Source organism: Deltaproteobacteria bacterium, assembly GCA_016709225.1.
In the GTDB taxonomy this organism is placed as follows: domain Bacteria; phylum Myxococcota_A; class Polyangia; order Nannocystales; family Nannocystaceae; genus Xiheibacterium; species Xiheibacterium phototrophicum.
Genome location: JADJEE010000002.1, coordinates 1,842,766 through 1,900,436, shown reverse-complemented (window position 1 = coordinate 1,900,436; position 57,671 = coordinate 1,842,766). Strand labels below are relative to the sequence as shown.

Below are 57,671 nucleotides of genomic sequence, written 5' to 3'. Positions count from 1 at the left end.
GTCGCCCAACATCGGCCTCGTGGTCGCGTTCGGTGGCGGCAAGAAGCGCCGCCGCGGCACCACGGCGCCCGCGCCCGCGAACCCGATGCCGGTCGACGACGCGCCGCTGCCGGCCCCATCGTCGCCGCCCCCCGTCGCGCCGGTCGAAGAGCCCACGACGCCACCCGAGACCGCGGTGCCACCCTCGCCCGAGGCGCCCGCACCGGTGGACGATGCGGCCACCGACGCACCCGCGCCGATGCAGCCCGAGCCGCCGGCCGAGCAGCCGACCGCACCGACGAACGTCGTCACGTCGCCGCCGTCGGTCGCACCGACCGCGACGCCACGGTGGTGAACGCGACGAGGTCCTGGGAACACCCGCCCGCCCGCGGCGTGTGACGACCGCGATCGCAGGTCCCCCCGACCGCGCGATCGCTGTCCCCCCTCGAGACAATCCAAGGAGCCGCTCTTCGTCGGTGCGCGCGCGTGCGTGTGCCACGAATGACGGCGACCGCCGGCGTCTTCGCGCCGAAAGAGGTGATCCATGCCCGCGTCCCTCGCGTGTGTCCCACTGCTCGCCGCTGCATGGCTGTTCGCGCCCGCCAAGGGCGACGCGGCCCCCGGCGTGCGCTTCGATCGGCCGTCGACGTCGGTGAAGCCCCGCACGACCCTGCAGACGCAGGTCACGGCGGCGAAACAGGCGGCCACGAAGGCCGCGGGCGAGCGGCCGAGCCTCACCGCACAGGCGTGGGCCCGCGAGCGCGTCGCGACCGAGCACGCGATCCTCGACGCGCAGATCACCAAGCTCGAGCGGCTCGCGTCGGTCACCGAGAAGGGCGACCCCGAGCTGCCGGAGCTGTTGATGCGCCTGGCGGACCTGCAGCTCGAGAAGCGGGCCTACTTCGAGCAGCAGGCCGGCGCGCTCTACGAGCCCATTCACGACGCCAAGCTCGCCCGCAAGAAGGCCGAAGCCGAGCGGCTCACGGCGCTGCAGCGTCGGCACGAGAAGTCCGCTCGCGCTGCGAGTACGCGCGCGGTCGAGATCTACCGCGCACTCGTCGACGACCGCGCATTCGCGAAGTACCCCAAGCTCGACGAGGCGATCTACTTCTACGCGTTCGAGCTGGGGCAGCTCGAGCGCGAGCCCGAGATGAAGGACGCGTATGCCCGGCTGGTGCGCGACTTCCCCGATAGCCGCTACGTCGCCAGCGCCTACCTGGCCTTCGGCGACCACTACTTCGGCAAGAATGCCATCGCCGAGGCCATCAAGTTCTACCAGCGCGTGGTCGACGGCTATCCCGATCATCCCGCGTTCGCGTATGCGCAGTACAAGCTGGCGTGGTGCCACCTGAACCCCATCGGCAGCGCCGATCCCGACTATGGCAAGAGCCTCGATGGCTTCGTGCGCACGATCGCCGCCACGCTCGAGGGCCGCGCCGGCAGCGAGGCCAATGCCAAGCACCTGCGTCGCGATGCCCGGCGTGATCTCGTGCGCGCGTACGTGCACGCCGGCCGGCCCTCGAAGGCGTGGGAGTTCTTCGGCAAGGTCGGCAACGGGCCCAAGCCCGCCGAGGACGCCGCACGCACGATGATGGAGCTGCTCGCCAACGCCTACTTCGGCGAGGGCATGTACGTCGAGTCGACCGCGATCTATCGCCAGCTTCAGGACGCCCACCCCGGCGACGCCAGCGACTGCGCCTGGCAGGCGCAGATCGTCGTGAACGCGCTCGCGACCGACGACAAGGCGATCCAGTGGGCCGAGAGCGAGCGGCTCGCCAAGACCTGGGAGTCGCTCGCACAGGGCAAGCCCGCCGAGACGGTGCGTCGCAAGTGTGCGGCGGACACCCGCGACACCCTGCGGCAGATGGCGACGGTGTGGCACGACGAGGCCGACAAGACCCACAAGCCAGAGACCTTCGCGTACGCGGCCAAGGCCTACCGTGAATTCCTGCGGGTGTTCCCCAAGCACGCCGATGCGTACGAGCTGGGCTACTTCCTCGGCGAGCTGCTGTGGCTGCAGGCCGCCCAGGAGGCCGGCGCCCCCGATGCCGCCAGCCGCAAGCGCTCGCGCGAGAGCTTCCTCGCCGCCCACGACGCGTTCATGGACACGCTCGCGCGGCGACCCGACGGCAAGCACACCAAGGTCGCCGCCTACGCGCAGATGTTGGCGATGAAGAACCACCTCGCCTACGACGAGACCGGCAGCAAGGGCATCGGCTGCACCGTCGACACCGAGGGCGTGTGCGTGCCGACGGCCCGCGGCGGCCGCGGTCGCACCCGCACGGCGGCGGCGCCCACCGCCGGCATCGACGTCGCGACCGCCTACCCGGCGACCGACTACTCCGGCGACGAGGCCAAGATGATCGCGTCGTATGACGCCTACGAACGGTACGTCGGCGACGTCGACGACGCCGAGCTGCCGAAGATCCTCTACCACCGGCTCAAGCTCGCGATGGATCACAACCGCTTCGAGGAGGCCGAGCCCCACGCGCGCGCGCTGGTGCAGCGCTTCGACGGCACGGTCTACGCCGCGTGGGCGGCCGAGATGCTCACCGATCGCCTCACGCTGGCGTGGCAGGACCGCGCCAACGATGCCGAGCAGAGCGTCGCCGCACGCGCCGCGCTCGAGGCGTGGACCACCGAGCTGCAGCGAAGCAGGTCGTGGAAGCACGAGGCTGCGGATCGCCTGCGCACGCAGGTGCCGACGCTGGTGGCGGCGGTCCGCGGGCAGCGGGCCGAGGCGGCGCGGCAGCGCGGCGTCGCAGGCGACCGCGAGGGCTACGTCGAGTGCGCCGACACCTATCTGTCGGTCTACAACGAGTTCGAGAGCCATCCCCGCGCCGATGCGTTGCTCTTCAACGCGGCGCGGTGCCTCGAGGCCGCGCAGCGCGTCGGCCATGCCGTCAAGCTGCGCAAGGAGCTGCTGGCGAGCTTCCCTGCGTCGCCGCTGTTCCGCCAGACCCTGCGGGAGCTGGGCGAGAACTACCACGCAATCGCGTTCTACGACGACGCGGCCCAGCGCTACGAACAGTACGCCGAGAAGTTCCCCGAAGACGCGTTCGCACCGGACGCACTGCGCAACGCGTACCTCTTTCGGCTCGGTCGCGGCGACGATGATGCCGCGAAGTCCGATCTCGATCGCTACGAGTCGATCTACCGCGCCAAGGATCCCATGATGGCGGCGAAGATCTTCTGGTCGAAGCACGCGTTGGTCGGCGACGCCGAACAGCGGCTGGCACACGCGCGCGCCTATCTCGCGCAGTACGGCAGCAAGGGCGGCGTGGATCGGGCGGTGGTTGCCGAGGCGGCCGCGGGCCAGATCCTGTGGCGGCAGTCGTGCTCGAAGGAGCTGTCGTTCGACAGCTGCATCGGGGTGCGTCGCCGACGGGCGACCACCGGCGAGACGCAGCGGCGCAAGGCCGAGGCGTTCCGCAGCCGCGTGGCCAGCCGTCGTGGTGACGGCGGCCAGTCGTTCTGTGGCACCGAGACCCAGGCGATCATCACGGTCCACGCCCGCGACCCCAAGCTCGTCGCGGCCGCGCAGAAGCACCTCGCGCGCGCGCTCGAGCTGGCGCGCAAGGCCAAGCCACCCGAGGACGACTCCGCGCGCGTCGAGGCCTTCCACAACGCGGTCGGGCTCGCGATGGTCTACACCGCCGACGCCGACTACGAGCGCTACCTCGCGCTCGAGATTCCCGGTGATCTATGGTTCGGTGCCGAGCAGCAGGCATGGAAGCGCGGGCAACCCGGCAAGCTCGGGCGCCAGTACGAGGCCGCGCTCGCCCGCGAGACCAAGGCCCGCAAGTCGTTCAGCGAGTACTTCGCGCGCAAGGTCGAGCTCGGCCGCGTCCTGCTCGAACGCTACGGCAAGGTCGCCGACAGCGGCAGCAAGCACTGGACGCTGGCCGCGGCCGCGCGCGCGGCGTTGGTCCACCGCAACTTCGCCGACCAGCTCTACCGCGCGCCGATCCCCGAGAATCTGCGCCGCGCCGAGGAGCGCGAGGCGTACTGCGACGCGCTCGCAGAGCAGGCCGATCCCGAGCTCGGCGCCGCCGCCGAGGCGCTGCGCTACTGCCTGGCACGCTCGACCGAGTACGCCTTCTTCAACGAGTTCTCGCGCATGTGCGAGGAGGAGCTGCAGCAGAGCGACGCCAACGCGTTCCCGGCCACCAACGAGGCCTTCGCTCGGGCGAGCTTCACGGCGGTGGTGATGGACCGCGTGGGCGTTCAGCTGCATGTGGAATAGCTCGCTTCGTCGCGGACGAACCGCTCGCGAGCGTCGGCGGTTCAGTAGGCGCCGTAGTCGAACTCGATCGTCACCGGCGTGCGCGCACCAGCCAGGATGTCGAACGGCACCGACCACCAGGCCCCGTCGCCGGGGTCGACGGTGCGCAGGCAGTAGCGGCCGGGCGGCACCGCGATCGCGAAGCGACCCTGGCCGTCGGTGCGCGCGTCGGCGACGAGTGTGACCTCGGGGTCTTCGCCCTCGGGATCGTCGGCACCCGCCTCGTCGTCGTACGCCGTGGCCCAACACTCGTGGTCGGTGTCGGGCGCGAGCAGCTCGATCACCTCGACCACGTGGCCGTCGAGCAGCTCGACGCGACAGGTGTGGTCGCCCGGGCCGCAGCCACCTTCGATCAACTTGACGAAGCCGTACACCGACTCCGTCGGTCGACGCGACAGCCACTTCGATGTCGCCACGCACTCATACTCGTGTTCGTACCAACCGTCGGGGCACAGCATCTCGTCGGTGCAGGCGCTGAGGAAGGAGCAGCAGGCGAGGGCAACACGGTGGAGAGCCTTCATGGTTTGGGAGTGCACCGTGCCCCCGCCACGATCGCGGCCGCCCCGGGACGGGGGGCCGGGCTACGTAGTCCGTCGTAGCCCCGCTCGGGCGCCCGGCACTGCGCCCGGCGGCCGCGTCTGCGGCGGCGCGGACGATTTCCCTGCGCCACTGCGCGCCGGGTCGTGTCCCTGCGTGCATGGTCCCTCGGTGCCTCGACTCCCGCGCCCGGCTCACGGTGATGGCTGCGACTTTCGCTGGCCCCTGTGGTTGTTTTCTCGACAGCCCGTTCGTGGACATCGACGACGGTGGTCCGACGGCGACCGACGACGGCGCCTCGAGCAGCGCGCCGTCCGAGGGTGACGGCTCGACCACCGGCGCGAGCACGGCGGGTTCGGCCGGCGCGTCACAGGGCAGCCAAGACGTGTCGAGCGGGGGCTCGCAAGGCGACAGCAGCAGCGCCGAGGGTTCGATGGGCTTCTGCGGTGACGGTACGATCGACGACGGCGAGGTCTGCGACGACGGCAACGACGTGACCGCCGACGGCTGCGAGATCGACTGTCGGCCCTCGTCGGGGCAGCCCTACTGGACCGTCGTCGAGCCCGGCGGAGGTTTCCGCGACAACGCCCATGTCATCATCGCGGCGCCGAACGGTGACGTGGTGGTCGGTGGCGCGCGGGGGACGTCGGACACCACCAGCAACCCATGGGTCGCGCGCTACGCCGCCGATGGCACGTTGCAGTGGGACGACGACGCCACGGCGGGTGAGGGCGCCGATCTCATCTGTGGGCTCGCATGGATCGACGACGACGTCGTCGCAGTCGGCTCGTTCGACACGGGCGCGTCCCTGCAGCACGGCCTCCTGCGGGTGTTCGACGGTGGCGGTGCGGAGACATGGTCGGATGGGTACGGCTTCGAGCCGGCGTCGATGATCCTGCTGGGGGTCGCACCGCGCAGTGCCGGCGGGTGGTTCGCGGGCGGGTCGACGAGCCTCGACACCGAAGCGAGCGCTGCGCTACTCGGCTACGAGGGCGTGTCGCCGGCGTGGCTGCTCACCACATCGACGCCCGAGAGCGGCACGCTCGAGGGACAGCTCGGGACGATTTTTGCGTTGGCGGAGGACGCAACCGGCCGCGTCATCGCGGTCGGCTCGGACGATGGTGGCACCGACAAGGGCAGCGACGCCTGGATCGCGATCATCGAGGCCGATGGCACGCTGCTGCACGAGGCCGCGTTCGGCGGCAGCGGGGACGACGACTTCGTCGACCTCGTTCTCGACGGCAGCACCGTCCACGTCGTCGGCCGACATGCCAGCGGCGCCGAGGCCTCGGACTTGTGGCTCGCGCGGCTCCAGGTCGACGACACGATCCAGCTCGGTTGGCAGGCGATGTGGTCCGACGCGAGCTTCACCGTGGGCAACGGCCTGGTCGCCGACGGCCGCACCCGCTACATCGCCGGCGCGACCAGCCAGGGTGGCGACCTCGACGGCTACGACGCACGGGTGCTGCGCTGGGACGGCGAGGCCGCGGCGCCGACGTGGGTGGTGCCCTTCGACGATGTCGCGCCCGGCACCGACTTCGCATCGGACGTCACGATTGCCGCCGACGGCACGGTGGTGGTCTGCGGCGGGGTCACACCCGTGGGCACCGGCGATCGGCAGGCGTGGATCCGCAAGCTCGCGCCATGACGACCAGCACGCAGCGCGCGGTGCCGTCCGCGTTCGATCGGCCGCATCTCGCACTACACTGGGTGCGGTGGCATCCGTCGAGGCTCGGCTCGATCAGCTGTGGAACGTGTGCGTGCGCGCGTGGCCGAGCGTCGAGCTCGATCGCCCTCGGTTCGTCGCCCACGTCGACGCACGGCTGCAGGCCGCCGAGCTCGACGCGCTCACGCCCGAGCGCGCGGCGGATCTCTACCTCGCGTGCGCGTGCTCGCTCGCGGTCGACGGTGCGGCGGCCTGCTTCCGCCAGTACTTCGAGCCGCTGCTGCGGTCGCAGCTGCGCGACAGCGACGCCAGCGGTATCGATGCCGCCGATCTGTTGCAGCTGGTGCTCGCGCACGTGCTGGTGCCCGCGGGGCACGGCCCGCCACGCATTGCCGAGTACGGCGGGCGCGGATCGCTGTCTGCGTGGCTGCGGGTGGTCGCGCGCCGCGTCGCGCAGAACGCCCGCCGCAACCGCCGCGACCTCGTGGAGTCGCTGCCGCAGCGCCTCGAAGATCGGCTGGCAGATGATCTCGACCCCGAGCTCGACTACCTCAAGGCCCACTACCGCGCCGCGTTCCGAGCTGCGCTCGCGACCGTGCTGGCGCAGCTGTCCGCCCGCGAGCGGACGCTGCTGCGCATGCAGGTGGTCGACGGCCTCTCCGCGACGGGTATCGCAACCATTTTTCGGGTGCACCGCGCGACCGCCAAGCGTTGGTTGGCCGAGGTCCGCGCGCGGGTGCTCGCCGACACACGTGCGCAGCTCATGGGCGAGCTCGGCGTCGAGCTCCACGAACTGGACAGCATCATGCGCCTGATCGACAGCCACCTCGCCGTGAGCGTCCGTCGACATCTCGGCGAGACCCAGGCATGAGCGACCTCTGCCCCAGCGCGGACGTCGTCGCTGCGTTTCTGGAGGGCGAACTCGACGAGCCTGGCGCCGCAGGGCTGCTGCAACACGTCGATGGCTGCGTCGCGTGCCGCGAGGTGCTGGCATCGTTCGGGCGTGATGCCGACGACGGCGACGAACTCACGCCGTTGGTCGAGGGCGAGCGGCTGGGTCGCTACCGCCTGCTCGAGCGCGTCGGTCGCGGCGGCATGGGCGTGGTGTGGACCGCCTACGATCCCGACCTCGACCGCCGCGTCGCACTCAAGCTCCTGCGCTGCGGCGACGACGAGCGCAACGGCGGTGCCCGCCGCCTCATCGTGCACGAGGCCAAGGCGATGGCACGCCTGGCGGATCCCCACGTGGTCGCGGTTCACGATGTCGGCATCGCCAGGGGCCGCATCTTCGTGGCGATGGAGTACGTCGATGGCTGCACGCTGGCGGCGTGGTTACGCGAGGAGCATCCCCGCACGCAGGTGCTCGAGGTTTTCCTCGATGCCGCGCGTGGGCTCGCGGCGGCCCACGCGGCGGGCATCGTGCACGGCGACTTCAAGCCCGACAACGTGCTGGTCGATCGTCGCGGACGCGTACGCGTGGCGGACTTCGGGCTCTCGCGCGCGGTGCCGGCCACGGCCCCAGACGACGTCACGTCGGGCGGCGCGACCCCGGTGCCGGGCTTCATCGGCACGCCACTGTTCATGGCGCCAGAGCAGTTCGCCGGTCTGCCCCCCGACGCGAGATCGGATCAATTCGCATTCTGCGTGGCGCTCTGGACGGCGGTGTTCGGTGCGCGGCCCTTCGTCGGCACGAGCGTGGTCGAGCTGGCGGCGAGCGTCACCGCCGGCGCACTCGTCGAGCCGCCGGCCGTGCCGCGGGTGCCGCGGGGGTTGCGTCGAGCGCTGCGCCGCGGCCTCGCGGTGGATCCCGCATGGCGCCACGCCGACATGCACGCGTTGATCGCGGCCCTGCGCGCTTCGATCTCCCGTCGCGTGACGCTGCCGTGGGTGGTCGGGCTCGCCGCCTGTGCGACGCCGGTGACGCTTTGGTGGGCGAGCACGCGGGATGACGACGCCTGCGCGTCGCCGCCGTGGCTCGAGCAGGTCTTCACGCCGCAGGATCGCGAGCGGATCGCCGCGCACGCCCACGAGGTCGCGACCGGCGACGGCGTCGCGATCGAGCGCCTGGGGGCCGCGATCGAGACGTTCCACGGCCGCTTGCGCGCCGCCCATCGTCGCAGCTGCGAGGCCGCAGCGTCGTCGCAGGACGCCGGGCACGAGCGCCGGGTCGCGTGCCTGCGCGCCGCCGCATCCGCCACCGCGCCGCTGGTCGCGGTCGCCCTGTCGGAGTCCCCGGTCGAGCACTGGCGCGCGCTCGCCGTGGTCGACTCGGCGCTCGAGGTGGTGGAGTGCGAAGACCCGCAGCGCCTGGCCGAGGCCTTGCCGTGGCCGCACGATCCGATGCTGCGCGAGGCGGCGCTGCGCAACTCGACCCTGCTGGTCGAGGCCGAGCTGTTGCTCCGACTCGCGTCGCTGCACGACGTCGAGTCGTTGACGGCGCTCGTGCTCGACGCCAGCGAGGGCCCAGCGTTCACGGCCCAACGTGCGGCGGCGCTGCGGCTGCGGGCGGTCGCGCGGGAGCGGCGGGGCGACGGCGACGGTCGCGGCTTGCTGGAGGAGGCGCTCGCGCTGGCGCTCGACGCTGGTGACGACCGCGAGGCCTTCGACAGCCTACGCGAGCTCGTCTTCAGCGAGGGGGCACGCCACGCACGCATCGCCGAGGCCGAGACCTACGCACGTGTCGCCGACGCGCTCGCCGATCGTGCCGGGCGGGGCGATCGCGGCCGTGCGATCGTGCTGCAGAACCTCGGCAGCGGGCGTACCGCAGCCGGCGACGCGCGCGGGGCCGTGAACGCGTTGCAGCGCGCCGTCGAGCTGCGAACGCAGGCCGGCGACCTCGAGTCGGCAGCCGGCGCCTCGCTGCTGCTGGCGGTCGGGCTCGCGCGCGAACAGCTCGACGAACTCGACGCCGCAGTGCCCTACTACGTGCGCGCGCAACGGGCCTGGGAGCAGTCGCTCGGCGCCGATCATCCCCACGTCGGGATGGCGCTCGAGTACCTCGGCATCGTACAGCGCAAGCTCGGGCGCCTCGACGATGCCGCCGCGAGCCTGCGCGCGTCGCTGTCGGTGCGCGAGGCTGCGTTCGGCGCTCGACACATCGACACCGCGAACTCGATGCACGCGCTCGCGACGGTGGAGATCGAGCGCGGCGATCTGTCGGCCGCCCGTCGTCACCTCGTGGCGTCGATCGAGGTCATGCGCGGCAACACCACCAGCGCGGTCGCGTTGGCGGTGGCGCTCGGCAACCTCGGTGAGGTCGAGCTCCGGGCCGGCGCACTGACGGCGGCGCAGACCGCCTTCGACGAGGCCTTGGCGGTGGCGGAGCGACAGCTCGGCGTCGATCACCCCGGGCTCGCGATCGTGCTGCTCGGCCAGGCCCTGTGTGCGTTGGAGCGCCACGAGCCGCTGCGGGCCCGCGCGTTGCTCGTGCGTGCCAGCACGGTGTCGGGGCCGCACGCCGACCCCCTACTGCGCGCCCGACTCGCCTTCGCCCAGGCGCGGGCGTGGTCGGCCGACGACCCCGGCCTCGCGAACTTGTGGGCGGCGCAGGCGCTCGCGCTGTGTCTCGCGTCGCGTACCGCGAGCGCGGCCGTCGTGGGCGACGAGGTCCGAGCGTGGCTGTCGGGTCGCCGGTCTAGCGTGCGACGATCCGGCCGCTAGCGCGCCGCGCCACCCTCGGCACTCTTGGGGTGACGGAACGTCGGCGCGGCGGTGCATTCGAGACCATGCCACTGCATCGGTATCCCGGTTCTCCCACCCTTCATTTGCTGCCGCTCGCGATCCTCGGGCTGCTGCCCGCCGTGGCCTGCATCGCGCCGAGCGCAGGGGTCGGCATGGTCGACGACGACTCGAGCGGCGGCAGCACCGACAGCGGTGGCGAGGGCAGCAGCAGCACCGGCAGCGTGAGCGTCAGCAGCACCGGTCTGCCCGACGAGGGCAGCGGCGGCTCGGATGACACCGCTGGGGATGCCTGCGTGCCGCCGAGCGGGGCTCCGCTGGCCTTCGACTTCGAGTTCGGCGGCATTGCGGGCGAGTTGGAGCCCGGGCAGTACACCTTCGGATGTCGCGTCACCGGCGGTGCCTTCGAGCTCGATTGCTTCGATGACACCACCGCGCCGCTCGGACATCTCACGCTGCAGTTCCCGGTCGCGCCGCTGGCGGTCGACGACGAGGTCACGGTCGCCATCGTGCTCGACGGCGGCTTTCAGCCTCGCCGCAGCCTCGCGCTGTGGGACCTCGATGGCGTGCTGCGGGTGGCGGGCAGCACCGCCGATGGCCTGCCGGCGTCGCCGCCATGGGGTGACGACCTCGCGGTCTCGCTCGTCGACGTCGGCTGCGTCGAGACCGTGATGGAGAACTGGACCGAGAAGCGCGTGGGCGTGCGGTTCACGTCGCCGCAGTTCGACGATGGTGAGGTCGCGACGTTCGTCGACGGCGAGCACGCGGCGTTCTCGATCGGCGACTCGGACACCTTCGACGTGCACGTGGACACCGCGCGGCAGATCATCGACAGCAACGTCGACGATGGGCCGTCGGAGCCGCTGACCTTCGGCATCGCGATCGCACCGTGACGTGGGATCGCGGTGGGCCTTCATCGGCCGCAGTCGTCGTCGAGCCGGGCGGCGAGGCGCCCGGCGATCCGCGGCAGCCGCTGCGCGTGGTCGTGGCGCCAGCTCGCGACCGCGGCTTCGGCCTCGTCGCGGCGCCCGGCCTGGCACAGCGCGTCGACCCGCAGGACCACGCGTTCGGGCGCCAACGCGCTGTCGGGGTACGCGTGGGCGTGGCGATCGATCCACGACAACGCGAGCTCGGCTTCGCCCTGCGCGATGGCCTCGTGGGCGTGCGCGAGCCAGCGTTGCTCGTCGCCCGGCGCGGGTCCGTCGGCGGTCGCGGTACCGTCGCGCACGGCCGGATCGTCGACCGCGCGTGGCCGTTGCCCCGTCGACGCGGGTCCTGCGTGCGCGCGCACGACGGTGGGCGCGGCGGTGGCCGGCACGGCTGCGAGCGGCGGCCGCGGGTCCGCTCGCGGTTCGCGTGCTTCGACGGCGTGCACCGGGTCGGACGCCGACGCCTGCGTCCGCGGCTCGGTCGACGGTGGCGCATCGACCGGCGGTTCAGGGCTCGAGCGCAGCGCGACCGCAGCGATGCCGGCGGTCGCGAGCACGCCGAGCATCACGGCCAGCTTGGCGGTCGAGAACCCCGCGCCGAGCCCCGCCGACGCGCGCAGGCTGATGGCGATCGCCGCCCATGCGCGGGCGCGCTGGGCCTCGCGCGGCGCACCGCCGGGCGCGGCGTCGCGGGTCCACTGCGGATCGCCGTGCCCGTGCTGCACGAGCCAGCGATCGAACTTGCCACGCGCGAGCCGGAGCCGTGCGTAGACCGTGTTGAGCTTCACCTCGAGGTCGGCCGCCACCGACGGTGCGCTGTCACCGTTGAGCTCGATGAGCGTGAAGACCTCACGTTGCTCGTCGGGCAGCTCGACGAGGAAGCGCTGCAGCTCCCGCCACGCTCGCGCCTGCGCCAGGTGGTCGTCGAGATCGACGGGCTCGGTGTCGACGCGCGCGAGCTCGGCGACGCGGAGGGTCCGTCGCGCCGCGCCACGACGGTGGCTGAACGCGGTGTTGCGTGCGACACCGATCAACCATCGCTCGAGCGGGAGGCGGCCGTCGTAGCTGGGGAGCCGGTGGTGCAGCGCGACGAAGACGTCGTGCACGACGTCCTCGATGGCCTCGTCGGGCACACCGGCGCTGCGCACCACCCACCAGACGCGTCGGAAGTGTCGCGCGTAGAGCTGCGCGATGCTCGGGAGCTCGCGCGACGCCGGGGTGGCGGCGGCGACCGTGGTGGTGAGTGCGCTCAAAGCCCTCTGGGATTGCACCACCGCCGCGGCGATCCGTCACCGCCTTCGACGAATGTGCCCGAGCCGCACGATCACGCCGCCCGTGACGCGGGCCGCGACCGGGGCCGAGCCGTAGACCGGCACGCGGCGGGGTGCCGCATCCACGTGGAACTGCACCCGTCGCAGCCCGACCAGCGCGTCGAGCCCCACCGCCAGCGCGACCCGGGGGTGCGGCCACCACTGCAGGCGCGTCGACAAGCCCGCGCCGAGCCATAGCGCGCTCGCACGGCCGGGGCGCACGCTGGCCCCGACGCCGCGAGCGGCGGTGGCCCCCAGCTCGACCGCGCCGCACAGCGGCACGCTCCAGGCCCGACGCGTCAGCACGTAGCAGCCGCGCAGCGCGATCTCGGTCGAGCGCACGCGGGCCGTGACGACCGCGGTGCCGCTGCGCTCGAACACGTGCGCGACTTGGGCCCCGATCGCCCCGCGACCGATCACGACCAACGCGTCGCCGAGCACTGCTCCGCTGGCGCGCGGGGTCCAGCCCAGCGCGATGCCACCGAGGGCGCCGAGCTCGAGGTGCGCCCGTGGTCGCGCTCGCATGTCGGCGATCGATCGCGGTGGCGAGGCCGCGACGTTCGATCCGTCGGCGACCGGCGGTGCCGCCGGCGCAGGGCCCTCGGCTCGCGGCGGACTCGGCACCTCGGCGTGCGCGGCCTCGAGCTGTTCCGCCACCCGGCGGGGATCGACCGAAGTCGCCACCACCAGCGCGGCGGCATCCGCCAGCGCGTCGCACTCGGCCGCGAACAGCTCGCGTTGCTCGACACCATGCTCGCCGTCGATGCTGAGCTCGAGCCGCCACTGCGCGTCGGCGGCCGTGACGTCACCGCGCACCCGCAGCTCACCGGTCGGGTCGAGATCGATCCGTCGCGCGAGCAGCGACGCGATCACCTGTCGCACTCGATCGGCGCCCGCGCAGCTCGGCGCCGTGTTCCACTCGAGATCGATCGCCAGCGGCCGCTGCAGCGGCGGCTCGACGCCCGGGCTTGCGCCGGAGCATCCGACCCAGGCCGCGACCAAGAGGATTGCGAGCGACAAGGCTGCACCTGCTCATAGCAGGCCCGGTCGTCACGCCACAAGCCGCAGCCCCCAAGCCCGTGCCCGCGAGCAGCCTCGACTCGCCCGCGATCAGCCCTCGACGTCGGGCGGGTCGAGCGTCCATGCACCGCGCATGTTGTGATTGTTCAGCTCCTGGCCCGGCAGCCAGATCGCAGGATGGCTGGGATCCTGGCCGGCCTGCGGGTTCGCGTCGATGGCCGTCAGCCACAGCTGCTTGCGACGGGTCGCGCCGTTGGTGTCGGTGAGCGTGTTGCCGTAGGTGCGCTCCGAGACGAACACCAGCCAGAAATAGCCGCCGCGCTCCTCGGGCATGAACGTCGGCTCGTAGCAGGCGCTGCTCTGATCGGCGCTGAGCGAGTCGACGCCGCACGCACGGCCCAGCTGGAGCTTGGTCGCGCCGGTCTCGTCGGTGATCCACAGCTCGCCCTGCGCACCGCGGGTGCGGGCTTGGGTCGCCGCACCGTAGGCGATCCACAACGAGTCGGGACTCCACGACGGGTAGACGATGGTCGGTCGCGAGGCATCGGCGGCGACGATCTGCTTGGTGTCGCTGAAGCCGGGCAGCAGCACGTCGACGCCGGTGACCCACAGCGAGGCGGCGGTGAAGTCGAGCCAGTTGCCGTTGGTGCGCACGGCAAAGGCGATCTTGTCGCCGTCGGGCGACCACGTGGGATGCACGGGTGAGCCGGTGCCGGGCATCAGCTGCGCCATCGCGGTCAGCTGGTCGAACGGCGACAGCGTGAGGTATGAGGTCGCGCCGGTGTCGTCGGCGGGATTCGACTGGCCCCACAGCACGTGCTCGCCGGTCGGCGAGATCGCCTGCAGGCCGGAGGCCGAGTCGGTCGCGTACAGCGAGCTGCCGGTGCCGGTGTCGAAGGTGCCCCACGGGCTGTAGCCGCCGTGGAACGAGGCCACCAGCGTGGCGCCATCGGCCGACACCGAGTGGCATGCGACGCAGGTGACACCCGCCGGCTTTTGCAGGAACTGCTCGGGCGCCGCGTCGCCGACCTTGAGACGCACGACGTTGCCGTTGTTGACCTCCCAATAGTAGATCGTGCCCAGCAGATCGGCGGTCGAGATGGTCCACTTGCGATCGACCGGGAGATACGCGGTGGTGCCGTCGAAGCGCTGCACCGAGGCGGTCGCGTCGCCAATCACCGAGGCCGTCAGCTTGCCCCAGACGTCATGGGGCGCGGTCGGGAAGGTGAACTGCGACGGCGGCGAGGTGCCGTACCAGTCGTACTCGAAGGTCGGCGCCTCGACGTGCACATGGTAGACATCGGTCGCGTTCGCACCCGACCACTGCACCACCGGCGCGGTGAGCCCGTGCGGGAACACCGTCTGGTCGTAGGGATACAGCACCGAGAGCGTGGGGTCGGGCGTCACGGCGCCGTCGAACATCTGCTTCACCGAGTCGTCGACGCCCTCGGGATCGTCGACGAGGTGGAGCTTCACCGTCAGGCTGGTGGAGCCCGTGCCGAACTCGCCCGAGAAGTCGATCTGCGCGACGCCACCTTCGATGCCCGACGGCAGGAACTCGCCGTTGGAGCTGTCGAGGCTGCCGATGTCGAGGTTGTCGATCGACCACAGGCCGGTGATGTCGGCCTCGCTGCCGTCGGAGCGCACGCCGATCGCGGTGAACTGCGTCGGCGTCGCCGGCTCGCCGCCGATGATCTCCACCACCGCGTCGGCGGGCTCGATGCGGACCTCGACGAACTCGCCCTGCTGACCGCCGGTCGAGTCCTCGGCGTCGCCCGAGCCGGCGCCGCTGCTGCCACCACCGGTCGGCTCGGTCTGCGCCGTGCCGCCCACGGTGAGCAGGCCGTCGGCTCCGTCACCGCCGGGTCGATCGCCCCCGTCGCTGCCGCAGGCGACGGACGCGGCGATCCACAGGCAGAGGCTCGAAGGGAGGGCAACGGCGCGAGGCATCGCGACGTTGGACAACGCTTTGGCGGCCCTTTCCGGGCCGTGCGGCCGATCTGCACGGCCGCGGAGGATCCCCGCAGCCCGCACACGCCCCTCGCGGCGCGGATCCCCGGGGACGCGGGGGGCATCCTCGCGTGTCCGCTTTGGTCGAGCTCCGATCGCGCGTGATGCGGCCGCAGTGCGCGGGGCTGCGCGCGATCGCGGGCGCGCTCGCTGGCCGCATGTCGCCGACGTGCCGCGGGTCACGCCGCGCGCAGAGCTCGACGCCTTTCGGCTTGGTGACGGGCCGCCGCGCAGTCCACGATGCTTCAATGATCTGCCGCCAGATCCGTTGGTCACGTCATGCCGCGTCGAGGCTCGGGTGCATCGGTGGCGCGCTGTTGCAGGCGTGCACGACGGCGTCACCCGACGCGGGCTCGACCGGCGCTGCGGCGGACTCGGGCGATGGGCCGAGCTCGACGAGCGCCGTCGACGGCGGCACCACGACGGCGGGCGCGGACAGCTCCGGTACGGCGGGCTCGAGCAGTGGTGGTGGTGCGGCCCCGTGCCACTTCCCGACCTTCGAGCGCGCCTCGACGTGGCTTCGCACCACCGACGAGGGCAACTGCGACGCGGCCGCGGCGGCGCGCTTCGGCGGTGACTGCGAGAACTTCCACTGGCTGGGCCTCATGGGCGACCCGTTCGTGCTGCACGACGAACGCGGCTATCGCATGTGGTACTCGGCCGGGCGTCGCGTCGGCGACAGCAATTGGACGGTTGGCATCGCCGCGGCGACGAGTGCCGACGGCATGCTCTGGAATGACCCGAAGGACCTCACGCAAGACGTCGTGCCGGTGATCGAAGGCGGCACCGTCGGACTCGACGAGTTCGGCACCGAGACCAACGCAGTCGTGCGCGCGCCCGACGGCAGCTATCGCATGTACTACACCGGCGATCGCGGCGACACGCCCTCGTCGTTGCACGTCATCGGCATGGCGAGCTCCGACGACGGCGTCGCTTGGACCAAGCGCGAAACCCCGGTGCTGACGGCCACGCTGCCATGGGAGCAGGCCTTCGACGCCGGCGGCTTCGAGGTCGGCGGCGTGCTCGAGCCCAGCGTGATCATCGAGGATGGCGTGTGGCGGCTGTGGTACCAGGCCTTCGGCCACGAGGCCGACGAGATCGCGTTCGCGCGCTTCGGCTACGCCGAGTCGAGCGACGGCATCACCTGGGAAAAGCACCCGGAGCCGATCTTCCGTGGTGAAGGGGCGATGTTCGATGCCGTCGGTGTCGGGCACACCAACGTGGTCGCCGACCCCGCCGGTGGCTATCACCTCTTCTACGTCGGCATCGGTCTCGACGAGTTCCTGCGCATGGGCCACGCGTGGAGCGAGGACGGCCTCGACTGGCAGCCCAACCCGAACAACCCCATCATCGTCGGCGCGGCCGGCGAGTGGGACGAAGGGTTGGTCGGCGGACCCTCCGCGGTGTTCGTCGACGGCGTGCTGCGGCTCTACTACATGGGCACGCCCGCGCCGGACTTCTCGCAGACGGTGCACTTCGCGATGAGCGAGGGCCGCTGCGTCGGCGACTGACGGCGGCGCAGCCACGTCCGCTTCGACGACGCGCTTGGCAAGGCCGCCCCCATCCCTCGATACTGCGGCAGCCATGGCTCGCATCCAGCTCCACGCTCCGTTCCTGGTCGCCCTCGCGTGCACGGCGTGCAGCGGCAAAGATGCGCCCGCGTCCGGCCAGGGCGCCGCGGCGACCCCTGCCGCCGCACCGGCGAAGTCGCCGTTCCAGCCCAACGACACCGTCCTCGATCAGCAGGTCTCGACGCTCGACGGCAAGAGCGTCGAGCTGAAGAGCTATCGCGGCAAGGCATTGCTGGTCGTGAACACCGCCTCGCAGTGCGGCTTCACGCCGCAGTACGCCGGCCTGCAGAAGCTCTACGGCAGCTACCGCGGCAAGGGCCTCGAGGTGTTGGCGTTCCCCTCGGACGACTTCGGCCACCAGGAGCAGGGCGACGCCGAGGAGATCCGCAAGTTCGTCGACGACAAGTTCCAGGTCGAGTTCACGATGTTCGACAAGGTCCACGCGACCGGTCCCGAGATCTCGCCGCTGTACAAGACCTTGAGCGAACAGACCGGCGAGGGCATCCGCGGCGAGGTGAAGTGGAACTTCACCAAGTTCGTGGTCGATCCCGAGGGCCGCGTGGTCGCGCGCTTCGAGCCCGACGTCGAGCCCGACGATCCGCGGGTGATCGCGGCGATCGAGGCCGCGCTGCCCAAGGGCTCGTGATCGTGTTGCTGCGCGGCGCGGTCGGTCAGCGCGGATCGCTGGCGGCGAGCTGCTCGACGCTCGTGCGATCGACGGGCCCGAAGTGGCCGGTGAAGAAGCGCTGGGCCTGCGGCGCCACGTCCTCGAGCAGTTCGCGGATGCTCGCGCGATTCGCCGCGAGATCGCACATGTAGAAGTGCGTGCGCGCGCGGTGGCCGAGGATGCCGCCGCGGAACGCGTCGCCGACCAGGACGGCGTCGCCGAGGTCGACCACCAGCGAGCCGGCGGTGTGGCCCGGCATCGGCACGAGTGTGCCGGGGATGCCCACGAGCGCGTCGAGCGGGCGGCGCTGCGCCACGGCAACATCGGTGCGCACCGGGCTGAACTGCGCGGATTGATGCCGCTGCAGCTGCCGCCGCCCGGTCGCGTCGGTGGGACACAGGTGATCGTTGCGGCCGCGCTCGAGCATGCCGACATCCGCGGCACCGACGATCACCTGTGTGCCGTACTCGCGCTGGAACCATCCTGCACCGCCGGCGTGATCGGCGTGCCCATGGGTGACGATGATCCCCCGCAGACGCGCAGGGTCGATCGCCAGGCGTCGCAGCTCGCGGGCCAGCGCGGGCGCGTCCGACTCGAGCCCGGCGTCGACCAGGAAGGCACTCTCGCCGCGAACCACGACGTGGACGTTGTTGTAGGTTCGCCGCAGGGTGTGGACGACGGTGCCGTCGCCCAGCTCGACCCGGGAATGGGCGCTCGCGCAGGCCCCCAGCAGGGGCGGGGCGAGCAGCAGGGATGCCATGGCGAGTCGCATTCGTCGGCGCACACCCTGGGGTTTACTCCGAAAGTTAACGATGTCAACATGCAAGTGTTGACGGACAAGGCTCCCTACCACCACGGTGATCTGCGGCGGGCAGTGCTCGACGCCTCACTCGAGCTCGTCGCGCGTGCGGGCCCCGACGGCTTCAGCCTCCGCGAAGCGGCCCGGAAGGTCGGGGTGTCTGCGACCGCGTGCTATCGTCACTTCGCGGACAAGTCGGCGGTGCTGCGCGAACTCGCTGCGGAGGGCTTCGCCGAGCTCGCGCGCGCGATGCTGGACGCCCGCGATCGTGCGGTGCACGGCCGCCGCGGAGTCGCGCGCGCGCGGGCCCACCTGCTCGCAGTGGGCCGCGCGTACGTCGAGTTCGGCCTGTCGCAGCCGGCTCGCTTCACGCTGATGTTCCAGTGCCCCGAGGCCCGCGGCCGCCCAGCGGCGAGGCCCGACGCCGATCCCTACGTGCTGCTCGGGCGAGCGCTCGACGAGCTCGCCGAGGTCGGCGCGGTCACGCCGCTGCGACGCCGCGGTGCCGAGACCAAGGCGTGGTCCATCGTCCACGGGCTCACCACGTTGCTGCAGGGGGGCGGCATCTCCTGCAAGGACGCACGCGAGCGCGAGGTCTTGATCGACACGACACTCGCGTTCGTCGTCGACGGGCTGTGCGGAACCAAGCGCCCGGGCCTCGCAGCCCGGGCCTCCCGACGTCGCGCCCGATCGCGACGTGCATGATCGCTCCGCGGTGCCCCCCGGCCCGCGATCACACGCCTCGGGCGCCGAACCAGCCCGTGATCAGGAACGACTGCAGGAACCGCACCGGCACCGCGATGCCGGCCTCGCGCAGCAACGCCTCGATCGCGGCATGCGGCAGGATCGCCAGCATGCTGCGCATGCGCGCCGGCAGATCGACCAGCGACTCCGGGGGCGCGCCCATGCGGCGCTGCAGCTGCGCCCACGCCTCGAGCATCGCCGGGAGCTCGGGTGCATCGAGGTCACAGCTGACCTCCACGTTCACCACGGTGCCGCCCGGGCGCGCCCGCTGCACGAGCGCGGCGTAGTAGTCGCCACGCTCGCTCGTCGGTACGAAGTGCCCGACGAGCATGCTGAGCACCGCGTCGAACCGCGGAGCGTCTGGCATCTCGTGCACGTAGCCGTGCCGCAACTCGCAGCGATCCTGCACGCCCGCCGCGGCGAGGCGATCCCGACAAACCTCGAGCATCGCGGCCGAGGGATCCACACCGACGAAACGCCAGCCCGGAAACGCCGCCGCAAGCGACAGCACTTCGGCGCCGGTGCCGACGCCGACACAGAGGATCTCCGCGTCGCTCGGCAGCGCGTCGAGCAGCAGTGCGACGAGGAAGTGCATGTGCTCGCCGATCGGCGCCAGCGCCCGGTTGCGTTCGTCGTACTGCTGCGCGACCGCGGGAGTGAAGTGATCGTGGGGTGGTGTCGACATGCGCGTGGAGGTCCCGCCCGAGCGCGAGCTCGTGGCAGGGCGAATCATCGCCGACCGGCGCCGCCCCGCGCAGTGCCCAGGACATGGTTTCTCCTGCCGGATCACCCGATCGTTCGCGGGTCGCTCGACCAGGAAGCGCCGCAACGGTGTGCGGGACTCGAGCGGTCCGGGGCACGCCCGCGGCCGACGGCCGACGATTGCGTGAAGGATCGCGCATCGCATGGCGTCGTGCCTTCGCGATGACGGGCTTCGCGATTGGGGTCGGGGACCCGCCGATAGGGCATGACGAGGGCTCGGGCACCTGGCGCAGCGCGCAGCCGACCGCGCAGGTGCGAACTCAGTATGCCGCCATCCGCAGTGCGCTCGGGGGCAATGTCTGGATGCGCGCTGCCCCGGGCGTGGGGCCGCTCATGTCGTCGAGCCGCGCGGCGATCATCGCCGTGGTCGGCGACGACGCCGTTGCGCACATGGATCAGTACTTCGAGAACGACGGCGCCGACTACCAGCTCGACCTCGAGGGCATGATCCACGAGGTTCCCAGCGCCAAGGCCAACTACGAGCGCGAGCTGGCCGACGCGCTACAGTTCGCGGCCAGGCTCGAGCCCGGCACGTACGATCTCCGCTCGACCCGCGCCAGCGGTGGCTACAACACGCGCGACGAGACCACGAACTGGTACTTCGCCGTCGGCGGCTACAGCTACTGGGGGCAGGGCCGCGTCACGATCGTGGCCGATCCGCAGGGACGCCGGCGTTACGACCTCGCGTGGGAGTTCCGCTGCTACGACCGCTACAACTGGGACAACGGCAAGCAGGTCACGCTGCCGGTGGTGAACATCGTGATCACCGATCACTTCATGGGTGAGTTCCACCGCTGCGGCCTCGCGCGGGAGTACGACCTCAAAGGCTCCGTGCGCCGGCAGATCCGCTGGGAGGGCGCGCCGCCGGCCGCGAGCGTGGCGCTCGGCGGCGGGCGGTAGCGCGGCAACGAGGGGGTGCATGCATTCGCCGTCAGGGCGACTGCGGGCGTGGCGGCAAGCGCAGCAGCTGTGCGAGTCGAGCGATGCGCTCCTTCCACTTGGCGTCGTCGGGGCGGACGGACCTGAGCAGGAGCCGGTAGGCCGCGCGGGCCTCGACGAGCTTGCCGCGACCCAGCTCCGCGCGCACCTGCCACTCGAGGATCATGGGGCTGGGCGGCATGACGGCATCGTTGAGCCGTGCGGCGCGTTCGAGCAAGGCCAGGCCCGCTTCGTGTCGACCAGCCTCGGCTTCGCAGTGCCCGTTGGCCGCGATCAAACCCGCGATGCCGGGGTTGTCCTCGCCGACTTCCGCGCCGAGCGTCGTGAGTGAGGTCGCGAGTGGCTCGCGGGCTGCGTCGCAGCGCTCCAGCAGCGCGAGCGCGACCGCGACCGTGCTACCTGCAATCTTGCGATCGAGCCCGAGCGGCGCGATCGCGGCGAGTCGTTCCTCGGCGTCGCGTGCCATCGACAGCGCGCGCTCGGGATCCGCATCCATCACGAGCTCCGCCGCGGTGGCGAGCTGACGCGCATACAAGGCACTGCGCTCGCCCGCGACCGCGCGCGCCAGCTCCACCGCCTCCTGCTGCAGTTCACGTGCGCGTACCAGGTTGCCGGTCATCGCGAGATCGGCCGCGAGGTTGGCGGTCACCAGCACGCGGCTCTCGTTGGTCGGCTCACCGGGTGCACTCACGACGTCGTACGCCCGCTGCTGCATCTCGAGCGCCTCGCTCAGGCGTCCGGTGTTGACGAGCACGGTCGCGAGGTTGACCCGCGGGTCGATGAGGCGCCGTGAGTCGGGCCCCAGAACCTCTTCGCCAAGCGCGAGGATGCGGCGCAGGAGGGTCTCGGCCTCGGCGAAGCGGCCTTCCTCGAGGTCGAGGCCCGCGATGAGATTCAGTGCATTGATGGCGAACGGATGCCGTTCGCCGAGCGCGGCGACGTAGGCGGCGTGGGCGTCGGTGGCGGTGCTACGCGCCAGCTCTCGCATGCCGATGCGGCGGTAGGTCTCTGCGAGCACGGCCAACAATGCGGCGCGTGTGGACGAGCTGCGCTCGCCCTGTGCGAGCGCGAGCGCGAGCCCGAGGTCGACGAGCGCCTCGGCGTGGCGATCGGCGGTTCGCCGCGCCAGCGCGCGCTGACCGAGGAACTCGCGCAACACGTCGGTGGGCCAGTGCGCCCGCTCCAACCACGCCCAGCCCAGCGCGGCCCACTGCTCACCGAGGCCGCGCGAGCCGTTGCGGTAAGCGTCGACGAACAGGCCTTGCGCCGCAATTTCGGCCGCGAGCGCGTCGGCACCGGCGAGCACGGCATGGCTTGCCGCCTCGCGCAGCGACGCGCTCGCGTCGGTCTCGGCACCATTGCTGGCCATGGCGACGCCCTGCTCGAGCAGCAGCTCCGCGAGCAGCCCCGGTCGCGCGAGCGCACGTGCCGAGACGACGCCCTCGCTCGCCATCTTCGCGGCCTCGTCGAAGCGGCCGACCAGGCGCAGCGATCGCGCCTGGGCGAGCCGGTCGAGCACCGGTGCGACCTCTGGCCCGCGATCATCCAAGGCGATCGCGTCGGCGTCCTGCTCGCAGCGCGTCACCGGCGTGAGCCCCTCGGCGGCGGACACCGCACGATCGACGATCTCCGGCGTGCCGCGCTCGAGCACCTCGATCAACGCGCCCAGCTCGCGTCCACGCTGTGCGAGGCAGGTGCGGCGGGCCTCGAGCTCGACGCGCGCGAGCGTGCCGGCGACATGGGTGGCCTCGCACGCTCGAGCGAGCACCGTCGCGGCGTCGTCGCGATGCTCCGCGAACGCGGCGTCGACGCGGAGGTAGGTCGCCTCGGCGTGTGCGCGACCGCTGCGGATCAGCGCGTCGTGCAGCGGTGCCGCGAGCTCGGGGCTCCACCAGGTCGACACCGCGGGGCTCGCGAGGCACTCCGGTAGGGGGTCGTCGCGTCGCGTGGTCGACCACATCGCGGTCGCGCCGATCCCCACCGCCACGACTGCCGCCAGCGCGCGCCGCCGCGTGGCCGCCGGATCGCGCGCAAGCGCGTCGAGCAGCGCGGGCATGTCGGGGAAGCGTGCGGCGGGGTCGACCGACAACCCGCGCCGCAGCACCCGTCGCACGTGCAACGGCACGTCGGCGCCCTCGGGCTCGTGCACGCGGCCGACGGTGATGGCAGCTGCGAGCGCCGGCAGATCGTCGCCCTCGAAGGGGCGACGCCCGAACAGCGCCTCGAACAGCGAGACACAGAACGCGAACTGATCGGCGCGCGCGTCGACGTCGGCGCGGCGGTACTGTTCCGGGGCCATGTACGCCGGCGAGCCCACCAGTCCACCGGCGCGTGCGGGCGGCGTCGCATGCGGTGATCCGCCGGTGGTGGTCTCGGCGGTGGCGTCGTCGACGGCCTCGTCGGCGTCGCGCGCGAGGCCGAAGTCGGCCACCTTCACGCGTCCGTGCGCGTGGCCATCCGCGTCGCGGGGCACGAGCACGTTGTCGGGCTTGAAGTCGCGGTGCACGAGCCCCTGGGCGTGCGCGGCCGCCAGTCCGCGGCCGGCCTCGAGGTAGAGCGCGACGACCTCCCGCCAGCTGCGCGGCGACGCGGTGACCCACTGCCGTGCGGTCGTGCCGTCGATGAATTCCATCGCGACGAACACGTGCCCGCGCCAGGTGCCGACGCCGTGCACGACCAGCACGTTCTCGTGCTGGATCCGCGCCACCGCCCGGGCCTCGGCCAGCTGTCGTGCGGCCGCGCCCTCGCTGCGGAGCCGATGCAGCTTGATCGCGACCTTGCGCGCGAGCGTCGGGTGGTGGGCGAGATAGACCAGGCCCATCGCGCCCTGGCCCAGCGCCCGCTCGATGACGTACTCACCCCCGAGCACGTCGCCGGCGGCCGGGCCCAGCGAGATCGCCGGCGCGCGGGCCAGCGCGGTCAACCACGACTCCCGCGAGGACACGGCCACGTCGCCGGGCGCATCGTCGGCCTCGGCGGTCCGCGAGTCCGCATGTCGCTCGTCCGTGCTCATCCGGGGGGGCGGTGGAGCATAACACCCAACGCGGGCGGAGCATGGTGCCCGCGGTCGCTCGTCGAGCCGGGGAGAGTGGCGCGTCGACATCGACGCGCTGCTTCGATCGCGGACGAGGCCGATCTACTGCGGCGCGACCGGGCCGAAGTGCCGTGCGAGCGCATCGGCCACCCGAGCGCGCGAGCGTGTTGCGGTCGCGAGCCGATCCACCCGCGGTAGGTGCTCGCGACGCCACGCGTCGGTCATGTCCCAGCGGCTCAGCACGGTGATGTAGAGGTCGACGGCCGAGAACCCCTCGGACGAGAACCACGGCGCACCGGCGATCGCAGCCTCGATGCTCGCCCAGCGCTCGAGCCATAGCGCCTTGCTTCGCTCGCCCAGCGCCGCGGCGTCGGTGCCGACGGGGGCGAAGCGCTCGGGGTGATCGACGAGCTCCATCACCGGGTAGAGATCGGTCGCGAGCACCAACAGCCATCGTAGCGCCTGGGCTCGCGTCGGCGTGCCGGGTGCGGGCAGCAGGCCACCGATGCGGTGGCGCTCGTCGAGCGTGACGAGGATCGCGACGGTCTCCGTCAGCACCTCGGTGCCGTCGATGACGAGCGTCGGCAGCTTGCGCACGGGGTTCAGCCGCGCGTACGCGTCACCGCGGTGCTCGCCGCCTCGGGCATCGAGGTCGCGCAGCTCCACGGGTAGGCGGAGCTCGGCGCACGCCGCTTCGATGATGCTGGATCCCGAGCCACGCGCACCATGAAGCACGTACGTCATGATGGCCACGGTAGCAGCAACGGCCGCAGCGCGTGGCGGCGGTGGGCAAGCGAGTTGCCGGGTGTCGCGGGAGCTCGAGCGCGCGGCTCGATTGCGGGTGCAGGCGCGCGTGATGTACGTTGGCGACGTCGGCGATGACAGAAGGATCAGAGCCTCGGGCGGTGCGCCAGGGCGGTGACGGTCGCGCGTCGGCACAGGACGATCGGCCGACGCGTACGGCGATCGTGCCCGACACGGGCGAGGTGCGATCGGGTCGCGAGGTCGAGCGCGATGCGATCGCGGCGGGCCAACGCATCGGGCGCTACACGGTGCTCGGTCTCATCGGTGTCGGCGGGATGGGGCAGGTGTGCTCGGCGTACGATCCGAAGCTGGATCGCCGCGTCGCGCTGAAGCTGCTGCACACGCAGGGGTCCGAGGTGGAGCGCGATCGCCTGCGACGGGAGGCGAGGGCGCTGGCTCGGCTCGCGCATCCGAACGTGGTGACGGTGCACGAGGTCGACGAGCACGACGGTCGCTTGCTGGTCGCGATGGAGCAGGTCGACGGCGAGACGCTCAAGGAGTGGTTGCAGGCGCATCCGCCCGATGGCGGCGCGGAGCGACTGCGAGCGGCGCTGGAGCTGCTGACGCAGGCGGGTCGCGGCCTCGCGGCCGCCCATGCGAGCGGCTTGGTGCACCGGGATTTCAAGCCGGCGAACGTGTTGGTCGGCCGCGATGCGCGGGTGCGGGTGGTGGACTTCGGCCTCGCGCGCACGATGCCGACCGTCGAAGGCGCCGGGCTCTTGGACAGCGTGCAAGACGCCGACGAGGGCCTGCTCGCCTCGCACAACGCGAGCCCCGAGGAGACGCTGACCGAGACCGGCATGATCGCGGGCACGCCCGCGTACATGGCACCCGAGCAGTTCCTCGGGGAGCACGTCGATGGCAAGTCGGATCAGTTCAGCTTCTGCGTCGCGGCATGGGAGGTGCTGTTCGGTGAGCGGCCGTTCGCGGGCGGCGATCGGGCGAGCGTGATCGCGGCGATCCGTGGCGGGCGGGTGCGTCGGCCGGAGAGCGCGGACGTGCCGCCGCTGGTCGAGACGGCGCTGCGCAAGGGCCTATCGCTGCGGCCGAAGCAGCGGCACGAGAGCATGGCGGCGCTGCTCGAGCAGCTGGAGGCGGCGCGGGCGACCCTCGCGGGCGAGCGCGCGCCGGCGAAGCCATCGCGCAGAGGTTGGGCGGTCGCGGCCGGGGTGTTGCTGGTGGTCGGGCTCGGGTTCGCGGGCCGGCGGCTATTCGTGGCGCGACTCGAGCAGGCGTGCCGTGATCAGGGCGATGCGATCGATGGGGTGTGGAATGACGCGTTCCGGGAGGCCGTGCGCGCGAGCCTGATCGCGACCGGGGCCACGTATGCGCCGACGGTGGCGGAGAAGGTCGTGCCCTGGCTCGACGATCAGGCCGAAGCGTGGCGGGAGCACGCGACCGCGGCGTGCATGCGCGCGAGCGTGGACGGCAAGTGGGATGCAGCGCAGCTCGACAAGGCGCAGTGGTGCCTCGAGCAGCGGCGGCTCGAGTTGTCGGCGTTGGTCGACGAGTTGATGCGCGCGGATCGTGATGTCGTGCAGAACGCGATCGTGGCGGCATCGAGCCTCGCGCGGGTGGACGGGTGCGTGTTGGACAGCGCGGTGGCGACGATGGTCGAGCCGCCGAGTGCGGAGCTGCGGCCGCAGGCGGCCGAGGTGCTCGCGGAGATCTCGCGTGCGAACTCGCTCGAGCGACTGGGGAGCTACGCAGCCGGGCTCGAGGTCGCGACGGCGGCGACGTCCAAGGCGGAACGCCTTGGTTGGCCACCGTTGACGGCGGCCGCGCGCGCCGGTGAGGCGAATCTGTTCGGCAGCGCCGGTGATTTCAGCAGCGCAGAGGATTCGGGCGTCGCAGCGTTCATGGAGGCGGTGCGAGCAGGGGCGTGGGACGTCGCGGCGGATGCGGCGATCGAGCTCGCCTTTCTCGTTGGACATAAACGGAGGCGGGCCGGCGAGGGCAGACTCTGGGCCGAGCATGCGGCGGTCGTACTCTCGCGCAGCGGCGATCCACTCGGCCTGAGGGAAGCGGCGCGCTTGAACGCCGTCGCCGCCATCGCATTCGCCGGCGGAGCCTACGGCGAGGCCAAGAAGCTCCACGAACGCGTCCTGATGACCCGGGAGCGCGCGCTCGGGCCCGAGCATCCTACCGTGGCCGTGGCGCTTAGGAATCTCGCTCTCGTCCGCAATCAGTTGGGTGAGGTCCGAGATGCCCGCACCCTCGCAACGAGGGCGGTGGAGATCACGAGCGCGTCGTCGGGCCCCGACCATCCCCGCGTGGCCGAGGCACTGTCCATGCTCTGCAAGCTCGACCACGACGTCGGCGCCTTCGAGGACGGGAAGTCGTGCTGGCAGCGCGTGCTGTCGATCGACGAGGTCGCACTCGGGCCCGAGCATCCGACGGTCGCGAACGACCTTCACGGACTCGCCATTGGCTTGAGCCAACTCGGGGACCACGCTGCGGCGAAGCGCAACCTCGAGCGTGCGCTGAGCCTCCGTCAGAATCTCCCCGACGGGGACGGGCCCGTCACGGCGGGAGTTCTGCTCGACCTGGGTGCCGTCAACAAGGCGACAGGCGACTACGAGGCGGCGAAGGCCTACGACGAGCGCGCACTCGCGATCTTCGAGAAGACCCTGCCGGCGGATCATCCGAGCATCGCGATGGCGCTGAGCAACCTCGGGCAGGTGCACTACCTCCTGCGGGACTACGCCGCAGCCAAGCGCGCCCACGAGCGCGCGCTCGCGATCAAAGAAGTGTCGCTCGGCAAGGACCACCCCGATGTGGCGTTCGCGCTCAACGGTCTCGGCGAAGCCTCGCATGCCCTCGGCGATCACCGCGCTGCGATCGAGCACCTGAGCCGCGCGGTCGCGCTACGCTCCGGCGACAACGTCGCGCCGACGCTGCGGGCCTATAGCGAGTGGGCGCTGGCGAAGGCGCTGTACGACGCGCCACCCCGCGACGGCCGCGACCGCACCCGCGCCCGCACCCTGGCAACGCGAGCGCGCGACACGTTCGCCACCGCGGGCCAAGGCTTCGAGCGCGACCGCGACAGCCTCGACGCCTGGCTGCGCGAGCACCCGCTCTGAGCGTTTGCTACCGTCGGCCCGAGATCCGCAACGGCTCGATCACCGGCACGCCGAAGTCCTCACCACCGCAGTAGGCCGTGAGCCCGCCGTAGACCGCGTGGTCGTCGGCGCCCTCGGGGTACACGCGGGCGAACAGCGAGAGCCCGATGCTCGTCACCTCGCCGCCACACAGGCCGGCATCCGCGGGGACGTCGAAGCGCGCGGTGTAGCCGGTCGCGCCCAGCTCGGGGTAGGCGTCGACGCGACCGCTGCCGGTCAGCGTGGCGCCGTCGGCGACGAGGCCGTAGCCCCGCGAGAGCTTCGCGCTCACGGTGACGTCGTCGCCGGTCTGCGTGACGGTGACGCGCACGTCCTGCTTCAGCTCGAGATCGAGGGTGGCGTCGAACAGCTCGACCGGCTCGGGCGCAGCGGTGGTCGAATCGCCGCTGCCGCTGCCGCTGCCACTGCCGCCCTCGGTGGTGGCCCCAGCGCTGGAATCGGCGAGGCTGCCGGGGGCGGGCAGGTCGGTGCTGCACGCCAGCGCAGCGGCGAGGATCAGGATGCAGCGTCTCATCGCGACAGCTCCCGCAGCGAGTTGATGCGACGGGCCAGCGCGATGGCCTCGTCGGCGCTGCCCTCGAAGACGTGGAACACCCACGCCGCGTGATCGGTGGTCAGCACGGTCTCGTCGTGGAACTCGATGTCGCCGGTGTCGCGCGAGACCTGGGCGGCGAGGTGCACGTGGCCCATGTCCTTGATGACGTAGAGGTCGGGGCCGAGGCTCACGACCCCGAGCGGCAGCGCCAGCGCGAAGCTGGTGAACGCGAAATCGGCGCGGGAGAACGTGTACGGGGCATCGTCGGCGAGCGCGAGCGTGGTGGTCAGCGCGTCGACCAGCTCGCCGCCGAAACGCGCGGAGATCTTGGTGTCGGTGTTCGATGCTTCGCCGGCGCTGAACTCGATGGTCACGACGTGGTGCCCGGGCGCGACCTCGGACCACGCGGTCGACATCGAACGCGTGGGATCGTCGGCGGCGAGCGTCAACGTCACCGGGCCGTCGTCGACCGCGGTGCCCGCGAAGGGATCGCCGTCGCCCTCGACCATCGTCTGTGCCGCGGGATCGATGCGCACGCGATCGAGCCCGACGCTGGCCTTGGCCTCGTCGATGACGCCGCGGGCGATCCGCAGCACCTCGGTGGCGTGGGCGAGGCCGTACTCGAGCTCGCCGCGGTAGGGATTGATGCCGCTGGCGTCGGTGACCTCGGAGAGCGCGAGCAGGCGCCACGCGGCGTCGAGGCGCGCCCGCGCGTCGACGCCCGCGACCGCGGCCGCGGTCTCGGCCGCGACCAGCTCGCGGTGCGCGGCGTAGTTCAGCGTGCGGACCTGGTTGTCGCGATCGGCCGGCGGGCCGCCCAGCGCCCAGATCGAGCGATCGCCCAGCCACTTCGAGACGCCGTTGGTCGAGCCGGGCTGCCAGGTGCCGTCGAACAGCGGCGGCGCGTCCGGCAGCGCGACGCGGTCGCGGATGGCATCGGCGTAGTCGGCGACGGTGCTGATGACCCAGCCATCTTGTTCGAGCGCCTCGAGGTTGGCCTCGTACTCGGCCACCACCGCGGGGTCGTGCTTGAACAGATCGGGGAAGTACGGGTTCCAGTCGCCGGTCGCGAGCAGCTCACCGTCGTCGAAGAAGGTCCAGGTGGTCTCGATCTGCAGGGTGCCGTCGTCGTAGCTGGCCCCCTTGGCGCCGACCACCAGCTCGACGTCGCCGAAGCGATACAGCGGTGCGGCCTCGAAGTCGCCGTGCTGCTCGATCCACAGGTTCTTCGGCCACACCATCGTGCGGTAGTCGCGTTCGGCCATGCGCGCGGCCATGGCCATGCCGCTCTGGCCCTCCTGGCAGAACACGCTGGTGCCGAGCGGCACGCCGTGGGTCTCGAACGTGGCCTGGGTGAGCGCTTGGCTGCGCGCCCAGTCCTCCTGCGGGTAGCCCACGAAGAACTGATCGGAGTAGTGGAAGCTGACGACCTCGATCTGGCCCGACAACGCGAGGTCGCGCAGCAGCGCCAACGTGTCGGGGTGACGCGCGGCGAGCACGTCGAGCAGGTAGCCCTGCAGCTCGATGTTCGCGCCCCAGGTCGGGTGTGCAGCGTAGAGCTCGAGCACCGGCAGCAGGCTCTCGACGATGATCTGGTCCTCGACCTCGGCCGGGCGCAGCTCGCCGGCGTAGCCGGCGTAGCCCACCAGCCCGCCCGCGACGTACTGCACGTTGAAGTGGAACATCGACAGCGCGTAGCGCTCGGGCGGCGCGGTGCCGGCGTGGGCGGTCGAGATCGTGCCCGGTGCCGCGAGCGCGGCGAGCAGCGAAAGCGTGGGGAGGAGCACGCGCATGGGCGCGCCGACGCTACCACGGGGCCGTCGATGCCCGACCAGGCGGGCGTTGGGGGGCAGCAACACGCGCGCAGACGCACGTGCGCCGCAGTGATTTCCGTCGGCCGGAACCCGTCGCCCGCGTATCCCATCGGACTCGAGGTCCGATGCCCCGCTGCCTTCGCCCGTCCCTCACGATGTCGTTGCTGGTCGTCGCTGGTTGCAGCGACCCCGCGTCCCATGGCGCGAGCACCCACGAGGGTGGTGGCACCGACAGCGCCGCGAGCTTCGGCGATCCCAGCACCGGCGTGTCGTCGACCGCGGGCTCGGCGAGCAGCACCCCCACCGGTGGCGCGGACTCGACCGACGGCGACGACGGCAGCACCGGCGACGTGCCCGATCCGACGCAGCCGCTCAGCCCGAACGTGGTGGTGGATCAGTTCGGCTACCGCGTCGCTGCCGAGAAGCTCGCGGTCGTGCGCAGCCCGATGACCGGCTTCGATGCCGGCAGCGCGTTCGTGCCGGGCGCGAGCTATCAGCTGATCGATGCCGTCTCGGGTCAGAGCGTGTTCGAGGGCGCACCGGTGCCATGGAACGGTGGCGCCGTCGATGCATCGTCGGGCGACCTCGCGTGGCGCTTCGATTTCACCGAGGTCGTCACGCCGGGGCAGTACTACGTGCTCGACGTCGAGCGCCAGGTGCGCTCGGACGTGTTCCGCATCGCCGACGACGTCTACGCCGACGTGCTCGCGCAGGCGGTGCGGATGCTGTTCTACCAGCGCGACGGCTTCGCCAAGGAGGCGCAGTTCGCCGGCGACGACTGGGCCGATGGCGCGTCGTACGTCGGGCCGGGGCAGGGGCCCGCGTGCGAGCTGCACACCGGCGGCAGCCCCCGCGATCTGCACGGCGGTTGGTGGGACGCCGGCGACGTCAACAAGTACACCAACTGGTCGGCGAGCTATGCGTTGGGCCTGCTGCGATCGTACCGCGAGCACCCCAGCGCCTTCACCGACGACTACGGCATCCCCGAGTCGGGCAACGGCGTGCCCGACGTGCTCGACGAGCTGAAGTGGAACCTCGACTGGCTCGTGCGCATGCAGGGCGCCGACGGCTCGGTGCTCAGCATCGTCGGCCAAGACGGCCCCGAGTACCCGCCCTTCGGTGGCGACCCCAACACCGCGCCTTCGCAGGTCACCAGCCCGTGCCACTACGGACCCGCGTCGACCTCGGCGTCGTACTCGACCGCGGCCGCGTTCGCGTTCGCGTCGCAGGTCTACGCCGCGCACGAGGACGCGTTTCCGGGCTTCGCCGCCGAGCTTGCGGTGCGGGCCGAGGATGCGTGGTCGTGGGCCGAGGCCAACCCGTCGGCGATCTTCTACAACAGCGGCGTCATCGGTGCCGGCGAGCAAGAGGTCGACGATCACGGCCGCGACATCAAGCGGCTACAGGCGGCGGTGTTCCTGTTCGGACTCACGGGCGACACCAGCTACCGCACGGTGGTCGACGCCAACCTCGGGCAGACCCAGCTGATGGGCTCGGGTTACCTCGACATGTTCGCGGTCGAAGAGCAGGACGCGCTGCTCGAGTACGCCGGCACCGCCAACGCGACCCCGGCCCGGGTCGACGAAATCCTCGCGGCCTACGCCGAGGGCGTCGCCAGCGGCAACAACCTCGGCGCGCTGCAGGACGATCCCGATCCGTACCTCGCGTACACCTACGTCTACGTCTGGGGCAGCAACCAAGTCAAAGCCGACCAGGGCAACCTCTTGTTCGATGTCGTCGCGTACGACGTCGCGGGTGTCGATGCGGCCGCGGCCGCGCGGGCGGCCGAGCGGTTCGTGCACTACATCCACGGCGTGAACCCGCTGCAGCTGGTCTACCTCTCGACGATGGAGGCGTACGGCGCCAGCAACTCGGTGCGCACGATCTATCATGCGTGGTTCTCGCACGGCTCGCTGTGGGACGAGACCGGCGTGTCGATGTACGGCCCGCCGCCGGGCTACCTCGTCGGCGGGCCCAACCCCAGCTATGCGTGGGATGGTTGCTGCCCGGGCGGCTGCAGCGGCTACGACTGCGGTGCGGCGCCGTTGTCCCCGCCCTCCGGGCAGCCGCCGCAGAAGTCGTACGCGCAGTTCAACGACGGCTGGCCGATCGACTCGTGGTCGGTCACCGAGCCGTCGAATGGCTACCAGATCCGCTACATCCGACTGCTGTCGAAGTTCGTCGGGTGAGGGCTCGCGATCACAGCAGCTCGCCGATGTGATCGGCGAGCTCGTGGTCGACGGTGCGGGCCTGGATCGCCGCGAGCGCGACGTGGGCGTCGGCGACGAGCGCAGGATCGGGCTGGGCGTCGACCAGCGCGGAGACCACCATGCCGTCGAGCTCGGCGTTGTACTGTCCGACCCGTGCGCGCTCGATGAAGCGCGCGTCGATGCGGCCTTCGTAGTGACGCTTGCGCAGCACGTCGAGCGCAACCGATGCCACCGCGCGGTCTTCGTCGGCGAGGGCGTCGAGCAGCGCGGCGGTCGCGTCCTGGCGCGGCCAGTGCCGCAGACCCGAGACCGCCTCGATGCGCACGTCGGAGTCGCCGTCGGTCGTCGCGAGCAGCAGCCGCGCGACGTCGTCGGGGCGCTTGGCGTTGCCCAGGCCGGCGATGGCACCGGCGCGCAGGAAGCCGTCCTCGTCGGCGGCGAGCGTGACCAGCCGCGCGTGCAGCCGCTCGGCCAGCCACAGGTCGTCGACGCGCTCGGCCACCACGCCCATGACATGCAGCGCGCCGCGGTGCAGCTCGTGATCGCCGGCCTCGTCGGCGGCGTCGGCCAAGGCGAGCAGGAACTCGCCGGACTCGGCGGTCGGCGCCGCGACGAAGGCAAAGCGCTGCACCAACACCATCCGCTCGGGCCACGTGCGCGCCTCGGGTTGCGACAACAGCTCACGCATCGCCGCCTGCGCCTGCAGGGTGCCGGCGGCCGCGAGCATGTCGAAGCCGAGCTGTCGGCCGCCGCCGTCGGATCGCATCACCATCGCCGAGACCTCGTCGGCGCGCTCGGGCCAGCCGCGCAGGTACGCGACCGCCTGCGAGAACTCGCCCGCCGCCGGCTGCAAGCCGCCATCGGCCGCCATCAGCGCGATCGAGAGGTCCTGCGCGGTGATCTCGGCCGCGTACTGCCGGTCGACCTCGCGTGCAGCGGCGGCCATGTCGGGGGCGGCGTTGGGATCGATCTCGATTGGGTCCAACAGCGGCATCGCGTCGCTGCGATCGACGCCGATGCGGGTCAGCGTGAAGCGATCGTCCGCGATGATCCCGTTGTCGCCGGGCAGGTCGACGCTGTCGACCAGCTCGATGCGCGTGGGCACGCGATCCGCGTCGAGCTCGATGCGCCCGGTCGCCACCAACGCCTCGGCACCGACGGCGGTGCCGGGGGCCGTGTCGAAGCGAAGCACCTGCGAGAGCTCGCGGGTCACCACGTGGTCGCCGTCTTCGCGATAGGTCGCCTCGACCAGCCCGTGTCCGCTGCGAATGGTTCGCGAGGGCTCGCCAGGGTCGCTGCCGCGCAGATCGAGCCGCGCGATGACGCCGGTCATGAGCTCGCGGAACACCGGCGGATCGGCGGGATCGAAGAAGGCCCGGTGCACGTCACCGTGTTCACCGACCAGCAGCTCCGCGCGTCGCCCCAGCAGCAACACCGGGTCGAGCTCGATGGGCAGGTTCTGTGCCCGCAGCTCGTGGCGGCGCAGGCTCGCGAACGACAGCGACAGCCGCGTGCCCTCGGGGCCCGACGACAGCACGCTGACCGCCAGCTCGCCCTCGAGATCGAGCGCGCCGGAGATGCCGCTGCCGTCGCGCCGGCGGGTCGCGTCGGCGTGCCACGCCAGCTCGTAGGTGTGGCGATCGCCGACGCGCAGGCCCGGTGCACGCGACGCCTGTTGCTCGAGGGGCGCGGGCGAGACCGCGGCCGAGGGGGTCGCCTGGCCGCACGCGACGGCCAACAGCACGGTGAGGATCGCGGTGCGCATCACTTCAACCCCATGAACGAGACGTTGGCGGCGAGCTTCATCAGCGGGACGTCGCTGAACAGGCCCTTCCAGCGGACGAGCTCGAACTCCTCCTCGTAGAGCAGGAACTCGAGGTAGAGCGAGACGCGGCCGCCGAGGGTGCCGAGCATCAGCCGCAGGTCGGAGCCGAACGTGACCGCCGGGATGCCGTTCTTGCTGCCGATGCCGAGCGCGAAGTCGATCGGCGTGCTGATCATGGTGAGCAGCAGCGACGCGCGGATGCCCGCGCTCACCAGACCCGCGATCCCGACGCCGACCTTGCCGTTGCCGAAGGCCATGAACACCGGGATGTACGCACCGTTGACGCCGAACTTCGGCTGCGTGGTGCTGCACGAGGTGGAGGCGGTGCCGCCCACCTCCAGGCCGGAGCCGAACATCAGCTCGCCCCAGACCTGGCCCGAGACCGGCACGAACCCGACCAGGATGTCGAAGCGCGGCTTCGGATCGGGCACGCTGATGCTCTTGCCGGGTGTGTCGCTCCCGCCGAAGGTCTGCGTGCCGGCCCACGCCGCGTCCTTCGACTGGTAGAGCGAGATGTCGAACATCTTCAGGTGCGCCTTGTACTGCGCGTGGCCGTCGGCGCGCGGCTTGGATCGCACCTGCACCGCGCCGCTCACGATCGGGAAGCTCTTGCCCGAGAGGTAGGCGTCGAAGCTCATGTTGCCGTGGACCGAGCCCTCGAGCTCGCACACGTCGCCGCCGGACTTGGTCGCCGGCTGCACGCGCCACCCGATGTCGTAGTCGTAGCCGGCGCCGAACGATTCCTTGTCACCGGCGTAGTCGCCCCCCTTCCAGTCCTTGCCGAGGATGCGACCGCCGTTGTTCTCCTTGTGGCCCATCAAGTACTGATCGACGGCCTTGAGCTCCTCCTGTACGACGCGCTGCATCTCGCGCAGGCGTGCGTCGACACGGGCCAGGTTCGGGAAGCCGTCCATCGAGGTCCCCGGCCAGGTGTTGACCGTCTCGAAGGTGTCCGGGGTCTTGAACGCCTTGCAGAATTGCTCGTCGGCGATCTGGGCGTCGAGCGCGGGCATCTGGATGAGCACGCTCTGCTCGAACATCTCCATCGTCCAGTCGCAGCGTCGATTCGCCGGATCGAGGCAGCTGAGTTGCCCGGCCTCCTTGCGGGCCCACTCGGCCCGCAGGAACTGGCCGATGCGACAGCTGATGGGGCCCCGGAAGTCGGTCTCCATGCCCCAGTCGTCGTCGGGCCGGATGCAGTTCGAGTTGACCTGCGGCGCGGGCCCCTGGGTGGCGGTTCCGTTGTGGGTGGGCTGTGCCGGTGCGGGCATGGCCAGCATGCCGGTTGCGGGCGCCGCCTCGCGAGCGCCCTGCTGCTGGGGCTGCGCGCCCAACTTGATCTGGTGCAGCGCGTCGGTACGGCTCTTCTGGAAGATCTGATTGCCGAAGCGATTCTTCAGCTGGATGTACTGATCGCGACGATGCTCCATGTACTTCTTCTCGAGATCGTAGCGCTCGAATGGATCGCGCGACTGCATGTCGATCGGCAGTACGAACTCTTGCTCCGCACGCTGCTCGGGAATTGCTTCGTTGGCCACCGCCGCGCGGTACTGGTCGAGCAGGCCGCGGAAACGCGCCAATCGACGCGCGTACTCCTCGGCCTCCGCCTCGCTGACCGAGATGGTCGCGAAGTGCATCTTCTTGTGGTAGGCCCAGACGTCCTTGAAGCTTCGGTCGTCGTCGCAGCCGGAGCCTTGGCACGTGCCGATGCTGTAGTACTTCTGGCCCGCCTTCAGCGCCGCCTCGAGCGCGAGGATGGCGGGGGTGTCGGCGAGCTTGGCGTCGCGACCGTTGGCCCGCACGAAGCGCTCGACCGATGGCACGAACATCTCGTTCTTGGGCTTCAAACCGGTGGGCAACGTCAGCTGTCGCGCGGTCTCGTTGTCGGCCTCGTCCTTCAGTTTGCGATCGGCGATGCCGCCGTTGCCCGCGAAGTACGCGACGTCGAACACACACTCCTTGTCACCGCGGCATCGCGACGACGCATCGATGAACCGCGCGGCGGTGAAGCTGCGCGAGTACGCGTACTCCTTGCACCCCGAGACCGCGAGCGCGTTGGTGTTCCAGCTGGGGTTGCGCCAGTACTGCAGCGCCTCGACGCCCAGCACGGTCTCCTTGCGCGCAGCCGGTGGTGCCGCCGCGGTGTCGTAGCCGCCGTAGCCCGCGAGCAGGTCATCGGACTTGGCGTACTTGGTCCGGAGGGTCGCGCGGTCCGAGGTGAGCCGGGACGACGACGGCGCGAACTTCTTGTACTTGCCGTCGCGCAGGTTCTTGGGCATCTCGCTCTTGGACGGCTGCAACATCTTGACGGTCGGCTTCGCCGACGAGCCCGCGTTGACGCCCTTGTAGTCCTCGAGCTTGTCCTCCACCGCATCGCGGCAGGCCTCGCGATTCGCGATGCCGCACGGGGTCTCGAGGTACGGGATGTCCTCGCCGTTGACCTTCACGATCGACAGGCACTTGGCCTCCGAGGGAACGGAGCATGCGCCGGCGGGGACGACCGGCGGGGTGGTCGGCGCGGTGGTGTGCGGTACCGGTTGGCTCGGTTGCACCGGCGCGGAGCTGGCGATGGCCGCGGTGCCGCCGATGGCGATCGCAACGGCGAGGGACAACGAGGTGCGGGACAGCGGCATTTCGCCGGTGGGGCCGCTCGATCGCCGTGTGACGGAGGCGCCCGCCGATTTCCTGCGGGTGCAGAATCGCTCGGGCCGGCGCCCTCCCGGCTTCGCGTCGAAGGGGCCCTATGGCCCGTACGCGCCGTAGCCCGCGGCCGCGGCGGCTTGGGCGTGGAAGTCTCCGCCGGCGGGATCGACCAGCTCGGGATCGAGCATCTGCACGCCGGTGACGCAGGCACCGCTCGCATCGCCGCCGAACACGACGTTGTCGTCGATCGCGAGCGTCCCGGCGCAGCCGTTGGTCAGCTGCTCGAGCGCGACGAAGATGTTCCGCGAGACGTTCGCGTCCGGCGTGCCCTCGTCGACATTGATCTCCGAGCGGTTGGCGCTGCTCGAGCCCGTGCCGTCCTCGACGAAGGTGTTCTGGGTGATCTCGACCGAAGAGACCGCGTTACCGACGAAGCGGATGCCCGAGTAGTAGTTGCCGTAGAAGATGTTGTTGCGGATGATGACGTTCGTCAGCGGTCCATCGTAGCCGCCACCGACGTTGCCATTGATCACCATGCCGTCTTGGTAGTCGGCATGGCCGTTCTCGAGGATGCGGTTGCGCTCGACCAGCAGGCCGTCGATGCTCAGCGAGGAGTCCTCGTAGTGGGTGTAGACCTGGATGCCCCGCGAGGCGTTGCCGCGGATGACGTTGTTGCGCAGCACCAGGTCGCTGCCGGCCGAGATGTACACGCCGTGATCGAGCGCACCGTCGTCGGTGCCGCAGCGCCCGAAGTTCTCGATCAAGCACGCCTCGACGGTGATGCCGCTCGAGCCCGAGCCGTCGTCGCGGCCGGGGATCTCGACGTGGCCCCCGCGGGCGCCGTGCTGGCAGTCGCCGGTGAGCGTGAGGTGCGTGAGCGTGATGTCGCTGCCCAGCACCGTGATGGTGTTGTAGGCGTCGGTGCTGGTCTGGGTCGAGATGTCGAAGGTCATGTTCGACAGCACGATGTGGTCCGAGCTCGAGCTGCCGTCGTGCTCGAAGGTCGCGCGGCTGCGCACGATCACGCCGTCGCGCGACTCGCCGACCCACACCAGCGGCTGCTCGGCCGTGCCCCCGCGCAAGAAGTACAGGAGCGGCGAGCCGCTGGTCTGCTCGTACACGCCGTCGTGCACGAAGAAGCAGGTCGCGTCGGTGCCGCTCTCGCCCCGCGCCGCGCTGGCCATCTCCTCGGCGTCGTGGATGTCGACCTGCACCGCGCCATCGGGGCAGGCACCGGGCTCGTCGATCCACTCGCCGATGCCGTCGTCGCCGGGGCTCGGGCCGGTGTCGTTGCCGGTGTCGCTGCCGGTGTCGGCGCTGGTGTCTGCGCCGGGTCCGGTCGCGCTGGTCTGCGCCTGGCCACCGCTGGCTTCGTCGCCGAAGGTGGTGCCGTGGCCCTCGGTGCCGACAGTGGCCGCGGAGGTGCCATCGCCGAGTGACGCCGCATCGCCGTTGGCGGCACCGTCGTCGCTGCAGGACGTGGCGAGACACACGAGGACGACCAGGCAAGCGGCGCGCGACAGCATCCGCCCACGATAGCAACGCGCGTGCGGGGGGTACAGTGGCCAGGCAGCGCCCAGGCAGCGGCCGATGCTGCGCCAGGCTTGGCGCAGCCGCGCAGGCTGATAGCATGCGCCGGATCCATGGTCGACGTGCGCCTCCATGACGTGGGCAAGCGCTTCGGCGACACCGTCGTGCTCGACGGCGTCGACGCGCACTTCCCCGATGGCGCGTTCATCGTGCTGGTCGGCAGCAGTGGCTGCGGCAAGTCGACGCTGCTGCGCTGCATCGCGGGGCTCGAGGAGGTCACCGCCGGGCGCATCGAGTTCGGTGGCCGCGACGTGACCCACGATGTGCCGCGCGACCGCGACGTCGCGATGGTGTTCCAGTCGTACGCGCTCTATCCCCACATGACCGTGCGTCGCAACCTCGCGTTCGGCCTGGAGCTGCGCAAGGTCGATCGCGCGGTCATCGACGCGCGGGTCGCCGAGGTCGCCAAGCTGCTGTCGATCGAGCACCTGCTCGACCGCCATCCCCGGGCACTGAGCGGCGGTCAGCGTCAGCGGGTCGCGATGGGCCGCGCGATCGTGCGTCGGCCGGCGGTGTTCATGTTCGACGAGCCGCTGTCGAACCTGGACCCCGCGCTGCGCAACCAGGTGCGGGTCGAGATCCGCAAGCTCCACGACGAGCTCGGCGCAACCTCGATCTACGTCACCCACGATCAGGTGGAGGCGATGACGCTCGCCGATCATCTGGTGGTGCTCGATCGCGGGCGCGTGCAGCAGATCGGCGCGCCGCTCGAGGTCTACCAGCGGCCGGCGAATCGCTTCGTCGCCGGTTTTCTCGGCAGCCCGGCGATGAACTTCCTGCCGGCGAAGGTGGTCGGCGCCGGCATGCTCGCGCTCGTCGACGGCACCCACGTGCCCAGCGCGCTGGCGTCCGCGCTCGCGCCGGAGCGCGCGCTCGAGCTCGGCATCCGCCCCCAGGACGTGACGATCGCCGACGACGGCCTGCCGTTTGTGGTCGAGCTGGTCGAGACGCTGGGGCCGACCGTGCACGTCCACGGCCGCATCGCCGACACCGCCTTCGTGGCCGCATTCGATGGGCACAGCGGCCCGGCCAAGGGGACGCGGCTGCGCCTGCGGGTGAACCAGCTGCACCTGTTCGATCGCGACACCGGGCTCGCGCTGCGCGACGAGGCTCCGCGCTCGTGAGCGCGCGGGCGCGAGGCCGGCGTGGCGTCGGCGTGCTGCTGGGCGTCTGGATCGCGCTGCTGGTGCTGCTCGCCCCGCGGCTGGGTCTGGCGGCCGAGCGCATTCGTCTGTGGCACTCGTGGCGCGGCGAAGAAGAGGCCGTCGCGCAGGCGCTGGTCGAGCGCTTCGCCGCTGCGCACCCCGAGCTGCAGGTCGAGCTGTTGGCGGTGCCGTACGATGCGTTCTCCGCCAAGCTCGGCAGTGCGATCCCGTTCGGCGAGGGGCCCGACGTCTACATCGACTCGCACGAGCGGCTCGGTGAGTACCGACGCCGGCAGCTCGTCGCGCCGGTGGGCGACGCGTGGGACGAGACCGCGTACGTCGACGTCGCGCGCGCGGCCGTGAGCCTCGATGGCGAGCCACATGCGCTGCCGCTGTCGCTCAAGTCGCTCGCGCTGTACGTCGACGACGCGCTGGTTGCCCGCGACCCGGAGCACTTCGAGGACATCGTCGCGCTGGCCCCGAGCCTGCCGCCGGGCGTGGTCGCGCTGGCCTACGAGGCGCAGAACGCCTACGCCCACGCGGCGCTGCTGCACGCCTTCGGTGGGCGCCTGCTCGACGAGCGCGAGCAGTACGCGTTCTTCGGCGAGCCCGCCCAGGACTCGCTGCTGTTCGTGCGCGAGCTGCTCGATCGCGGTGTGGTGCCGCGCGATGCCGATGGCGCGCTGGTGACCAACCTGTTCCGCGCCGGCAAGGCCGCGTTCGCGATGAGTGGGCCGTGGCTCGCCGCCGAGCTGACCGCCGAGGGCGCACGGCGCTACCACGTGATCCCGCTGCCTTCGCTGGCGCGCACCGGGGCCCCGCTGCAGCCGCTGCTCACCGTCGAGGCGGTGATGCTGTCGCCGCAGGGCGCCACCAAGCCGGGCGCCCGTGCACTGGCCGCGATGCTCGCGAGCAGCGACGCCGCGCGGGCGCGGATGGATCGCGCGCGCGCGGTGTCGGCCCGGCGCGACATCGTCGCCGATGACGCCATCGTCCGGGCGTTTGCCGAGCAGGCCGCGAAGGCGATCCCGATGTCGAGCTCGCCGCAGATGCGCGCCGCGTGGGAACCCGCGAACAAGGCCATCCGCAAGGTCCTGCGCGGCGACGCCGAGCCGGTCGCGGCGCTGGCCGAGGCCCAGCGCCGCTTCGAGCTGATCATGCGTCCGCCGCCGCCGCGTTCGTCGACGTGGCTGCCGGTCGCCCTGCTCGGCGGCTTTGCGCTGTGGGGCGCGTGGTGGCTGGTCGTGCGCGTGCGCCGACCCGAGAGTCGCCAGGCGGTGCGCCGCTCGCTGCCCGCGTGGGCGTGGGTGGCCCACGCCGTGATCGCAGTCGGCGTGCTGGTGGTGCTGCCGTTGGTGGTGGGCGCCGCGACCTCGCTCTTCGGTGGCCCGCCGGGCGACGTGCACTACGTCGGCGCCTACAACTTCGTCGAGATCGTCACCGCGCGCGGCGGCCCGCTGCTGGCGAGTGGCTCGTTCTGGCTGACACTGCTGGTCACGCTGGCGTGGACGGCGATCAACGTGCTGCTGCACGTCGGCATCGGCGTGGCGCTGGGGCTGATGCTCGCGCGCCCGGTGCTGCGCATGCGCGCGCTCTACCGTGTGCTGCTGATCATCCCTTGGGCGGTGCCGAACTACGTCACCGCGCTGGCGTGGAAGGGCATGTTCCACCGGCAGTTCGGCGCGGTCACGGGGCTGCTGCAGGCGATCTCGGCGTGGACCGACACGCCGATCGAGCCCATCTCGTGGTTCTCGCGCTTCTCCACCGCGTTCGCGGCCAACGTCATCACGAATGCCTGGCTCGGCTTCCCGTTCATGATGGTGGTCACGGTCGCCGCGCTCGGGGCCGTGCCCAAGGACGTGCTCGAGGCCGCCGAGGTGGACGGCGCCAGTCGCTGGCAGCGCTTCCGCCACGTCACGCTGCCGATGATCGGCCCCTCGCTGGTGCCGGCGGTCACGCTGGGTGCGATCTGGACCTTCAACATGTTCAACGTGGTGTTCCTGGTCTCGGGCGGCGAGCCCGACGGCACCACCGACATCCTGGTGTCGGAGGCCTACCGCTGGGCCTTCACCCGCGACGCGCAGTATGGCTATGCCGCGGCCTATGCGGTGTTGATCTTCGTGTTGTTGTTCGGGCTCACGCGCGGCCTCGATCGCCTGCGTGCGCGCACGGTCGCGAGGATGGGCGGCTGATGGCGACGCGCATGACCGCGACCGCGCGTCGCCGACTGCTCGAGTCGTTCGCCGTGCACGCGATGCTGCTGGTCGGCGTCGCGTTCGCGCTCTATCCGGTGGCATGGGTCGCTGCGCTGGCGTTCTCGGGCACGCCGGCGCCCGAGCCCGCGGTGGTGCCGTGGCCCGACCAGCCGACCCTGCGTCACCTCGAGGAGGTCGTCGGCGCGACCGCCAAGGTCGCCGGCGAGTCCGGCGACCACGAGGTGTGGCTGTTCGGGCGCCAGCTCGCCAACTCGCTGGTGGTCTCGCTCGCGACCGCGATCGTCGGCGTGCTCATCGCGATTCCCACCGCCTATGCGCTCGCGCGCTTCGAGTTCGTCGGCAAGCGGCGCGGCCTCGCGGTGCTGCTCGCGACGCAGATGTTCCCTGCGGTCGCGAGCGCGATCCCTCTGTACCTCATCCTCGACGCGCTCGCTCTGCTCAACACCCGCACCGGGCTGGTGCTGTGCTACGCGAGCACGGCGGTGCCGTTCGCGATCTTCCAGCTGCGCGCGGCGTTCGAGGCCATCCCCGTCGATCTCGAGGAGGCCGCGATGGTCGACGGCGCCACGCGCCTGGGCGCGTTCGTGCGGGTGGTGCTGCCGGTCGCGCGGCCGGCCATCGCGGTCACGGCGTTGTTCGCCTTCATGAGCGCCTACAACGAGTTCATCCTCGCCGCGACCCTGCTCGATGACGCCAGCATGTTCACGCTGCCGGTGATGCTGCAGCGCTTCGTCGGCGAGTACGACGCCAAGTGGGAGGCCTTCGCCGCCGGCGCCTTGGTGGTCTCGCTACCGGTGATGGCGCTGTTCTACGTCGCGCAGCGCCATCTGGTCGCCGGGCTCGCGTCCGGCGGCGTGAAGGGCTGACGCGGGACCTCGTCCGTGCTCGCCCCGTGGGCTGTCCCATGGGACGCAGGCGGTCCGCCACTCGGCGCGCGTGTCGTTCGGTTGCGGGTTCACGCGGTGTCGCGCGCGGCATGTCGGTTGCACAGGTCGTGCGGCATGAAGCTTCGCCCAACGAATGTCGCGCGCACCGGCGTGCTCGCTGCCTTGGCCATCACCACCGTGCTCGCACTGCCCGGCCGCGCGGACGCAGCCCCGGTCGACGACGACTACGAGCACGAGTACGAGGTCGCACACGCGATCGCCGATGCGTTCGAGGCCGGCCACGCCAAGGCCCTGCGATTCGCCACCACGACCCAGCTCGAGGCGATCCAGTACGCGTCGAAGTCGGAGCTCGAGGCTGCCCTGCGTGCCTACGTCGACGTCGCGCACGAGCGCGGCGTCCATGGTCTCGAGGGCACGCTGGTGTCGACCGCCGCCGCCCTCGGTGGGGTCGACTTCGCCGGCTTCGTTGCGGCGCGCGAGATGCTCTCGGAGCTCGCCGACACGGTCGAGGTCGAGGAGCATCCGCGACCCAACGCGCTGTTGCCGATGGTCCGCGCGGGCAGCCCGCTGGTGCACTACGTGCCGGCGGCGCTGGCCGGCACCGTGTTGGCGACCCAGGCCGCAACCGGCGTGCTCGATCTCGAGTCGGCGATGCAGGACGCGTGGTGCAGCCCCGGCGCGCTCGAGGCATTCGAGGCGCGTTGGGGCTCGGAGCTCGGCGCGATGATGCAGGCGCTGTGCGACCAGGGCGAAGGGGGCCAAGGCGGTGGTGGCGGTGGTGGCATGGGTGGTGACCTCGGCCTCGGCTACGGCGGCGAGGTCTCGCTGCTCGACTGCCTCATGTCGCATCAGGAGACCCGTGCCGAGCGCGTCACGGGCCTGATGATGGCGTGCGCCGAGTCGATGCTCGAGGGCGGCGGTGGCAACCCGCTGGCCGACAGCTATCCCTACGGCGGTGGCTCGACGTTCGACTGGGTGTTCCCGCTGCCGGAGACCCCGTACAGCACGACGACGACCAAGCTCGACAAGAACGGCGACGCGCACGTCGTCAGCGAGTCGTTCTACACCTCGCCGCCGGACGACGGCGGGCAGCTGGTCTACGAGGTGCGCTACAACGACGATGGATCGACGACCACGAGCTACGCCAACGGTGCTGGCGTCACCGCAATGGAGGTCACGCGCAACGCCGACGGCGAGATCACGCATACCAGCTACAACGACCCCTCGGGCGCACCCCTGCGCGAAGAGACCCGCAACTCGGACGGCACCAGCCATACCACGGACCATGGGCCCGATGGCTCGCGGCTCGAGACCGACTACGACGCCGACGGCAACATCGTGTCGCAGCAGGAGTACGACGCCGATGGCGAGCCGGTGCCGCCGCCGGCGCCCGGTGAGTCGGGCAGCGAGCTCGGCAGCGAGTTCGCCACCACCGCGGAGTGCCGGGCGCTCACGCTCGAGCTGCTCGAGATGAGCGATGCGCTCGCGTTGATCGAGGCCGGCGCCATCGATCCTCGCACCGTCAACCCCAACCCCGAGGGCGAGGTCCAGCCGTCGTCGGATCTCGACTGTCTGTCGTTGTCTGGGGGCGCGCTGGTCGACGCGTCGTTCGAGTGTCGTGAGAGCCTGATGCTCTGCAACGGTGGGTTCATGCTGGACGCCGGCTGCAACTGCCGCTCGGCGCCGACCGGGGCGAAGCCCTCGCGACAGTGCGGGATCTACATGCGCTGTGCCGACGGCGGCAGCTCCGAGTATCGCGATGGGGCCTGCCGCTGTGGGGACGGCGTCGATCCGATCGTCGATGGTGGCACTGCACCCGAGCCGCGACCCGCACCCGTCGATCGCCGCGGTGGTCGACCGCTGGACCCGATGTAGCCCGCGGGCTACATCGGCGCGTCGTCGAGGAACGCCTGCGCGAGCACGGTCCAGTCGTGCTCGCCGTGGCCCTCGGCGATGAGCGCATCCATCCGAGCCGCGACCGGCGGCAGCATCGTGAGCGGCACGTCGGCGGCGTCGCACTCCGCCTGCACCAGCCGCGCGTCCTTGCGCGCCATCGCGAGCGTCCACGACGGCCGATCCCACGGCTTCTCGAGCATGCGCGCGAGCCGGGCCGGCAGCGATGCGCCGGGGTTGAAGTGCTGCAGCAGGGTCGTCAGCGCCGCCGGCGGCAGCGACATCGATTGCGCGAGCGCCAGCATGTCGGTGAAGCCCGCGGTGATCGCCATCAGCAGCAGGTTGCCCAGCAGCTTGAAGGCCGCGGCTGCGTCGACGCGCTCGCCGAGGTCGACCAGCTTGCCGGTCATCGGTGTGAGCAGCGGGGTTGCCTCGGCGACGCGATCGCGATCGCCCGAGACCAACATCAGTCCGGTGGCGGCCTCGGCGTTGCCGGGCCCCATGAAGACCGGCGCGTGCAGGTAGTGGACCCCGCGCGCGCGCATGGCCGCGGTGCGGGCGAGCGCACCGGCGGTGGAGGTCGTGGTGTGATCGTAGATCCGCGTGCCAGCGGCCGGCGTCGCGGCGGCCAGCACGGCCTCGACCGCAGCGTCGTCGGACAGCACCACGTGGATCCGCGTCACGCCCTCGACCGCCGCCGCCGCGTCGACGAACGCGATCGCGCCCGCGGCCTCGAGGGCGTGCGCGCGCTCGGGGGTTCGATTCCACACCCGCACGACCTCGCCGCGCCGCAGCATCGCGCGCACGAAGCCGGTTCCCAGGAGGCCGCAGCCGAGCACGGTGATCATTGCCGGCGAACCTAGCAGACCGCGATGAGACTCCGCGACGGGATAACACCGCCTCGGCCCCGATGCCGACGGGCGCAGCCGCGAGCGTCTTGCGAGCGTCTTGCGAGCGTCTTGCGAGCGGATGATTTGTCGGCCAGCATCGTGGTCATGCGTGGCTTTGTTCCGCTTGCAGTCCTGGGTTCGCTGTCGACCGCGTGCTTCTCCCCCGATCCCCTGGTCACCAGCGGGACCACGGACACCGACGCCGGCACCTTCGGCTCGACGTCGAACGCCGACGTCACCGCGTCGGATAGCCTGAGCACGCAGTCGGCCACCGTCGACAGCGCGAGCAACACCAGCCCCACGTCGGTCACCACCACCGGCGAGACCGATCCCACGGTCGACCCCGATTCGAGCACCGGCGCGGCGGAGCTCGGGCCCCGCATCATCATGAGCGTGCCGATGGACGGCGACGCGAACGCGCCGCTGTCGGGCTACTTCCTGCTCTACTTCGATCGCGTGGTGAGCACCAACGACGCGGTCGGGCACATCCTCGTGAGCCAGAACGGCAGCGCGCCGCAGCCCATCTCACCGATGCCGTGTCCGCCCGATGCCGATCCCACCTGCATCGCGGGCGTGTTCCCGGCCGCCTTCCTGATGCCGGACACCAACCAACTGCCGGGTGGCACCACGCACACGATCACGGTCGAGGCCGACTTCCCCGATCCCGACGGCATGGTCAACACCCTCGATCAGGTCGTGGAGTTCACGACCTTCGACTACGACCCCGACTTCTTCGACGACTCCGACGCGGTGGTGCAGGAGTTCGGTGGCATCGCCTACGACGAGGGCTCGCAGTCGCTCTTCATCACCGGCGTGCCATCCAACTTCGGCGATCCATGCGTGGTGCGACGCATCCCGATCCCCGGCGGTGTCGCCGGCGCGGCCTCGACGGCGGCCTCGCCCACGAGCTCGTACCTGTGCTACGGCATCGATGCGATCGAGGGTGCGCTGTTCGTGTCGGGCAGCTACAGCAGCAACGTGTTCCGCTACACGAACCTCGCGAACATGGACCTGCAGCCGAGCCAGACCATCATCGCGAGCCCCACGCTCACGCCGCCGCTCGACAATCTCGACGAGGTCTGGAGCGTGGCCCGCGGCGGCGGGGCGACCTTCTTCTCCCACGGCGAGTTCTTCGGCGGCACCGAGGACACCTCGATCCTCGCGCTGTCGGACGCCAACGCGTGGAGCGAGTTCGAGAGCGGCGAGAACCTGTGGGACAACGCATCGGGCGTCGTCATCGAGGGCGCGGCCTTCGACGGCATCGATCACCTGATGGTCGGGGCCAATGACACCGTCTACAAGTTCCGCATCGCCGACGGCAACATCATCAGCCAGTTCGATCTCAACCTCGGCTACGACGCCGACCTCCACGTCGACTCGCAGGGCCGCCTGTGGGTCGGCACCGGCAGCGGCCTGCACGTCTACGACGCCGCCGACGACAGCTACACCGAGCTGGCCTCGCGTCCCGGGCTCGACACCACCCGCTTCGCCATCCGCGAGGACGGCGACACCGTGCACGTCTACTACGCCCGCTTCCGCGACGTGGGGCTGATCGGGCACCTGTCGATCGACTTCTGATTGCCGATTGGCAGGCGCGCGGCGGTCGGCGATCATCGCCACCATGCGTGGGTTCGCGTCGCCGATGACTCTCGTCCCCGTCTCGCCCCCGATGATGCGGCCGGGCACGCAGGCCGCACGCCTGCGCTTCGCGATCGTCGCGTCGGTTGCGATCGGCTGTGGGCCCACGGTCGGAGGTGGCGACGGTGGTGACAGCAGCGGCGCCGTCGCGGACTCCGGCGGCACCGACGGGACCCAGGGTCCGGGCAGCGCGGACACGGTCACCGGGGCGATGACGGCCACCGCGGCCAGCGTGACCTCGAACGTCACCGTCGCCGATTCCTCGGGCGCCGATACCACGTTGAAGTACGACCTCGGGGCCTTCGACGTCGACCCGGATCCACCGGGCCCCGTCGACCTCGGCGAGCCACCCGACATCTGCGAGCTGCCCGTGGTGGACAACGCCGACATCGTCGGCACCGGCGATTTCGCGGCGCTGTCGCTGCACGCCGCCGCGTTCGGGCGCGCGGGTGGCGGCAAGTGTCCCTTCGGCCTCGACGTCAGCGTCGCCACCGACGTCGCCGCGCTCGCGGCCTGGTCCGAGTCGAACACCATGCCGGTGGACTCGCTGCTCATCAACCTGGAGGTGCCCAGCGACGAGCTCGCGCCGGGCACCTGGGACGCCGACTTCGTCGTGATGCCCGGGGGCTACTTCTTCGACGTCGCCACCGTCGAGGTCTCGGCGGTGACGATGCTGGACGTCGCCGAGCCGATGATCGAGGGCGCCTTCATGTTCGATGCGCCCGAGGGATCGATCAGCGGCACCTTCAGCGCCCGCTACTGCGACCTGCTCGAGGGCGGTGGCTGCGGCGCTTGAGCACCGCTGTGGCGGACCGAGCGGTGGCTGTTCGATCGGCCGCGATCATTCGGCCACGCAGATCGTCGAGCGCGTGAGCGCGACCTGCAGCCCACGCGTTCGATTGATCGCGATCATTCGGCCACATCGATCGTCGCGGCCGCTCGGCCAGTGATGATCTTCGTGTGGCGGTCGCCGCGAGCGATCGCCGTGGTTCACCGCGAGACCCATCGTGCCGCACCGTGCAGCGATGAATTCGTGATGCTGTGACGAATCGATTGGATCAACACGCGTGCTCGGTGCAACGTTTCGAACTGGGCCAGTTCGTTTCGCCCACGGTCATCGCCGATGCACCCACACGACAAGCTGTTGCCGCTGTTCGTTCCGTTCGTCTCTCGGATCAACCCGGCCGTCGACGAAGCCGACGCTCGTAGTGTCGAGTGGGCGTTGGTGGCCGGCTTGGTGAACCCCGTCGGGGTCGCCCGCCTGCGCGCCGCTCGCTTCGCGTGGCTGTCCTCGCGGGCATATCCCACCGCGCCGGTCGAGGGCCTGGTGCTGGTCTCGCGCTGGAACCTGTGGTTGTTCGCACACGACGACGCCTGCGACGCCGCAGCGATCGGCCGCGACCCCGAGGCGATGTCACGACTCTATGCGCGGCTCGTGCCGGTGCTGCGCGGCGGGCCGGTCGATGCCGCCGATCCCCCGCTCGCGGTCGCGCTGCACGATCTCGTGGCGGGCATCTTCGCGGTGGCCCGGCCGGCGTGGCAGGCTCGCTTTGCCGCCGCCGTCGAGACCTACTTCGAGGGCTGCTTGTGGGAGGCCCGCAACCGCGCGGCCCGCCGCACGCCCGGGTTGCAGGAGTACATTCACATGCGCCGGGCCGCCGGTGCCGTGCAGACGGCGATCGAGCTCATCGAGGTCTGCGAAGAGCTCGTGCTCGATGACGAGATGCTCGACCACCCCGACGTCTCGGCGCTCGCCGTCATGTGCAACGACGTGGTGTGCTGGACCAACGATCTGGCGTCGCTGCCCAAGGAGATCGCCGAGGGCAATGTCCACAACCTGGTGGTGGTGCTGCAGCACGAGCGCTGTCGGGGCAACTGGGCCCACGCGGTGGCACTGGCCCAGCAGCAGCTCGACGCGCGCGTACGCGAGTTCATCGCGCTGGCCGACAACCTGCCGTGCTTTGGCGCGCCGCGGGACGCCGAGCTCGCTCGTTACGTCGAGAACCTGCGTGCGTGGATGCGCGGCAACCTCGACTGGGCGATGGAGTCGGGTCGCTACCGCATGGCGGGCGCCGGCGAGCTCCCGGCCGATCCGGGGGCGCCGGCTGCGGCGCCGCAGCCAGGTTAGTGCGTCGGCATCGCGGTCGCGGGATTGCTAGCGCGGTGCCGCGGCGCCTTCGTCGATGCAGGCACGCAGGGCTTCCTTCAGCGTTCGCATGGTCCGCACCCCGCCGAGATCGACGCCCATGCCGACGAGCGTGCGCGCGATGTTGGGACCGATGCCGGTCACGAAGCAGCGCGCGCCGAGCAGGCCCGCCGCCCGCGTCAGTCTCACCAGGTGATCGGCCGTCGCGGTGTCGACGACCTCGACGCCGGTGAGGTCGATGATGACGGCGCGGGCGCCGGACTCGACGATGCGCGCCAGCAGGCGCTCGGTCATCTCGACCGCGCGCTGGGTGTCGATGACGCCGACGAGCGGAAGCGTGACCACGCCCTCCCAGACGTCGATGATCGGGGTCGACAGCGCCGAGATCGTCATGCGCTGCTGCTCGATCGCCCGCTGCGCCGCGGCCTTGGCCTCGGCGAGCTCGCCGATGAAGATCTGGAACGCGCCCTCGAGCAGCCCGAACTCGTCCTCGGCCGCCGGCGTCACGTGCGAGTCGGGATCGTCGAAGCGGTCGACGGAGACGCAGGCGAGCGCGCCGAGCAGGCGATCGATGCGAGATGCGTCGATCTGGACGCTGCGCGGGGCCTTCATCGATCACCTCCTGCGGCCTCGGCGAGCTCACGTCGGCGCTGCGCGAGCCACTGGCGCGCGTCCTCCTCGCTGCTCGCGTAGTGGGTGGGGTTGTCGGTGCCGCGGACGAGATTGATCACCTTGAACAGCATCACCGCGACGGTGCGGATCGTGAAGCTGGCGCCCGTGATCACGACCCCCCGAAACGGCATCCACGCGGTCAGCTCGGGCACGATGCGCCGGACATCGGCCGGGATCGTCGTGACGCCGGACAAGTCGGCGAGCAGCAGCATGTGCGGCCAGTCGCTGCACTTGCCGCGCAGGTACTCGATGCCGCGGCCGAACTCCGTCGGCGTGAGGGCACCACGCCAGCGCATGATCACCACATCGGGTGGATCTATCTCGAACTCGTGTTCACCGATTTTCGTGGCCATCGCGATCCTCGTGCGGGGGCAGAAGTCGCCGGTTCGATGCCGGCGCGATGTCGAACGACGACAGGGCGTCTTCGAGGTTGCGTACCGTGGAGATGCGGTCGAATGACACGCCCATGGTCTCGAGGGTGAGCGCGATCTCCGGGCTGATGCCGCTGACGAAACTGTCGGTGCCCATCAGGCGTGCGGCGGTGGCGAGGTTCGCCACCACCGCGCACAGGTGGCTGTCGATCAGTGCCACGCCGGACAGATCGATCACCAGGCCGCGCGGCCCCGTCCGCGCCACGTGGTGCAGGACGCGATCGGTGAGTTCCTCGGCGTGGTGATCGGAGATCTCGCCCTGGAGCGGGACCAGCACCACGTGCCACAGACGGATGATCGAGATCGGAGCGCCGTTCATGGGGTCACATCTGCGACGAGCACCGCCGCGTCGTCGGTTTCGCGGCCCCACTCTTCCAGTAGCGCCGCGCTGGCGGCCTGGGCAGCGAGGGCACGGCGATGATCGGCGCGCAGCCGGCCCGACACGCCGTCGCTGAACACCACCATGCGCACGCCGGGGACCAAGCGCGCGGCGAAGGTTCGAGGGCGCACCGCCGGCCCGCGACCGAGCACGCCAGGGGTCGTGACCACGCCGATCCGCATGCCGATGGTGCGCAGCTCGACATTGCCGACCCCGCAACCCTCGAGTTCGTCGCCGCGAACCAGGCACAGCATCGCCGCGGCGCCCCGGCCCCCACGCAGACCGAGGTCGAGCTCGCGCACAATCGTCGCGATCGGCTCGCGCAGCGAAGTGCCCGACAGCAGCTCCGTCGCACGGTTGGCCGCCGCGGCCGCTGCGGTGCCGTGGCCGAGCGCATCGACGACCCCGAACAACACCGCGTCGGCGTCGTTGTGGATCACCGCCGCGTCGCCGGAGCACGCCTCGCCGGGATACGCGCGCACGGTCGCACCAAACTCGAGCATCACGAGACCAACACCTTCGCGACCACCAGCGTGCCCTCGGTGCCGCTCGAGATCCGCATGTCGTTGACGAGTCGCTTGACCCCGAGGATCCCGAGGCCCAGGCCGGTACGGCTGCGGTAGCGGCCGGCGAGGATCTCGTCGAGATTGGCGATGCCGGGCCCGCGATCCGTGGCCCGCACGGTGATCGAGGTCTCGTCGCTCATCAGATCGATGGCGCCGCCGAGCGAGTAGGCGACGATGTTGCGAGCGAGCTCGCTGACGACCGTGAGCACGCGCTGCTGGGCGAAGCTGTTGATGCCGTGGGCCAGGCAGTGCTCGCGCGCTGCGAGACGTGCCGCCACGATGTCGGGCTCCGCGCGGACCTCGACGCGCGCCGGTGGCGGCACGGTGACGGTTCGCAGCGCGCGGAGCTGGCCGAGGACATACGATGCGGTGGCGTCGCCGAGGAACGTGCGCAGCCCGGGGGTGAGCGGCGCGAGCAGCAGCTGCACGTGATCGAGCCGGAGGGTGTCGGGCGTGAGCTTGCAGCTGACGAGTGCGCGGGCCAGCAGCGACTCGGCATTGATCCGCGACATCGATGCGCACATCACCGCGAGCACACGACGGTGGGCGTTCATCGTCATCGCCGCACCCTCCGCGCGCGAAGTCTCGCCGCCACGAATTCGACCCCGCCACCGCGTCGAGCACGGACGTCGACCTCGTCCATCCAGCGCAGCACCGTGGCCAGGCCGTGCTCGTCGCGTACCGTGGCCGGGCGCGCACGCACCTCGTGCAGGTGGGCCGCGAGTCGCTCGGGCTCACCTCGGCCGCGGTCGTTGGCCCGCAGCACCACACGCTCGTCGTCTGTGCCGACCTCGAGGCGGCCGCCGCCGCCGTGGCGCACCACGTTGCTGGCGAGCTCCGAGGCACAGGTCGCCAGCTCGGCCGCGGTCGTGCCATCGAGACCTTCGCGCGCAGCCCAGCGCCGGACCAACGCGGCGGCCACCGCCGAATCCGCGAGGGTCACCAGTTCGATCACCAGGCATGCGCCGCTCGCCGTCACGAATCGCCGGCGATTGTTCACGGACCCAGCGGCGGCGTGCAACCGAGCGCTCACGACCCGCGCCATCGATCGCGCGGCTATTCGATCGCTGGCGGAGAAGATGGGGTCTCGCGCTCGCTCGACGGGCGAATCGACCGTTCGATCATCGCGGCGAGACGTCGCCGACGCGTGTCACTCCTGGCGCTGCTTCGCGGATCGAGTACCCGAGCGACGCCCACGACTGGCCGAACGATCGTGGACCCGCGCGCACGCGCACCCACGTCGACGCCGCGAGTGTTCCGTCTGGAGCGGCGCTCCCGGCGGTCTATGGGTTGCACGCATACGCGATGACGCCGGGGAAGCAGGTCATCACGTCCATCGGGTGCTTGCTGCCGTCGGCTGCTTCGTACTGGAACGACCGCGCACCGATCTCGAGGCCGATCGGATCGGCGACCACGACCTTGGTGCCGGTCGCACCGATGGCGCTGCAGAACTGCGCCACGAACATGTCGGGCACCTCGTCGTCGCAGTGGGCACCGACCGAGGCGAGCACATCCTGGTAGCACTCGTAGACCTCGTGGAAGCCGGCGGGGATGCCGGTGGCCGTCAGCGGCTTGATCTCGGCGATCTCGATCACGGTCTCGCTGGCGGAGCGGGACACCACGCGCAGCACGTCGATGGCACCGTCGCCGCGGGCCTCGAGCGGGTCGAGGGTGTCGCACGAGGCCTTGCCGCCGAACGGCACCGTCACCTGCGTGTACCAGTCGGGCCCGTTCTCGCTCTTCAAGATCGTCTCGAGCTGATTGCCGGCGCGCGAGCCCACGGTGGCGGCCGAGCCCACGCTGGCCGGACAAGCGGTGGTCTGGCCATTCATCGCCTTCGTGTTCAGGCGCGTCTGGCAGTCGGCGGTGACGCCGTAGTACTCGTTGCCGTTGGCGTCGGTCTGGCACGGCGGTAGTGCGGGCGAGGTCTCGTAGCAGCCCTCGAGCGTGCCGCCGACCGACTCGTCGTCGGAGCTGATCACGACCTCCGAGCAATCGACCAACGTGCCGGAGCCGCCCTTGTTCTGCGACTCCATCGTCTCCGCGTCGTACTCGATGGTGTAGCCGCTGCAGCCTGCACCGGGCTCGCCGACGTGTCCGTTCAAGCCGCCTTCGGTGGGACACGATTGCATCGGACCCAGCACCAGCGGTTCGGGGCACAGGTAGCCGTCGGTGTCGGAGTAGCAGGCGCAGTGGAACTCGGTCTCGTCGCGGCGGGCGTAGCCCGAGCAGCCGCCGCCGTCTTGGCCCATGAAGCCGTTGATGTCGGGACACACGCCGTCGACCGGCTCCACGGGACACACGAGGTCGCCGATCTCGTCGCCGGCTCGACACGCACAACGCGTGATGGCGGGCGGTGGGGCCTCGCAGCTCGCCGGCGCGACGTAGGCGTCGCTGAAGTGCGTCGTGTAGCCCGATGCGACGCCACCGGCGGCGATACCGATGCTCGCGAACGCGTTCGCGTCGCCCTCGACCGACCACAGCAGCGTCCCGGCCTGGGTGTCGTCGAGCTGGATCTCGACCCACACCGGCTGCGCGAATGCGAGGCCCGCCGGCTCGAAGTGCCAGCGCGGCGAGATCGCGTCGTCCGGCGCCTCGAGTATCGACATCGAGAGCATCGTGGTCTCGGTGAGTGCACCGGCCGGCACGTGCAGCGCGAGGTGTTCGTCGGCGAGCACGCCACCGTCAGGGCCGAGCTCGACGGTGACGACCTCCATGGGTGCGGGGGCACCAGAGTCGCCCACGGGCCCGGTGTCGTCACCGTCCCCAGTGATGAGGCAGCCGGGCGCGAACAAGGCGGCGGGGAGCAGCAGGTTGCGGTGAACGAACATCTCGCGACGTTCGAGTCGGCGAGGTCGCCCGATGTGACGGACGGGTGCTGGGACGCTTGCCGATACGCCGAGTCGGTGAACCGGGTGAAACGAAGATCGGGTTCGTATCGCCGCTGGCACGGCGAGCGCGCGTGCTACATTCGACCCGCCATGGTCGATGTTCGTGCGCTGGTCCTTGGTGCGGTGCTCATGCTGGCGGCTTGCTTCGATCCTTCGAGCGCCGGCGGCGACTCGGGCCTCACCGCGGCCGGCACGACGACATCGACCGGCGGCGGCGGCGAGACCTGCATGGGCGCCGCGGGCTGCGACTGCTATCCGAACTCCACCTGCGACACGGATCTCGAGTGCGATCCCAGCGGGCGCTGCGTGCCGCACGAGTGCACCGCCGGCACTGCGGGCTGTCCGTGCATCGAGGGCGCTTGCCTCGATCCGCTGGTGTGCGAGGCGCAGCTGTGCGTGCCCTCGGGCGCCGGCGAGAGCAGCGGTGGCAACGACAGCACCGGCGACGCGAGCTCGAGCGGTGGCGGCAGCGAGGGTGGTCCGTCGACCTGCGATCCGGGCTCCGAGCCGAGCGGCTTCAGCACCGTCGACGTGTGCCCCGACGTGGTCGGCGCGCCGCTGTGCTCGGAGGGCGCGGAGCACGTGGCGCAGGACAGCGTGATCGATTGGCTGCACGATCCGCCGGCCTCGGGCACGCACTACCCGACCTGGGAGACCTGGGGCGAGCACAGCGAGGTCGTGCCGCGCGGCAATTGGGTGCACAACCTCGAGCACGGCGGCATCGTGCTGCTGCACCGCTGCCCCGACGGCTGCCCCGAGCTCGACACCCTCCGCATGGTCATCGCGATGCGACCCGACCTGCGGATCCTCATGACGCTGGATCCGCTCTTGCCCGGCGACGACCGCTTCGCCGCACTGTCGTGGACCTGGTCGCTGCGCTTCGACAGCCCGGATCTGGCGCAGCTGCTGTGCTTCGCCGATCAGCACGAGAACCACGCGCCCGAGGACGTCTTCCCGTAGCGCCGGGGCCGACGATCGCGGCCCGAATCGGAGCCGACATCAACCCGCGCGGGATGCGTCCGATGGTTCGGACGACGTGCAGCCCCACGGGCAAGACGCCTTCGACGCGTCGATCGAGCACCACGACGTGTTCTCGGCGGCGATGTGGGGCAACGCGTGGGTGGGGTACTGGCACGCGCACTCCACCGCCGACGGCTGCGATGGTGCGGCCGAGTCGATCCGCAACTATGCGCACCTCGTCGACGCGCCGATCGATGTCGTCGCGGTGCTCGGCCCCGAGGTCGAGCCGCGCTTCGACGCTGGCGTCCGACAGGCCGCAATCCGGGCCACGCAGACGATCGGCGAGGTCATGGGCCGTGGTGCCGTCGTGATCGCCCGACGCGGTGTGCTCGGCTCGCTGATCGTGAGCCTGAGCACCGGCATGTTGCTGATCGCGCGGGCGAGCAGGGTCCGGGTGTTCCTCGACGCACGCGATGCGGGGGCCTGGATTGCAGGCGGTGGTCGCTGCGAGGCCGCGCGGATCGTCGGCGCGGTCGAGCGGCTCGCGCGGCCAGCTCGCTGACCACCCGTCGCGCGCGAGCATGGCGGCGCGTCGCTGGGGTAGATTCGAGTCCGTCGATGTCCTTGTGGTTCGCGGCCGTGCTCGGGCTGGCGCCCGCAGCTCCGGTGTCCTCGGACGCCGAGGCGGGCGCGATGGTGCTGCAGTGGGACGCACCGGCGACGTGTCCCGACGCGAGCGCAGTCCTGGCCGATGCGGTGGCGTTGCTGCGGGATCCGTCGCCGCAGCGACCGCTGCGCGCGCGTGGTGAGGTGAGCCGCGGCGACGGTGGTTTCGCGGTCGCGCTATCGATCACGACCGACGGCGGCGAGGGCTCGCGACGCATGGAGGCCGCTGGCTGCGACGAGCTCGCGCGCATGGTCGCGCTCGTGCTCGCGCTGGCGATCGATCCCCGTGCCGCGGAGGCCGAGGTCGAGACCGATCCCGCACCGGAACCCGGGCCACCGCCGCAGCCCGAGCCCGTCCCGGTGCCTGCGCTCGAGCCCGCGGCCGAGCCGAGCGCAGCGCCGGAGCCACGCCGCGATCCCACGCCGACGTCGTTCGTCGCCCCGCGGCGGCGACCGCTGCGTGCGCTCGTGATCCAGCTCGGCGCCGGTCCGGGCTTCTTCGCGCTGCCGGCGGCCAGCGCGTTGCTCACGTTCGGCCTCGCGTACGTGCAGCCGTGGGTGCGCGCCGAGTTTGCGCTGCAGTACTGGACGCCGACGACCACGCAGTCGCCCGTGAACGCGTTGGTCGGCGGACGATTCCAGCTGTTCGTTGCGTCGCTGCGCGGCTGTTTCGCGCCGAGCTTCGGCCGTGTCGAGCTGCCGGTCTGCGCAGTCGTCGATGCGGGCGCGCTGTTCGGTCGAGGCACCGGGCCGCTGCAGCCACCCGGCACCGCGGCGGCCCCTTGGGTGGGGTTCGGTGGCGGTCCGGCGGTGATCGTGCGGCTCGGACCCGCGCGGCGTTGGGGGCTGTGGGCGCGGGTCGAGGGTGTGGGCGTGCCGCTGCGGCCCAACTTCGAGACGACGCCGTCCGGGAGGCTGTGGCGCGCCCCCGCGGGGGCATTGCGGGCCGCCGCCGGGGTCGAGCTACGGTTCGGCGTCGGCGCACGAGAAACTCCGGGCCGGCCATGACGGATGCGCCGCCGGGCGGACTACGAGCAGCGATGGGGGCGACCGCGTCCGCGGATCCGCGACACCGAGGCCAGTCCGATGCGAAGCCGACGATCGCCGAGATCTACGAGCGCCACGCCGAGTTCGTGTGGCGCGTCGTGCGTCGTCACGGCATCCCCGACGCCGAGGCCCAGGACGTGATGCACGAGGTCTTCCTGATCGCGCAGCGTCGGCTGCCGCAGTACGACGGCCGCGCGTCGATCACCACGTGGCTGTTCCACATCGCACGCGGGGTCACGAGCAACCTGCGTCGCGGTCGCGCGCGGGAGCAGGCGCGCCTGCGCGTGGTTGCCGAGCAGCCCGCGGCGCCGGCGATCGATGCCGACCCCGAACACGGGGCCTCACGGAGCGAGGCGCTCGCGTTCATGCGCGGGTTCCTGGCCGAGCTCGACGACGGTAAGCGCGACGTGTTCGAGCTGGTCGAGCTCGAGGGCGCAGCGATGCCAGAGGTCGCCGAGAGCCTCGGCATCAATCTCAACACCGCCTACTCGCGCCTGCGACTGGCGCGGCAGGCCTTCTCGCTGGCGGTCGCGCGCTGGCAAGGGCGGGGGACGCCGTGACCGACGACGAGCTCGACGACGCTTCGCGCGCGGTGCTCGAGATCTGCCGTGACGGCGATCGGCTCCCCGATGCGGTGCGGCACGCGGTGTGGCAGCGACTCGAGCACGGCCTCGCGCCGCCGCCGGTGGTCAGGTCGTCGCGGTGGATCTGGATCGGCGTCGCCGCGGCCGCGGCGGCCGTACTCGCGGTCGCGCTGGGGCGCATGTCGGT

The 57,671-nt window shown here is 71.1% G+C and carries 46 protein-coding genes (2 of these 46 only partly in view); 25 read left to right on the top strand and 21 right to left on the bottom strand.

Annotated elements, in window-relative coordinates; genetic code table 11:
- Both IPH07_22025 and IPH07_22020 read left to right on the top strand, forming a co-directional pair.
- Nucleotides 1–334, top strand: partial view of a hypothetical protein gene (locus tag IPH07_22025; protein MBK6920093.1) — the final stretch only. The gene continues 599 nt to the left of window position 1, outside the view; the window shows 334 of its 933 coding nt (coding positions 600–933); its start codon lies beyond the left edge, outside the window; it ends in the stop codon at nucleotides 332–334.
- Nucleotides 335–523: 189 nt separating this feature from the next.
- Nucleotides 524–4,225 carry a hypothetical protein gene (locus IPH07_22020; GenBank protein MBK6920092.1) on the top strand — a complete coding sequence of 1,234 codons (3,702 nt, stop codon included), beginning with the start codon at nucleotides 524–526 and terminating at the stop codon, nucleotides 4,223–4,225.
- A 41-nt stretch (nucleotides 4,226–4,266) separates the two neighbouring features.
- On the opposite strand, the gene IPH07_22015 is transcribed toward IPH07_22020, so the two are convergent.
- Nucleotides 4,267–4,785, bottom strand: a complete 519-nt coding sequence (locus IPH07_22015) for a hypothetical protein (GenBank protein MBK6920091.1) — start codon at nucleotides 4,783–4,785, stop codon at nucleotides 4,267–4,269.
- A 218-nt stretch (nucleotides 4,786–5,003) separates the two neighbouring features.
- Between IPH07_22015 and IPH07_22010 the strand changes: the two genes are divergently transcribed.
- The 4 genes from IPH07_22010 to IPH07_21995 all read left to right on the top strand — a co-directional run bounded on the left by IPH07_22010 (nucleotide 5,004) and on the right by IPH07_21995 (nucleotide 11,038).
- A complete protein-coding gene (locus IPH07_22010; GenBank protein ID MBK6920090.1) occupies nucleotides 5,004–6,449 on the top strand; it encodes a hypothetical protein in 1,446 nt (481 codons plus the stop codon).
- A gap of 67 nt (nucleotides 6,450–6,516) precedes the next feature.
- Nucleotides 6,517–7,338 (top strand): sigma-70 family RNA polymerase sigma factor, encoded by an 822-nt coding sequence (locus IPH07_22005; GenBank protein ID MBK6920089.1) that lies wholly within the window; start codon nucleotides 6,517–6,519, stop codon nucleotides 7,336–7,338.
- Nucleotides 7,335–10,127, top strand: coding sequence for a serine/threonine protein kinase (locus tag IPH07_22000; GenBank protein MBK6920088.1), 2,793 nt, complete (start codon nucleotides 7,335–7,337; stop codon nucleotides 10,125–10,127). The genes IPH07_22005 and IPH07_22000 overlap by 4 nt, the downstream gene beginning before the upstream one ends.
- A 65-nt stretch (nucleotides 10,128–10,192) precedes the next feature.
- Nucleotides 10,193–11,038: a hypothetical protein gene (locus IPH07_21995; protein MBK6920087.1), complete on the top strand. Its 846-nt coding sequence runs from the start codon at nucleotides 10,193–10,195 to the stop codon at nucleotides 11,036–11,038.
- Nucleotides 11,039–11,058: 20 nt separating this feature from the next.
- Here the strand turns inward: IPH07_21995 and IPH07_21990 are convergent, their stop codons facing one another.
- From IPH07_21990 to IPH07_21980, 3 genes are all read right to left on the bottom strand, one after another.
- A complete protein-coding gene (locus tag IPH07_21990; protein MBK6920086.1) occupies nucleotides 11,059–12,327 on the bottom strand; it encodes a sigma-70 family RNA polymerase sigma factor in 1,269 nt (422 codons plus the stop codon).
- A 36-nt stretch (nucleotides 12,328–12,363) separates the two neighbouring features.
- Nucleotides 12,364–13,404, bottom strand: coding sequence for a hypothetical protein (locus tag IPH07_21985; protein MBK6920085.1), 1,041 nt, complete (start codon nucleotides 13,402–13,404; stop codon nucleotides 12,364–12,366).
- Nucleotides 13,405–13,494: 90 nt separating this feature from the next.
- Nucleotides 13,495–15,354 (bottom strand): PD40 domain-containing protein, encoded by a 1,860-nt coding sequence (locus tag IPH07_21980; GenBank protein ID MBK6920084.1) that lies wholly within the window; start codon nucleotides 15,352–15,354, stop codon nucleotides 13,495–13,497.
- A gap of 308 nt (nucleotides 15,355–15,662) precedes the next feature.
- On the opposite strand from IPH07_21980, the gene IPH07_21975 reads away from it, so the two are divergent.
- Both IPH07_21975 and IPH07_21970 read left to right on the top strand, forming a co-directional pair.
- Complete coding sequence (locus IPH07_21975; protein ID MBK6920083.1) at nucleotides 15,663–16,925, top strand: hypothetical protein; 1,263 nt, start codon at nucleotides 15,663–15,665, stop codon at nucleotides 16,923–16,925.
- Between the two features lie 73 nt (nucleotides 16,926–16,998).
- Complete coding sequence (locus IPH07_21970) at nucleotides 16,999–17,631, top strand: glutathione peroxidase (GenBank protein ID MBK6920082.1); 633 nt, start codon at nucleotides 16,999–17,001, stop codon at nucleotides 17,629–17,631.
- Between the two features lie 25 nt (nucleotides 17,632–17,656).
- Here the strand turns inward: IPH07_21970 and IPH07_21965 are convergent, their stop codons facing one another.
- Nucleotides 17,657–18,478 carry an MBL fold metallo-hydrolase gene (locus IPH07_21965; GenBank protein ID MBK6920081.1) on the bottom strand — a complete coding sequence of 274 codons (822 nt, stop codon included), beginning with the start codon at nucleotides 18,476–18,478 and terminating at the stop codon, nucleotides 17,657–17,659.
- On the opposite strand from IPH07_21965, the gene IPH07_21960 reads away from it, so the two are divergent.
- Complete coding sequence (locus IPH07_21960; protein MBK6920080.1) at nucleotides 18,473–19,156, top strand: TetR/AcrR family transcriptional regulator; 684 nt, start codon at nucleotides 18,473–18,475, stop codon at nucleotides 19,154–19,156. The genes IPH07_21965 and IPH07_21960 overlap by 6 nt on opposite strands.
- Before the next feature lie 28 nt (nucleotides 19,157–19,184).
- On the opposite strand, the gene IPH07_21955 is transcribed toward IPH07_21960, so the two are convergent.
- Nucleotides 19,185–19,880 (bottom strand): class I SAM-dependent methyltransferase, encoded by a 696-nt coding sequence (locus IPH07_21955; protein ID MBK6920079.1) that lies wholly within the window; start codon nucleotides 19,878–19,880, stop codon nucleotides 19,185–19,187.
- Between the two features lie 380 nt (nucleotides 19,881–20,260).
- Between IPH07_21955 and IPH07_21950 the strand changes: the two genes are divergently transcribed.
- On the top strand, nucleotides 20,261–20,857 hold the full coding sequence (locus IPH07_21950) for a hypothetical protein (protein MBK6920078.1): 597 nt from the start codon (nucleotides 20,261–20,263) through the stop codon (nucleotides 20,855–20,857).
- Nucleotides 20,858–20,888: 31 nt separating this feature from the next.
- Here IPH07_21950 and IPH07_21945 read toward each other — a convergent pair whose 3' ends face one another.
- Together IPH07_21945 and IPH07_21940 are read right to left on the bottom strand one after the other, a co-directional pair.
- Nucleotides 20,889–23,909: a serine/threonine protein kinase gene (locus IPH07_21945; protein MBK6920077.1), complete on the bottom strand. Its 3,021-nt coding sequence runs from the start codon at nucleotides 23,907–23,909 to the stop codon at nucleotides 20,889–20,891.
- Nucleotides 23,910–24,032: 123 nt separating this feature from the next.
- The gene (locus tag IPH07_21940) at nucleotides 24,033–24,674 is read right to left on the bottom strand and encodes a glutathione S-transferase family protein (GenBank protein MBK6920076.1); all 642 of its coding nucleotides are present in this window, start codon (nucleotides 24,672–24,674) and stop codon (nucleotides 24,033–24,035) included.
- Nucleotides 24,675–24,808: 134 nt separating this feature from the next.
- Between IPH07_21940 and IPH07_21935 the strand changes: the two genes are divergently transcribed.
- Nucleotides 24,809–27,817, top strand: a complete 3,009-nt coding sequence (locus IPH07_21935) for a serine/threonine protein kinase (GenBank protein MBK6920075.1) — start codon at nucleotides 24,809–24,811, stop codon at nucleotides 27,815–27,817.
- Between the two features lie 7 nt (nucleotides 27,818–27,824).
- Here the strand turns inward: IPH07_21935 and IPH07_21930 are convergent, their stop codons facing one another.
- Entirely contained in the window at nucleotides 27,825–28,370 is a 546-nt protein-coding gene (locus IPH07_21930; protein ID MBK6920074.1) for a hypothetical protein, read from the bottom strand.
- On the bottom strand, nucleotides 28,367–30,184 hold the full coding sequence (locus IPH07_21925; protein ID MBK6920073.1) for a hypothetical protein: 1,818 nt from the start codon (nucleotides 30,182–30,184) through the stop codon (nucleotides 28,367–28,369). The genes IPH07_21930 and IPH07_21925 overlap by 4 nt, the downstream gene beginning before the upstream one ends.
- 176 nt (nucleotides 30,185–30,360) lie before the next feature.
- On the opposite strand from IPH07_21925, the gene IPH07_21920 reads away from it, so the two are divergent.
- The gene (locus IPH07_21920; GenBank protein MBK6920072.1) at nucleotides 30,361–32,394 is read left to right on the top strand and encodes a glycoside hydrolase family 9 protein; all 2,034 of its coding nucleotides are present in this window, start codon (nucleotides 30,361–30,363) and stop codon (nucleotides 32,392–32,394) included.
- A 10-nt stretch (nucleotides 32,395–32,404) separates the two neighbouring features.
- Here IPH07_21920 and IPH07_21915 read toward each other — a convergent pair whose 3' ends face one another.
- Both IPH07_21915 and IPH07_21910 read right to left on the bottom strand, forming a co-directional pair.
- Nucleotides 32,405–34,180, bottom strand: coding sequence for a hypothetical protein (locus tag IPH07_21915; protein ID MBK6920071.1), 1,776 nt, complete (start codon nucleotides 34,178–34,180; stop codon nucleotides 32,405–32,407).
- Nucleotides 34,180–36,687 (bottom strand): hypothetical protein, encoded by a 2,508-nt coding sequence (locus IPH07_21910; GenBank protein ID MBK6920070.1) that lies wholly within the window; start codon nucleotides 36,685–36,687, stop codon nucleotides 34,180–34,182. The genes IPH07_21915 and IPH07_21910 overlap by 1 nt, the downstream gene beginning before the upstream one ends.
- Between IPH07_21910 and IPH07_21905 the strand changes: the two genes are divergently transcribed.
- Nucleotides 36,677–37,003 carry a hypothetical protein gene (locus tag IPH07_21905; protein MBK6920069.1) on the top strand — a complete coding sequence of 109 codons (327 nt, stop codon included), beginning with the start codon at nucleotides 36,677–36,679 and terminating at the stop codon, nucleotides 37,001–37,003. The genes IPH07_21910 and IPH07_21905 overlap by 11 nt on opposite strands.
- Here the strand turns inward: IPH07_21905 and IPH07_21900 are convergent.
- A complete protein-coding gene (locus IPH07_21900; protein MBK6920068.1) occupies nucleotides 36,982–38,409 on the bottom strand; it encodes a right-handed parallel beta-helix repeat-containing protein in 1,428 nt (475 codons plus the stop codon). The genes IPH07_21905 and IPH07_21900 overlap by 22 nt on opposite strands.
- A 117-nt stretch (nucleotides 38,410–38,526) precedes the next feature.
- On the opposite strand from IPH07_21900, the gene ugpC reads away from it, so the two are divergent.
- The 4 genes from ugpC (at nucleotide 38,527) to IPH07_21880 (ending at nucleotide 44,596) form a co-directional block, all read left to right on the top strand.
- Nucleotides 38,527–39,597 (top strand): sn-glycerol-3-phosphate ABC transporter ATP-binding protein UgpC, encoded by a 1,071-nt coding sequence (gene ugpC, locus IPH07_21895; GenBank protein MBK6920067.1) that lies wholly within the window; start codon nucleotides 38,527–38,529, stop codon nucleotides 39,595–39,597.
- A 32-nt stretch (nucleotides 39,598–39,629) separates the two neighbouring features.
- Complete coding sequence (locus IPH07_21890; GenBank protein MBK6920066.1) at nucleotides 39,630–41,810, top strand: extracellular solute-binding protein; 2,181 nt, start codon at nucleotides 39,630–39,632, stop codon at nucleotides 41,808–41,810.
- An 11-nt stretch (nucleotides 41,811–41,821) separates the two neighbouring features.
- Nucleotides 41,822–42,700 carry an ABC transporter permease subunit gene (locus tag IPH07_21885; GenBank protein ID MBK6920065.1) on the top strand — a complete coding sequence of 293 codons (879 nt, stop codon included), beginning with the start codon at nucleotides 41,822–41,824 and terminating at the stop codon, nucleotides 42,698–42,700.
- A 135-nt stretch (nucleotides 42,701–42,835) separates the two neighbouring features.
- Entirely contained in the window at nucleotides 42,836–44,596 is a 1,761-nt protein-coding gene (locus tag IPH07_21880) for an RHS repeat protein (protein MBK6920064.1), read from the top strand.
- Nucleotides 44,597–44,604: 8 nt separating this feature from the next.
- Here IPH07_21880 and IPH07_21875 read toward each other — a convergent pair whose 3' ends face one another.
- Nucleotides 44,605–45,462, bottom strand: a complete 858-nt coding sequence (locus IPH07_21875; GenBank protein ID MBK6920063.1) for an NAD(P)-dependent oxidoreductase — start codon at nucleotides 45,460–45,462, stop codon at nucleotides 44,605–44,607.
- Nucleotides 45,463–45,609: 147 nt separating this feature from the next.
- Here IPH07_21875 and IPH07_21870 point away from each other — a divergent pair, with 147 nt between their 5' ends.
- The 3 genes from IPH07_21870 to IPH07_21860 all read left to right on the top strand — a co-directional run bounded on the left by IPH07_21870 (nucleotide 45,610) and on the right by IPH07_21860 (nucleotide 49,270).
- Nucleotides 45,610–47,082: a hypothetical protein gene (locus IPH07_21870; GenBank protein ID MBK6920062.1), complete on the top strand. Its 1,473-nt coding sequence runs from the start codon at nucleotides 45,610–45,612 to the stop codon at nucleotides 47,080–47,082.
- A gap of 64 nt (nucleotides 47,083–47,146) precedes the next feature.
- Entirely contained in the window at nucleotides 47,147–47,938 is a 792-nt protein-coding gene (locus IPH07_21865; protein MBK6920061.1) for a hypothetical protein, read from the top strand.
- A 327-nt stretch (nucleotides 47,939–48,265) separates the two neighbouring features.
- Complete coding sequence (locus IPH07_21860; GenBank protein MBK6920060.1) at nucleotides 48,266–49,270, top strand: hypothetical protein; 1,005 nt, start codon at nucleotides 48,266–48,268, stop codon at nucleotides 49,268–49,270.
- 27 nt (nucleotides 49,271–49,297) lie between these two features.
- Here IPH07_21860 and IPH07_21855 read toward each other — a convergent pair whose 3' ends face one another.
- From IPH07_21855 to IPH07_21825, 7 genes are all read right to left on the bottom strand, one after another.
- Entirely contained in the window at nucleotides 49,298–49,900 is a 603-nt protein-coding gene (locus IPH07_21855) for an STAS domain-containing protein (protein MBK6920059.1), read from the bottom strand.
- The gene (locus tag IPH07_21850) at nucleotides 49,897–50,313 is read right to left on the bottom strand and encodes a hypothetical protein (GenBank protein MBK6920058.1); all 417 of its coding nucleotides are present in this window, start codon (nucleotides 50,311–50,313) and stop codon (nucleotides 49,897–49,899) included. The genes IPH07_21855 and IPH07_21850 overlap by 4 nt, the downstream gene beginning before the upstream one ends.
- Nucleotides 50,294–50,710, bottom strand: coding sequence for an STAS domain-containing protein (locus IPH07_21845; protein ID MBK6920057.1), 417 nt, complete (start codon nucleotides 50,708–50,710; stop codon nucleotides 50,294–50,296). Before IPH07_21845 ends, IPH07_21850 begins: the two co-directional genes overlap by 20 nt.
- Nucleotides 50,707–51,276, bottom strand: coding sequence for a SpoIIE family protein phosphatase (locus IPH07_21840; GenBank protein MBK6920056.1), 570 nt, complete (start codon nucleotides 51,274–51,276; stop codon nucleotides 50,707–50,709). Before IPH07_21840 ends, IPH07_21845 begins: the two co-directional genes overlap by 4 nt.
- Nucleotides 51,273–51,896, bottom strand: coding sequence for an ATP-binding protein (locus IPH07_21835; protein ID MBK6920055.1), 624 nt, complete (start codon nucleotides 51,894–51,896; stop codon nucleotides 51,273–51,275). Before IPH07_21835 ends, IPH07_21840 begins: the two co-directional genes overlap by 4 nt.
- The gene (locus IPH07_21830) at nucleotides 51,893–52,315 is read right to left on the bottom strand and encodes an ATP-binding protein (GenBank protein MBK6920054.1); all 423 of its coding nucleotides are present in this window, start codon (nucleotides 52,313–52,315) and stop codon (nucleotides 51,893–51,895) included. The genes IPH07_21835 and IPH07_21830 overlap by 4 nt, the downstream gene beginning before the upstream one ends.
- Nucleotides 52,316–52,619: 304 nt before the next feature.
- On the bottom strand, nucleotides 52,620–54,167 hold the full coding sequence (locus tag IPH07_21825; protein MBK6920053.1) for a hypothetical protein: 1,548 nt from the start codon (nucleotides 54,165–54,167) through the stop codon (nucleotides 52,620–52,622).
- A 150-nt stretch (nucleotides 54,168–54,317) separates the two neighbouring features.
- Between IPH07_21825 and IPH07_21820 the strand changes: the two genes are divergently transcribed.
- The 5 genes from IPH07_21820 to IPH07_21800 all read left to right on the top strand — a co-directional run.
- Nucleotides 54,318–55,187, top strand: a complete 870-nt coding sequence (locus IPH07_21820; protein MBK6920052.1) for a DUF3105 domain-containing protein — start codon at nucleotides 54,318–54,320, stop codon at nucleotides 55,185–55,187.
- Nucleotides 55,188–55,263: 76 nt separating this feature from the next.
- The gene (locus IPH07_21815) at nucleotides 55,264–55,749 is read left to right on the top strand and encodes a hypothetical protein (GenBank protein MBK6920051.1); all 486 of its coding nucleotides are present in this window, start codon (nucleotides 55,264–55,266) and stop codon (nucleotides 55,747–55,749) included.
- A 56-nt stretch (nucleotides 55,750–55,805) separates the two neighbouring features.
- A complete protein-coding gene (locus tag IPH07_21810) occupies nucleotides 55,806–56,861 on the top strand; it encodes a hypothetical protein (protein ID MBK6920050.1) in 1,056 nt (351 codons plus the stop codon).
- Between the two features lie 32 nt (nucleotides 56,862–56,893).
- Nucleotides 56,894–57,460, top strand: a complete 567-nt coding sequence (locus tag IPH07_21805) for a sigma-70 family RNA polymerase sigma factor (GenBank protein MBK6920049.1) — start codon at nucleotides 56,894–56,896, stop codon at nucleotides 57,458–57,460.
- Nucleotides 57,457–57,671: the beginning of a hypothetical protein gene (locus tag IPH07_21800; GenBank protein MBK6920048.1), read on the top strand. The gene runs 547 nt beyond the window's last position; 215 of the gene's 762 nt are visible here — the first part of the coding sequence; its start codon is at nucleotides 57,457–57,459; the stop codon falls past the right edge of the window. The genes IPH07_21805 and IPH07_21800 overlap by 4 nt, the downstream gene beginning before the upstream one ends.

Excerpts from the sequence above, each read along its gene's own strand:
- IPH07_21845 (MBK6920057.1), bottom strand. The coding sequence starts at position 50,710 with ATGAACGGCGCTCCGATCTCGATCATCCGTCTGTGGCACGTGGTGCTG.
- IPH07_21980 (MBK6920084.1), bottom strand. The coding sequence starts at position 15,354 with ATGCCTCGCGCCGTTGCCCTCCCTTCGAGCCTCTGCCTGTGGATCGCC.
- IPH07_22010 (MBK6920090.1), top strand. The coding sequence starts at position 5,004 with ATGGCTGCGACTTTCGCTGGCCCCTGTGGTTGTTTTCTCGACAGCCCG.
- IPH07_21960 (MBK6920080.1), top strand. The coding sequence starts at position 18,473 with ATGCAAGTGTTGACGGACAAGGCTCCCTACCACCACGGTGATCTGCGG.
- IPH07_22015 (MBK6920091.1), bottom strand. The coding sequence starts at position 4,785 with ATGAAGGCTCTCCACCGTGTTGCCCTCGCCTGCTGCTCCTTCCTCAGC.
- IPH07_21860 (MBK6920060.1), top strand. The coding sequence starts at position 48,266 with ATGCACCCACACGACAAGCTGTTGCCGCTGTTCGTTCCGTTCGTCTCT.
- IPH07_21955 (MBK6920079.1), bottom strand. The coding sequence starts at position 19,880 with ATGTCGACACCACCCCACGATCACTTCACTCCCGCGGTCGCGCAGCAG.
- IPH07_21920 (MBK6920072.1), top strand. The coding sequence starts at position 30,361 with ATGTCGTTGCTGGTCGTCGCTGGTTGCAGCGACCCCGCGTCCCATGGC.
- IPH07_21950 (MBK6920078.1), top strand. The coding sequence starts at position 20,261 with ATGCGCGCTGCCCCGGGCGTGGGGCCGCTCATGTCGTCGAGCCGCGCG.
- IPH07_21915 (MBK6920071.1), bottom strand. The coding sequence starts at position 34,180 with ATGCGCACCGCGATCCTCACCGTGCTGTTGGCCGTCGCGTGCGGCCAG.
- IPH07_21975 (MBK6920083.1), top strand. The coding sequence starts at position 15,663 with ATGATCTGCCGCCAGATCCGTTGGTCACGTCATGCCGCGTCGAGGCTC.
- IPH07_21935 (MBK6920075.1), top strand. The coding sequence starts at position 24,809 with ATGACAGAAGGATCAGAGCCTCGGGCGGTGCGCCAGGGCGGTGACGGT.
- IPH07_21855 (MBK6920059.1), bottom strand. The coding sequence starts at position 49,900 with ATGAAGGCCCCGCGCAGCGTCCAGATCGACGCATCTCGCATCGATCGC.
- IPH07_21870 (MBK6920062.1), top strand. The coding sequence starts at position 45,610 with ATGCGTGGCTTTGTTCCGCTTGCAGTCCTGGGTTCGCTGTCGACCGCG.
- IPH07_21805 (MBK6920049.1), top strand. The coding sequence starts at position 56,894 with ATGGGGGCGACCGCGTCCGCGGATCCGCGACACCGAGGCCAGTCCGAT.
- IPH07_21835 (MBK6920055.1), bottom strand. The coding sequence starts at position 51,896 with ATGACGATGAACGCCCACCGTCGTGTGCTCGCGGTGATGTGCGCATCG.
- IPH07_21865 (MBK6920061.1), top strand. The coding sequence starts at position 47,147 with ATGACTCTCGTCCCCGTCTCGCCCCCGATGATGCGGCCGGGCACGCAG.
- IPH07_21875 (MBK6920063.1), bottom strand. The coding sequence starts at position 45,462 with ATGATCACCGTGCTCGGCTGCGGCCTCCTGGGAACCGGCTTCGTGCGC.
- IPH07_22000 (MBK6920088.1), top strand. The coding sequence starts at position 7,335 with ATGAGCGACCTCTGCCCCAGCGCGGACGTCGTCGCTGCGTTTCTGGAG.
- IPH07_21995 (MBK6920087.1), top strand. The coding sequence starts at position 10,193 with ATGCCACTGCATCGGTATCCCGGTTCTCCCACCCTTCATTTGCTGCCG.
- IPH07_21900 (MBK6920068.1), bottom strand. The coding sequence starts at position 38,409 with ATGCTGTCGCGCGCCGCTTGCCTGGTCGTCCTCGTGTGTCTCGCCACG.
- IPH07_21880 (MBK6920064.1), top strand. The coding sequence starts at position 42,836 with ATGAAGCTTCGCCCAACGAATGTCGCGCGCACCGGCGTGCTCGCTGCC.
- IPH07_22020 (MBK6920092.1), top strand. The coding sequence starts at position 524 with ATGCCCGCGTCCCTCGCGTGTGTCCCACTGCTCGCCGCTGCATGGCTG.
- IPH07_21930 (MBK6920074.1), bottom strand. The coding sequence starts at position 28,370 with ATGAGACGCTGCATCCTGATCCTCGCCGCTGCGCTGGCGTGCAGCACC.
- ugpC (MBK6920067.1), top strand. The coding sequence starts at position 38,527 with ATGGTCGACGTGCGCCTCCATGACGTGGGCAAGCGCTTCGGCGACACC.
- IPH07_21945 (MBK6920077.1), bottom strand. The coding sequence starts at position 23,909 with ATGAGCACGGACGAGCGACATGCGGACTCGCGGACCGCCGAGGCCGAC.
- IPH07_21940 (MBK6920076.1), bottom strand. The coding sequence starts at position 24,674 with ATGACGTACGTGCTTCATGGTGCGCGTGGCTCGGGATCCAGCATCATC.
- IPH07_21970 (MBK6920082.1), top strand. The coding sequence starts at position 16,999 with ATGGCTCGCATCCAGCTCCACGCTCCGTTCCTGGTCGCCCTCGCGTGC.
- IPH07_21885 (MBK6920065.1), top strand. The coding sequence starts at position 41,822 with ATGACCGCGACCGCGCGTCGCCGACTGCTCGAGTCGTTCGCCGTGCAC.
- IPH07_21925 (MBK6920073.1), bottom strand. The coding sequence starts at position 30,184 with ATGCGCGTGCTCCTCCCCACGCTTTCGCTGCTCGCCGCGCTCGCGGCA.
- IPH07_21850 (MBK6920058.1), bottom strand. The coding sequence starts at position 50,313 with ATGGCCACGAAAATCGGTGAACACGAGTTCGAGATAGATCCACCCGAT.
- IPH07_21810 (MBK6920050.1), top strand. The coding sequence starts at position 55,806 with ATGTCCTTGTGGTTCGCGGCCGTGCTCGGGCTGGCGCCCGCAGCTCCG.
- IPH07_21825 (MBK6920053.1), bottom strand. The coding sequence starts at position 54,167 with ATGTTCGTTCACCGCAACCTGCTGCTCCCCGCCGCCTTGTTCGCGCCC.
- IPH07_21820 (MBK6920052.1), top strand. The coding sequence starts at position 54,318 with ATGGTCGATGTTCGTGCGCTGGTCCTTGGTGCGGTGCTCATGCTGGCG.